This window comes from Pseudoalteromonas qingdaonensis (assembly GCF_038739665.1).
In the GTDB taxonomy this organism is placed as follows: domain Bacteria; phylum Pseudomonadota; class Gammaproteobacteria; order Enterobacterales; family Alteromonadaceae; genus Pseudoalteromonas; species Pseudoalteromonas qingdaonensis.
Genome location: NZ_JBCGCU010000012.1, coordinates 57,672 through 100,951, shown reverse-complemented (window position 1 = coordinate 100,951; position 43,280 = coordinate 57,672). Strand labels below are relative to the sequence as shown.

Here is a 43,280-nt window from a genome sequence, read left to right as displayed (position 1 = left end):
GAGACTGTAAAAAACTCTGTGTAAGTGGCATTCTTAACCTGTTGAAAGGAATGCAGAATGCCAATAACAGACAAACTTATCGATCAGCTGCTTGATGGCTGTGATTCTCCAGATGATATCCTCGGCGAAGCCGGGCTGCTTAAGCAATTGACTAAAAAGGTCGCAGAACGCGCCTTGAATGCTGAGATGGAACAACATCTCGGCTATGCCAAACATGCGCAAGAGGGCCATAACTCCGGTAATTCCCGTAACGGTAAATCCAGCAAAACTGTGCGCAGCGTTCACGGTGAAATTGACCTGGATATTCCCCGTGACCGCAACGGCACCTTTAGCCCTAAGCTGGTCAAGAAAGGTGAGAAACAGCTTGGCGGCTTCGATGACCGCATCATATCGCTGTATGCCCGAGGCATGACAACCCGCGATATTCAGGCCCATTTTGAGGAGTCCTACGGCGTAGATGTATCCGCGACATTTATCTCGCAAGTCACCAATGAAGTGCTGGACGAAGTGAAGCAATGGCAGCAGCGCCCGCTTGATTCGGTGTACCCCGTAGTTTATCTCGATTGCCTGGTTGTACGTAGCCGTGATTCGGGTGCTGTACAGAATAAATCTGTATATCTGGCCTTGGGTATCAACGCGGACGGCGAGAAAGAATTGCTCGGTCTCTGGATGGCTCAAACAGAGGGGGCGAAGTTCTGGCTGTCGGTCATGAATGAGCTGAAAAACCGAGGCGTGCAAGATATCTTCATTGCCTGTGTCGATGGCCTCAAGGGCTTCCCAGAAGCAATCGAAGCCGTATACCCTAAAACCCAAGTGCAACTGTGTATCGTGCATCAAATCCGCCACTCACTGCGATATGTCAGTTGGAAGCAGCGTAAAGCCATCGCGGCCGACCTGAAACGCATTTATGGCGCAGCGACTTTGGCCGAGGCTGAGTTAGCCCTGACCGAGTTTGCACAGAGGTGGGATGACGAACATCCGAGCATTAGCCTGTCCTGGCGTAACAACTGGGAGCGGCTGAGCGTGTTCTTCGATTATCCGCCGGAAATCCGCAAAGTGATTTACACCACGAACGCCATTGAGTCGCTGAATGCTAGCCTGCGTAAAATCACGAAAACCAGGCGCTCATTCCCGACGGATGACTCAGTGATGAAGATACTATATCTGGCACTTCACCAGATCTCGAAGAAATGGACAATGCCCATCAGGGACTGGAAAGCGGCCATGAGCCAGTTTATGATTATGTATAGTGACCGCGTATCACTATGACAAACAGCCACTTACACAAAAGATCTTACAGTCTCAAAAGGCGTCTTCCCATTCCTGCCTTTCTAACGACTTAAGAAGATTTGAAGACACATTTCTACTGTTTTAATTTCGCTTCCCTAGGCTAGGTAGCCCTCCAGAAGTAACCCGTCTTTGCCCTGACTTATAATATTGGTCAAGTAAATCATTTGATCGAGGGGAGTCTGGCTTACTGAGGTTATTTAGCTCTTTCAAGGCTTGTGCTCTATTTTTTTTAGATGCTTCTTTGGCTGCTACTTTCACATGAGCATGCGATAAAGCTATGAGCCGCTTTATCTTTAGGTGTTGAGTGTCATCTTCTAATAGCGAGCTTTCAAGTGCCAACAACTCAGTCTCTATTTTTTTGAGAGGCAACACACTAAAAGCCTCTTTTACTTTTGATGGAGTGCCTTTGTTTGGTTGAGATAAGGCCCACTCATACGTACCTGTAATCGTGGCTCTCACCTTTCTGAGTCTATCCGGTAAACGTGACCTAAATGAAGGCCCTTCTTTAATGGCTATAGCGGAGCAACGCTTTCTATGAGCTTTTACACTTTGCCCTTCTTCAAATATCCAGCCACAGTCTGGACAACTTTCCTGTTTCATTAAATATCCCTCAAAGCCATAAACCTAGCGAACGACTATAAGCCTGTGTCTAGTTGTCACTTACTTTAGATAACCTTAAAAAATAGCACATATCTTAGCCACTCTTAAAGTTCAGTCCAGCCCTCACGGTAAGTAGTGTATACGATTAGATTGCTTGCTTAATTCATACATATCTTCAGTCCTTTAACTAAGACTTATAATCCTTCAAGGCTACCGCCGTTTACCCGTGCCAGGACCACCTCCGCCGGAGAAAACAACCCCCCGCATATCGAGAATGTCTAAGCCTTTTGCTCTCAGTTTTTTCTTCTTTATAGCTTTCTTCTTAGCTTTGTCTGACTGTAATTTTGCATGAGCACATACAACCAATCTGTCTTTCAATATTATTGAGTTAGCAAACTCTACCCGAGAAAGCTTTTTACATAGAAAAGTAAGTTCTTTTTCAAGCTCATTAATTGAATAACGCTCAATAAAGTCTCTAACTAATTTTGTTGAGTCATTTGGTAAGGGTTGCCGGATCGCCCATTCATATGACAAGTTGTGGTCTGCCAGTGTTACAGAAGCTGAGGTTTTTTTAACTTTTTTCTTGGGGCAATTTTTAACGTGCTCAACTAATTTTAGTTTATTTTTTAAGACTAAGGAGCAATAAGGGCATGTACGTAACTCTTCCGTCCGCGATCTACTTTTCTTGTTTCTAAGTGTGCAACGATCCTTACCTACTGATTCTTCGGATACTAAAGGTACTTGCTCTTCAGCAGCCGTGGTAGTTTCTTCTAACACCTTCCAGTTATGCACTTTTTGCAAGTGACGGGCTATATTTTCATTCGTAACTTTGCTATTGCACAGCTCACAGATAAGATAGTTCATCCTTAAAATACCTAGTTATTATTTATCTCTAACGTTAACCAAATTGGTCAATAATGACCAGGCTAAATAGAAACTCTACTTCAAGAGTATCTTCAACTAGGAAAACGACCGGCCATTAAATGGCCAAAAAATAAACGCTATCAATTAAGTGCTAAGATAAAAAAGGCCACGTAGTGTGACCTTCATATTACTTTATGGCTAACCCTTACCCTGCTCCTTTATGAGCTGTTTTAGCTCTTGTATTTCCTTATGCAGGTCTTCTATGGTTGGGTTATTGTCCGCCGCTTCCTTTTCCTGACGCACTTTGGCGTGTTCGTCTTCCATAACGTTGACGACAATGCCTATCACCATGTTTAAAAACGCAAAGGCGGTGAAGAAGATAAACGTCAGGTAGAATATCCACGACATGGGGTAGACTTCCATGGTCTCGTATTGAATATCCGTCCAGTCTTCGAAGGTCATGATCCTAAATAGGGTCAGCATGGAGATGGCGATGTCGCCCCATAGTTCGGGGTTAATGTCTTTAAAGATAAAGCTGCCGAATGCGGCGTAGATATAGAAGATGATAAACATCAGCAATATCACATAGCCCAATTGCGGTAAGGCCTTGATCAGGGAGTTGATCAGCACGCGCAGCTCGGGCACCACAGAGACCATACGCAGCACCCGGAACACCCTGACCAGGCGCGCTAACAGGGCCATTTCGCTGTCGTTAATGGGGATCAGGCTTACGGCGACAACCAGGGTATCGAATATATTCCAGCCTTTTTTAAAGAAGCTCTTTTTGTCTTCATCGGCGATAAAGCGTATTGATATTTCAAACAAAAAGAAGACGGTGATAAACACATCCAATATATTGGTGAAGGACATGGCTCCGTCCGGCAAAGAAAAGGTTTTTGCTCCTATCTCTAAAGCGGAAATAATGATCACCGTCACCACAGCAAGCTCGAAAAGCTTATTGTTCTTCAGGTTGTTTAACGAGTATCTTATGTTTTCGTACATGATTAGCTAATTTTTATAAATCAAAAATAGACGCAGTGAGCGCGATTCTATCATTGGAAAATAAAAACCCTATTGTTTATTTGAAGTTGAAGCGAATGGTTGCACTTTCTACGGCTAAGCGTCTTGGATAGGTGCGGTTATTGCCAAGTACGTAAATTCCCAGCCCTGATGCTAGATGGCATCAAGGCGATAACTTTGCTCGCATTTTTCTGCTCATCGATAGTTACCCAGTTAACAGGTGCAACATCAATTTTTATTGCCCAAAACCCAGAGCTGCATTGCTAATAGCTAAATAAAAGCATTCAAAACAAACAGCAAAAATAACCATTGGCTTTATTTATTTTCTAGATATACTCGGCTAAATATTGTGTATGTCTACACGCATTTATTTGTTAGTTGAGAAAAATGAACAAGAAACCTGACCTTACTATTTCTACCTTGGACTTAGATCGTATTTATGATTTGATTGAGTCCTTGCCTCACAACAACGCAGCTGACCTTGAGCTGTTAGAGGAAGAGTTAAATCGAGCCAATGCGCTGCCGCCTGAGCAGATGCCACCTAATGTGGTTACTATGAATTCCACGGTTAAGTTTTATGTGGCGTCTACGGACAAAGAGCTTGAACTGACCTTGGTGTATCCAAAAGATATGGACACAAGCGGTAAAAAAATATCTATTCTTGCGCCGGCAGGCAGTGCCTTAATTGGTTTATCTGTGGGCGATGAAATTGAGTGGCCCAAACCCACGGGTGGCTCTTTAAAAGTAAAAATTACCGAGGTGCTTTATCAGCCTGAGCGCGCTGGCGACTTCCGCTCGTAAAGCGAACGGCGACCTAGTTTATATCGTTTTATTTAGGGAAATATCAGCCTTGGATATTTCCCTCCTCTCAAAAGCCATTTACCCACTTTCCTCTGCTCTAACCCGTTTTTATAGCGAATAAAAAATATTCATTCTCTATTTAAGTTCTTGTTCTATAATGAACCCATTACTTAAACATAAAGGGAAAATCTTATGAAACAGCTAGTTGCCGTAATCACCTTAATCGCCAGTGCTTTAGTGCTAAGTGCTTGTGAAGATGCAAAAACCAACAGCGAAAAAGCTAAAGAAAGCGCCGCAGAGGCCAAAGAAGAAGTTGTAGCCGCCTGGGACAGCGCCGTTGATGAAGTAAAAGAAGCCGCCAACAATTTGCAAGAAGAGTCTTTCTCTGAAAAAGTTGATGAATTAATGGCTGAGACCAAGGCCCTTGCCTCAGCAGCCAGCGATGAAGGCAAAACTCAGTTCTCTGAGCTGATGGCCGACTCAAAAGAGTTAGCGAAAAAGGCTTGGGATGAGTCTAAAGAAGGTGCCGGTGAGCTATCGGATGAAACCAAAAGCCAGATTGATGCGCTGATTGAGAAAATCCGCGAAAAGCGTGAAGAGCTCGAAGCGAATCAATAAAGGTTAAACATAAAATTGTGATGTACCAAACCCGGCGCAAGCCGGGTTTTTATTTGCCCAACGCTCAGTGATTCACCCTAGCCCTGCTTTTGAATATATTCCAGCGCCGTCATTTTATGATAAGTCACATCTGGGTGCAGAATATGGGTAGGCTCGGGGTCGACCACCTCAATAGGAATATTTAAACTGCGCGCTACATCCAGTGCCATCTGGGTAATATTGACGCTAAAAGAGGTGCCCATAAACACCATACGCTCCGCCGCCAGCATGCGCCGCTGCGCCTCGTCTAAGCCGTAGAGGTCGGTATAGAACTCGTCAAACAGCAAGACAAATGGCTTAAATGAGCGATAAAGCATGGGCCCTTGCTCGGGAATGGCAAATATCTCTAACAAGGATTCGCTAAGGCGCGACTCGTCCACCTGCTCCCAAGGAGCGATATGTTTATCAACCGGCTCGCCCTGCTCATGAAACTTTGTCATTAAATCCAGGCGACCATGAATGGCGATATAGTTTTGGTTCCCTGCCTTACCGTCCAGGCCATCGATATTTTGAGTGATCAGGTTTTTATCCGCCAACCAATGATGTACCTCGTTCGGGCCATGGTCGCGATAGCTGGCAAATCTGTGATAGTACCAGGCGAGAAATTCATCCGGGCGGGTTTGATACATGCGCCGCGTCGCCATTTCCATGGGCGTATAATTTTTACTGCCGATGCGCCAGTAACCGTCTTCACCGCGAAAGGTGGGAACACCGCTGGCGGCGCTGACACCAGCACCGGTGATATAAAGTGTGTTGCTCATCATTGTGGGCCATTAAGAGTCATGATCTTAGCTTGCCTGAAGCACCCGAGGCGAGCAAGTGCAATTGCTGTGACAAGCCTTGAATTAACTCGGCCCATCTAAATTTACTCAGTTGCGGCTGCGGCAATTTCGCAAACTTGCCATAGCCTTGCACAAACTCGCTCAGACAGGCGATACGCTCGTCTATGGTGTTAAACACCCGTTCGAGACGCTCATCATCACTGCGCTGGGCGATTAAACGACCGGAGTGCAACATGGAGGAGATCGGCACCAAGGAATTATTCAGCTCATGGCTGATAATGCGTACCACCTTTTTCCATACCTGCACCTCCTGACGGGATATTTCCCGGGTCATAGGCTTAAGAATAAAGAAATTATGCGGGTGGTTATTTAGTAAAAATTCGCAGGTAGCCAGGTGCCAGTTTAGCCTTTGTTGCTGCTCCTGCTCAACGCTAAACAGGCCCTCTCCGCCGCGTTGCAGAGCCTCGTCAGTGGCCTTGGGCATGCCACTGAAAAGATTCGAGAGCGTTTCCCCTTCCACCTTGATGCCGGCAAACAGCAAACCACGAACACTGTGATTGGTATACACAATTTGCCACTTCGAATTCATCAGGAGCAAGGCCTGCGGCGAGTTATGCAGCACCTTGTCAAACATCAATTCCCGCTGATAGATCCACTGGCGTTCTTGATGCAGCTTTTGAGCGGTTTCATTGTACAGGGTACATAAATCCCCCAGCTCATTGTTACCCTGGTAGGCCAAGGTGGTAGCTAAGTCGCGAACCAGGTCGCCACGGACCACGGCTGCGGTTTTCACCGCATCTCGACTCAGTGATAATTGGGTATCGCCATTACTGGCGCTCAAGCTGTAAGCGGCCAGGGCCGTAACCAAGGCCACGGACGCCGCACCGAACCAATATTTGCGGTAACTTTTTGTGGCCGCTAGTTGAATGTCTTGTCCCTGAGTATCGCGGATCATAGTAGCGCCTCACCTTGGTGAGTGAGGTATGGCGTTTTTACTAAACCGATAATCAATGCCGCCACTAGCATCAACAGCGGCGAGGTAAAAAAACTAAGGTAGTGATCAACATGCCGCTATCCGTATGTTTTCTAATTGGTTTATTAGTTACGAGAAGCGTGCCAATATGAAATTTATTTAAGATGTTGTTTTTGCTGGCTTTTAATTTCAAAAAGTGAAGTTTTGCGCTTGTCCGCGGACATTAAAAGTGTCCGCAGCGGACACTTTTTTAGTGAAGGTATGTGACGACCTGTAGGTGCTCTGCGCCGACAGGGTGAGATTTATTGAGAATTTTGTCGGGATAAAATCCCGACCTACAAGGTTTAATTGTCCTCGATATTATCCATGCCCTTGGTGCCATCCTTCGCCTTAAGTTCGTGATGGATGGCGGACTTGATCAACATATAGCCTGTAATGGGTGCAGTGATCAACAAGAAGATGGAGATCAGGATCTCCTTAATATTAATCACCCCACTTTCGACGCTGAAGAAGACGTTGGCGGCTATCAGTAGCAGCGCCATGCCCAAGGTGGTGGCCTTAGTTGGGCCATGCAAACGCATAAAAAAGTCCGGCATTTTCACCAAACCAATGGAGCCGATTAGGATAAAAAGTCCGCCGGCGATTAATAGTGCCGAAATAAGCCATTCAGTCATAGCCGCTCCTATTCAATAATATCGCCGCGTAGCAGGTACTTACATACCGCTACCGTGCTGACAAAACCCAACATGGCAATAAGCAGGGCCGCTTCAAAATAAATCTGTGTTTGCATGCCGATACCGTAAAGGATAATTAGGGCTATGGTGTTGATATACATGGTATCCAAGGCCAAAATTCTGTCTGGTACCGAAGGGCCGACGATCAAGCGCCATAAATTCAGCATCAGGGATATGCCGATCATGGCAAAGACGATAAGCATTACATTCTCTAGCATTGGAAAATCTCCTTAAGGGGCGCTTCGTAGCGACTCTTAATGGTATCTATCAGGGCCTGCTCATCATCCAGATCCAGCACATGAATAAGCAAAAAGCGCTGCGTCGGCACCTCGCCCTTGGGTAAGGACTCAGGAATGGGATACACCTCTGCACTCACAGTGCCCGGCGTCAGCGACACTGTGCTGGCCAAAATGGTAATGGGCAATTCATGTTGTAAGTCCAGCGGCACCTTGATAAAGCCCGGGCGCAAGCGCTTGGTCGGAGCCAGAATCTTAAAGGCCACTTCAACATTAGCGGTGATGATATCCCAAAGTACGACAAAGACCTGTTTGGTTGCCAGACCCGGGCGTAAAATCAGCGGCTGAGCGGTGTGAAACGGCGCTATCATCAAGGGAATGGCTATGGCCAGTACGGCACCGAGGATCAGGTGGCCGGCGGATACGCTGTTATTCAACAGCAACCACACGATAAATAATAAAACACTGCGGAATGGCGTTGGCAACCACTTATAACGAGCTTGTAAGCGCATGTTATTGCTCCTTAGCCAAGGCAAATACTGTGTCTATGGCCACCTGAGAGTTATGCAGTATGGCTGCTGCCTCATTGCTCATCTCATTAAGCGGCGCGGCAAACACAGTCATCATCAGCGGCACCATAAGGATTAGCACCAGAGCCCAGGTACGACGTTTACCGGCATAGACATTGTCTTCAAACTGCTCATCCTGATTAGGATGATCGTGCCAAAACAAACTGGTGCCAGCTCGTGACAGCGCCACTAGGGTGGCTAAACTGGCAAGCAGATAAATGGGCCAAAATACCCAGGCCACCTCGGCGCCATATGAGGCGTCAAGCAACCAAAGCTTGGCAACGAAGCCCGATAGCGGCGGTAGACCGGCCAAGGCAATGGCCGCCACCACAAAGCAGATACCCAACAATTTAGGCTCGGCCACGCCACGGCTATTAACCAGGCGGTCCTGCACCTTACCGCGCTGCAAGGCTATCATATCGGCAATTAAGAACATGGCGGCACAGGCTATGGTCGAATGAACCATATAATAGATGGCCACCGCCGTGGCCTGCTCGTCATTGAGCGCCACCATGGCTATCAGGGTACCGACAGAAACAATCACCAGATTGGCGCTTAAACGGCGTAAGTCTTCTGCTGCCAGCACGCCCACCGCACCCACGACCAAGGTCACCAAAGCCAAAGGCCATAGCCAGGTGCTGGCGATACCACTTAACTCCCCCGCCTGCTCGCCAAAGATCATGGTGAATACACGCATGATGGCGTACACCCCAACCTTGGTCATGATCGCAAACTGAGCGGCAATCACCGGCATGGCGCGACCATAGGTAGCCGGCAACCAAAGATGCAAGGGCAGCAAAGCCGCTTTAAGGGCAAAGACGATAAGCAATAACAGGCCGCCAATTTTCGCAAGATAAATATCATCACCCTGCAACAGCGCTACCTTAAGGGCCATATCGGCCATATTCAGGGTGCCCAGCACGCCGTAAAGCACACCCAGGGCAATCAGGAAAATACTCGAGCCGACCAGGTTTAAAATCACATAATGCAGCGCCGCCTTGGTGGTATGCTTATCTTTTTTGTGCATCAAGAGCGCGTAAGAGGCGATCAACAACACCTCAAAAAATACAAAGAGGTTAAACAGGTCACCAGTTAAGAAGGCACCATTTACACCCATCAGCAGGAAATGCGCCAAGGGATGATAAAAGCTTCCCGCTTTGTCATCGCCACGGCTGGCATACACTATGGTCACCAAGGATAAAAAGCTGGTCAAAATACACAGAGCCACAGCCAGCGGGTCTGCATATAAGACGATACCAAAGGGCGGCTGCCATTCACCTATGGCATAAACCACAGGGCCGGCGCTTAAGATGGTGCTTAACAACAAAGCGGATGCAACCAGGGTCGCCAAAGCCATAAAGGATGCCACCCAACGTCTTAGTACCAGGCTTTTACCGCACGGCGGCAACAAGAGAATAATGCCCGCCAACAGCGGTAATAATACGGGTAAGGTGATCAAATGCTGCATTTATTTCGACCCCTTAGTGGCACGGGTAGCGCGCGGCTGACCATCAACATGGTCATTACCCAGGTCGGCCCGACCACGAATAGCCAAGATCACCACAAAGGCAGTCATGGCGAAACCAATCACTATGGCGGTTAGTACCAGCGCCTGCGGCAGTGGATCGGCATAACTGGCCGACTGCCCGAGTACAGGTGCCTGGTTAATTTTCAATCGTCCCGATGAAAACAGGAATAAATTGACCGCGTAAGAGAGCATGGTCAACCCCAACACCACGGGAAAGGTACGGGCACGCAAAATAAGATAAATGCCGCTGGCCACTAACAGACCCACACAACTTGCATATAAGAGTTCCATTAGAGATTAACCTTTTCTTTCGGGGTTTCTGCCGTCAATTTACCAAGACTGGCAAGGATCATTAATGTTGCACCTACCACGGTTAAATACACACCTAAATCAAATATCATGGCGCTGGCCAATTCGGTTTTGCCCACCAAGGGGATATCGAAATAATCAAACCAGCTGGTTAAGAAGTTACGGCCAAACAGCCAGCTACCCAGGCCGCTCAAGGTGGCAATGGCCAAGCCCGAAGCAATCACCTTACGGTAGTTAATATCCATGCGGGCGCGGATCCAATTAGAGCCATTGGCCATGTATTGCAAAATAAAGGCAATGGAGGTCACCAGGCCGGCAATAAAGCCACCGCCAGGCAGGTTATGACCACGCAAGAAGATATACACGGACACCATAATCGCCAGCGGCAACAAACTTTGTGAAATACTCGCAAGCAGCAGAGGGTGACGTTCGCGCGCCCAAGGACGCCCTTCACTGTCCGAGGCCGGCATAAATAAAGGCAGATTCAGCAGCAGCTTGTAAATACCCAAGGCCGCTATGCCCAGCACAGTGATTTCACCCAGGGTATCGAAACCACGGAAGTCCACCAGTATGACGTTGACCACATTGGTGCCGCCACCGCCGGTTTTGGCGTTGCCGATAAAGAACTGAGAAATACTCTCCTGCGGGCGTGTTAACAGCGCATAACAGATGCTGCCGACAACGATACCAATGGCACTACTAATGCCTAAATCGCGCAAAATACGAAGTGAGCTCGACTCTTTGGGCGTACGCTGCGGCAAGAAGAACAGCGCCAGCATCAGTAACATCACTGTCACTACCTCTACGGTCAACTGAGTCAAGGCCAAATCCGGCGCCGAGAAGCGTGTAAAGACCACTGAGGTCATCAAGCCCACCACGGAAACCAGGATCAGGGCTATCATCCGCGAGCGATGCCACACCAAGGTAGCCAAAGTGCCTATCATCAGCAGCGCAGCGCCAATGGCATTGTGAGCATCAATCTCGCTAAGGCCTGTTGCCCCAGCCAGGGTGTGCATTTCAAACAGGGGTAAGCCCGCCACTACCAAGGTAGAGAGCAAAAGAATAAAGATATAACGCTGCAAGGAGCCATTTTCTATGCGCAGGATTTGCTCACGCGACCACACCACCACCTTGTGAATGCTGGCATCGAAAGCTTTTTTAGCGCTCACATTTGGTAAGGAGGCCTGGAACTGGAACAGGTATTTGCGCTGTGAATAAATAAACAGACCACCGGCCACCGCCACCCCACTCATCAATAACGGCAGGTTAAAGCCATGCCATATGGCCAACTGATACTCAGGTGCCTCGGCGCCCAGCACAGCATGAGAGGCCGCGGTTAACAGTGGGTCCACCACAAATGCTGGGAACAAGCCAACCAAGACACACAGGGCCACCAAGATTTCGATTGGCACGCGCATATAACGCGGCGCTTCGTGAGGCTGTTTGGGCAGATCCTTTGGTTCGCCATTGAAGAATACATCATGGATAAAACGCGCCGAATAGGCCACAGACAAAGCCCCAGCCACGGTTGCCAGCACGGGAATTAACCAGGACATAGAACCCAGCATCTGCTGGTGCAGGGTTTCGGCAAAAAACATTTCTTTCGATAAGAAGCCGTTGAGTAGCGGTACCCCGGCCATAGACGCCGCCGCCACCATGGCCAGCGTCGCCGTATAAGGCATATAGCGCCACATGCCATTGAGCTTACGCATATCCCGTGTGCCGGTTTCATGGTCGATAATACCCGTGGCCATAAATAAGGAGGCCTTAAAAGTGGCGTGGTTGATAATATGGAAAATCGCCGCCACGGTTGCCAACTGAGTATCCAAACCCAATAGCAAGGTGATAAGGCCCAGGTGACTGATGGTTGAATAGGCCAACAGGCCCTTTAGGTCGTGTTTAAACAAGGCAATGTAAGCGCCCACCAACAAGGTGGTTAAGCCTGTAACACCTACAATAATAAACCACAGCTCGGTACCCGCTAAGGCAGGATAGAAACGTGCCAGCAGGAAGATACCTGCTTTAACCATGGTCGCCGAGTGCAGATAAGCACTGACCGGGGTCGGTGCTGCCATAGCATGAGGCAACCAGAAATGAAACGGGAACTGCGCCGACTTGGTAAAGGCGCCCAGTAAAATCAGTACCAGAATAAGCGGATACCACTTGGAGCTTTTTACCAGCTCGCCGCTTTGCAAGATCACATCCAGCTCATAGCTGCCAACTAGTTGTCCTAGTAGCACTAAACCTGCCAGCAAAGCCAGACCACCGGCACCGGTAATGGCCAGCGCCATACGTGCACCCTTACGCGCCTCGGCGTTATACCACCAATAACTGATCAGTAAGAAGGAACTGACACTGGTAAGCTCCCAGAAGAACCACATTTGAATAATATTGTTTGCCGTCACTATGCCGAGCATGGCGGTCATAAACAGCATTAAATAAGCGTAGAGCTTGGGCATGGAGTCGTTGGCGCTCAAATAATAGCGCGCATAAAGGATGACCAGCAGGCCTATACCCAAGATCAGGATACAAAACAGCAGGCTTAAACCGTCTAAGCGAAAGGATAAGTTCATCCCTAATTCAGGTATCCAAGGTAGGCTGGCGTAGAGTGTTTCGCCGGCCAATACCTGCGGCGCCATGCTGAGCACCAGCACCAGGCAGATTAAAGGCATAATTGCGGTCACGGCGGCGCTTTGGTTGCGCGATAATTTGCCGGTAAAGCTCGCAAGCAAACTGCCTAACAGGGATAACAAGGGTATCCACAGCAATGTCATAGTTTAAAGACCTTTCCTTTTTGTTACCAAAAACCTTGGTAAAGCTGTTATTTTTGACCCGATGTTCTTGGGTACTTTGCGCCCAGAGATGTCACTAATAAGATTAGTTCAGCGCCAAATAAATATTGATAATTAATCAGTTATACTGGGCTGCCCTGTTTTTGTCTAGACTGGCCCTTGCTATTCGGCCAAATATTAGACGACAGTTAACACCCTACTAACCTAACTAACAAAAATCCAGGCCACTGCGTTCTATGACGCAGTTAATGTGGCCTAGCTGATGCGCCATGTCTAATGTGACAGGGTTAAGCGTCATTTTTATTATTCAGGGCACGACGATATTCGCGCCACTGGGTTTGGCCACTTAAGCGGTAGAATAAATCGGCAAAACGAATATGCTGTTTCGGCCTTGCCAGCTCGGCCAACCACAGGTTTCTGTATAGGGGCGTCACCCCTACTTCCGATTGCTCCATCAGGCTCTGCCCAGCGCTGGGTTTATAGCCACGACCATTGCCACAATAGGCGCTTGGAGCCCAGCCAGGCGGCGCTTTGTCGCCAACTACAAGATTGGCATAGAGCCGCCCTTGCTGCTCGCAGGCCTCCTGCTGCGCCTTAGGTGCCGGATACTCATCGGTAAAGCCGCTAAAGTGCAAAAGTTCATGGATAAATACATGATAAGGCGCATTCACGCCCAACTGCATAATGCCACCTTGAACATTGGCCAGCCCGCCGTCTGTCATCATCACGATAAAATCAAAACCCGCTGGCACTTGCTCAGGCTTTTGCGCCAAAGGCTGCCAGTCACAGCGACTAAAACTATTACTTGTGCCTTGGCAGTTTAGAGTATCACCCAAATAGTGAGGCTCTGACAGGCATAATAAGCCGGCATCTGGCTCAGGCTTGGCCTGATATCTGCGGCGCAACTGCTGCAGCTTATTCATGGCCGCCAGGCTGTTGCCGAGTAAAAGCAGATTATAGCGGCAGGATTGCGCCTGGATTTGCCGCAAGTCAGTACTAAAGCCCAAACTTTTGGCGACATCATGACCTTCAACGCCCACCTTTAGGCCAAGATGAAAGCGCCGGCGATATTCAAGCTCATCGGGTAAGGGATAAACGCGACCTATCTCGGCCAGCGCCTGCCATTGCCCTTGCTGCGCCAGCGTCTCGGCCAGTTGCAGCCAAAGTTGTGCCGCTGTGCCCTGCTCATCTTTAGCAGCTAAGGCCTGCTGCCAGTATAAACGGGCACCATCAAAGTCATTTTGTTTGAGCAGATGTTGAGCCAGCAATAACTGAGCCTGGGGTGCCCCGTCTGTAGCCAGGCGGCGCAATACAGCTTCGCTGTAATGCCGATAGCCTAGTTGTGCGGGGCTGTGATAAAACCAAAAGGTGGCGGCGGCAACATTATTTTGCGCCTGATACTGCACCAGTGCGGGGCTTTGACCCATACTCCCGCACAGGCTTAGCAAGATGAGGGCAATAAGGCTAGTGCGCACCCTCGCCTGCCATTATGTCCAGCTCAAGGCGTGCATACTTATATTCGACAAACTCATACACATTGGTGGAAAGTGCCAGTTTAAAGTAATCGCTGGCCAGGGTATTTTCGCCCTTAGCCTGATGGCTTTTAGCGATATAGAAATAGGCTTCACACAAGCGCTCGGCATATTCCTGATGTGACTCCACACCCTCAGCCAAGGTTCCTAACAATGCCTTTTCGGTGATCTTGCCTTGATAAAAGGCCACCAGTTGATAGGCCCAGTTTTGCGGGTCCAGAGCTTGTGCCATATCGCTTAAGCTGGCTTTGGCTTTAAGTGGGTCTTCATTGCGCTCGGCTAAATAAACCCAAAGCACCCGATACGGGTCATCTGGGGCAAAGCGTAAAAAAGACTGCAAATCGTCGCTGGCTAATCCCGGACGCTCGCCATAATACAAGGCAATGCCGCGGTTGAGATAAGCGTATTCATGCTCGCTGTTCAGCTCCAGCACTGAGTCGAACATTTCATAGGCCTTGCCGTATTGCTGCATCAGGGTGTGATGAATACCCAGGAAATTATACACCTCGGCCAGGTCCGGCTTAAGGTTAACAGCACGGCTAAAATCAATGCGCGCCAAGGTACTTAACCCCAGGCTGTCGAATAGCTTACCGCGATCATAATAAAGTAAAGCTTGCTGATCACTGGGCAACTCGGCCTGCTCTATCAGCTCGCTATAACGGGCCACCGCCACTTCGCTGCGGTAATCACTCGGTAGAGGGGCGGCAAAAGGTACGGTAACAACGTATTGGGGACTATCTGGTACGGATTGGCAACCGGTTAAGAGTAGCGTGATAACGCCGGCTATCGTAAGCGATAATGTTTTTCTCAAAGTCCTATACCTATAATCCGTGCATGGATTTTCATTAAACCATAAAAAAGGGGCCTAAACAGCCCCTTTTACTATGCTTTTATCGCTTATTCGGCGTCTTTTGCCGCTTCTGCTGCAGGCGCGTTTTGGTCTTGCGCCTCTTTGATGCTTAGGCGTACACGGCCTTGGCGATCAACTTCTAGTACCTTAACCTTCACTTCCTGACCTAGAGTTAGGTGGTCGGCTACATTGTTTACACGCTCATCACTGATCTGTGAGATGTGTACCAAGCCGTCTTTACCAGGTAGAACGTTAACGAAAGCACCGAAATCTACGATACGTACTACTTTACCTTCGTAGATGGTACCTACTTCCAGCTCAGCCGTTAGTTGCTCAACACGAGCGATGGCAGCGCGCGCGCTCTCACCGTCAGTGGCAGCAATCTTAACTGTACCGTCGTCTTCGATTTCAATAGTAGTACCGGTTTCTTCAGTAAGCGCACGGATAGTAGCACCACCTTTACCGATAACATCGGCAATCTTCTTAGGTGGAATGTTCACTACATATATACGCGGCGCGTAATCAGAAAGCTCAGCCGCAGGCGCAGAGATGGCTTCATCCATCACACTTAAGATGTGTAGACGAGCTGCTTGGGCCTGGTTAAGAGCGATCTGCATGATCTCTTTCGTGATACCTTCAATCTTGATATCCATTTGTAGAGCGGTAACACCTGCAGCGGTACCGGCTACTTTAAAGTCCATGTCGCCCAGGTGATCTTCGTCACCCAAGATGTCAGAAAGAACAACGAAGTTGTCGCCTTCTTTCACTAGACCCATGGCGATACCAGCAACAGATGCCTTAGTAGGAACACCGGCGTTCATTAGCGCCAGTGATGTACCACATACAGAAGCCATTGACGATGAACCGTTAGATTCTGTGATTTCAGATACCACACGGATTGAGTACGGGAATTCTTCAAGTGTAGGAAGAACAGCAGCAATACCGCGCTTAGCCAGGTTGCCGTGGCCGATTTCACGACGCTTAGGCGAACCAACAAAGCCAGTTTCACCCACACAGAATGGAGGGAAGTTGTAGTGCAACATGAAACGGTTAGTAGAAGTACCTGTTAGGTCGTCGATCATCTGAGAATCACGCTCTGTACCTAGAGTTGCAGTAACTAGTGCCTGAGTTTCACCACGGGTGAAGATAGCACTACCGTGAGTACGCGCTAGTACGCCAGTTTTCACGTCAAGGGCACGAACCATTTCAGGTGAACGACCATCGATACGCTGCTCACCAGCTATGATGCGACCACGAACGATTTTCTTCTCAAGTGAAGCGAACTCGCCTGATACTTCTTGCTCGTCCAGGCTTTCGTCTTCGCCAAGCTCAGCGCTTAGTTTTTCGATAACTTCAGCTTTCGCTGCGCTAAGAGCGTCTTTACGCGCTACCTTGTCGGTAATGCGGTACGCTTCACCGATTTTCTCTTCGGCGATAGCTGCAACTTTACCCGCTAGGGTTTCGTCTTTTGCTGGTGCAGTCCAATCCCAAGCTGCTTTACCTGCTTCGGCTTTGAACTCGTTGATAGCATTGATGATGGCTTGTGATTGCTCATGACCGTAAACAACGGCGCCAAGCATTACATCTTCAGGAAGCGTTTCAGCTTCTGATTCAACCATAAGTACGGCGTTATCAGTACCGGCAACAACCAGGTCTAGCTTGCTTTCTTTAAGCTCAGTTAGTGATGGGTTCAATACGTACTGACCATCGATGTAACCTACGCGTGATGCACCGATAGGACCGTTAAATGGAATACCAGAAAGCGCTAGCGCCGCTGAAGTACCAATTAGGGCAACGATATCAGGCTGGATTTCAGGGTTTACTGAAACAACTGTCGCGATTACCTGTACTTCGTTTACGAAGCCTTTAGGGAAAAGTGGACGAATTGGACGGTCGATTAGACGCGCGATAAGCGTTTCGCCGTCGTTAGGGCGACCTTCACGCTTTAAGAAACCACCTGGGATACGGCCAGCCGCATACATTTTTTCCTGGTAGTTAACAGTTAGAGGGAAGAAATCCTGACCTGGATTTGCTTCACGACGACCTACTACAGTTACAAGTACCGAAGTATCGCCGATGCTTGCTAGTACTGCACCGTCAGCCTGACGGGCAATGGCGCCGGTTTCTAGCGTTACAGTATGCTGTCCGTACTGAAATTCTTTAATAATTGCTTGCACTTAATCATTCCTTAAGTTGCACCTAACCCGCTCAAAAGCCGAATTACCAGCCCTTAAATCAGGTTAAGAAGGGTTACTAAAGCACCTCACCAATTACAGTAAATAACCACACTCGGGCGAATGCCTTTATTTACTACAATTGGCAATATGGTGCCATCTTGTGTGCAGGCTCGACCTGCCCACTTAGACAAGGCTAAGTATACAAGCCAAAAGCGCACAAAAAAAGGGGCGATTAGGCCCCTTTTTTCAAACTGGTATCAAAGAATTAGCGACGTAGGCCAAGTTCTTTAATTAGCGCAGTGTAACGCTCGATGCTCTTACCTTTAAGGTAGTTAAGCAGGTTACGGCGCTGGCTTACTTTACGAAGAAGACCACGACGTGAGTGGTTGTCTTGCTTATGGTTAGCAAAGTGGCCTTGAAGCTTGTTGATATCGAAAGTTAGTAGTGCAACTTGTACTTCAGGTGAACCAGTGTCGCCTTCAGCGCGTGCAAATTTAGCAATGATATCTGCTTTTTCTTGGTTGCTTAGTGACATAATTTACTCCAAAAAGTGAGAGTTTATATACGGTAAGAGCCGATCACTAATCCAGCCCCACCAATTGAGCGCGCTATTTTATCAAGCTTGACAATAACTACAAGTTATTTGTGATGGCCACAGCACGCTTTGCTTTGAGATGGCCGTGCTGGTTGCGCTCACCCACACCCAAGAAACGCTCGCCACAACGTACGGCGCATACCTCTTCTGGCACCTCGCCGATAACCACGGTTTGCCCATGGGCAAAAGCAATGGCCTGTTGCTCGTCAATTTCAACGCTGGGCAAGTCCTGCACTGCTGTATCCATGGGCAGTAACAGTGTATCTAACACTTCACCCGGTGCTTGGTCCTGGCTTTTGGCTTCATCAAGCAGGGCTTGAAGTTCGTCCAGCGTCACCATTTTCTCAGCCGGGTAATGACCTACCTTGGAACGGTGCAGCATGATCACATGAGCGCCACAACCAAGTAACTCGCCTAAGTCGTCCACTATGGTACGAATATAGGTGCCTTTAGACACATGGGCGGTCATCTGAATTTCATTGGCCTGTTCATCGAACTCATCAAGCGTCAGGCTGTAAACATTAATGCGGCGACACTTACGCGGCACTTCTATGCCTTCGCGGGCATACTTGTATAAAGGCTGACCTTGATACTTAAGCGCCGAATACATGGACGGATACTGATCCGACTCACCGATAAAGCCAGCAACATGCTGCTCGATTTGCGCCTTGGTAACATTCACATCACGAGTTTCAACCACTTCACCATCGGCATCCGAGGTGGTTGTGCGCTCGCCTAACTTGGCGCGCACCACATAGGTTTTGTCGGTATCGAGCAGGAACTGACTGAACTTGGTCGCTTCACCAAAACAAATAGGCAACATGCCCGTGGCTAAGGGATCAAGGGCGCCTGTGTGCCCGGCTTTTTGAGCATAATAGATGCCTTTAGCCTGCTGCAGTGCGCGGTTACTGGAAATGCCTTGCGGCTTATGCAGTAACAACACGCCATCAACCGGACGGCCTTTTGTACGTCTGGCCATGCTGCTTATTCTTCCTCGTCGCTGCTACCACGCTTTTGCTTATCTTCGCGCATAACCGACTCAACCAGGTTAGAAATACGCATACCTTCAAGTAATGAGGTATCGATAACAAAACGTAGCTCAGGAACAATACGAGCACGAATGCGCTTGCCAAGAAGCGAACGAATGTAGCCGCTGGCGTCATTTAAAATACGCATGCTTTGCTTGGTTTTGCTTTCGTCTTCTTGATTGAACACGGTCACAAAAATTTTCGCATAAGACAAATCGCGCGATACTTCTACCGCAGACACAGTCACCATACCCAAACGCGGGTCTTTAATTTCCCGTTGGAGGATCACCGCGATTTCTTTTTGGATCTGTTGCGCTACGCGCTCTGTGCGAGAAAACTCTCTCATTTTCACCACTTATATTTAGGATACCAGTACGCGCTGAGTGCGCTAGGTATAACACAATGCACAAATGGGGGCACAAAGGCCCCCATCAAATTTACTTAATAATCAAGATTATAGAGAACGTTGTACTTCAACGATCTCGAATACCTCGATTTGGTCACCGACCTTAACGTCATTATAGTTCTTAACGCCGATACCACATTCCATGCCGTTACGAACTTCTTGTACGTCATCTTTAAAGCGACGTAGTGATTCAAGTTCACCTTCGTAGATAACCACGTTATCACGTAGTACACGGATTGGGTTCGAACGCTTAACCACGCCTTCGGTAACCATACAACCAGCCACGGCGCCGATCTTAGGTGACTTAAACACGTCACGTACTTCGGCAAGACCGATGATCTCTTGCTTGAACTCAGGTGCAAGCATACCTGTCATGGCTTGTTTCACTTCTTCGATCAGGTCGTAGATTACGCTGTAGTAACGCAGGTCTAGGCTTTCCGCTTCGATAACCTTACGCGCTGAGGCGTCGGCACGAACGTTAAAGCCAACCATGATGGCGTTAGAAGCAGCCGCTAGTGAGGCATCAGTTTCGGTGATACCACCTACACCGCTACCTACGATCTTCACTTTCACTTCGTCGGTAGACAACTTAACCAGTGAGTCAGAGATGGCTTCAACCGAACCTTGTACGTCCGCTTTCAGTACGATATTCACTTCTGAGATATCGCCTTCGGTCATGTTGGTGAACATGTTCTCAAGCTTAGCTTTTTGCTGACGTGCCAGCTTCACTTCACGGAACTTACCTTGACGGTATAGGGCAACTTCACGGGCCTTACGCTCATCGCGAACAACCGTTGCTTCATCACCAGCCGCAGGTACACCAGAAAGACCTAAGATCTCTACCGGAATTGAAGGACCCGCTTCTTTGATCTCTTGACCGTTTTCATCGCGCATCGCACGAACACGGCCATACTCAAGACCACAAAGTACGATATCACCTTGCTTCAGCGTACCTTCTTGTACCAGTACGGTCGCTACCGGACCGCGACCTTTATCAAGGCGAGATTCGATTACCACACCCGAGGCCATGCCTTCAGAAACAGCGGTTAGCTCAAGGATTTCAGACTGCATTAGTACGGCTTCAAGTAGTTCGTCAACACCTTGACCGGTTTTAGCCGAAATGTGTACGAATTGCGTCTCACCGCCCCAATCTTCTGGGATAACGTCTAGCTGAGCTAGTTCGTTTTTAACGCGGTCAGGATCGGCGCCTTCTTTATCCATCTTGTTCACGGCAACAATCAGAGGTACTTCCGCCGCTTTGGCGTGCTGTACCGCTTCTTTGGTCTGTGGCATTACACCATCGTCCGCAGCAACAACCAGGATTACGATATCCGTCGCCTTCGCACCACGAGCACGCATCGAAGTAAATGCCGCGTGTCCCGGAGTATCTAGGAAGGTGATCATGCCGTTGTCGGTATCAACATGGTATGCACCAATGTGCTGGGTAATACCGCCGGCCTCGCCCGAAGCAACTTTAGCTTTACGGATGTAGTCCAGAGTCGATGTTTTACCGTGGTCAACGTGACCCATTACGGTTACTACCGGTGCGCGAGATTCCGCTTTACCGCCTTCGCTGCGGTCGCTTAGTACTTTCTCTTCCAGTTCGTTTTCACGAACGACCACAACCTTATGACCCATTTCTTCTGCCACTAGCTGTGCAGTTTCTTGGTCGATAACCTGGTTGATGGTAACCATGTCGCCCATTTTCATCATGGTCTTAACGACTTCAGCACCTTTTACTGCCATGCGTGAAGCAAGCTCGGCAACCGTGATGGTTTCACCAATACGTACTTCTGCTTTCTTATCAGCAACAGGCTTTTGGAAACCATGCTGTAAAGAGTTAGGCGCTTTAAGTTTGCCTTTTCTACCCTTGCCCATTCTTAGTGGCGCTTCGGTAGTTTCTTTGCCCTTAGGCTTTTTCTTCTTACGACGCGCGCTCTTCTCTTCGCGTGCATCTGACTCGTCTTCCGCTTCACGAGCATAAGTAGAGGTCGTTAAGTGGTGATCAGCCGTTTCTTCACGGCGCTTACGTTCCTCTTCTTCTTGCTTCCAACGTGCTTCGTTTTCTTCCGCTAGGCGACGAGCTTCTTCTGCTTGACGTTGTGCTTCTTCTTCGGCTTTCTTCAATGCTGCCTCTTCTGCTTCTTTCTGTAAGCGCTCAGCTTCTTCACGTTCTTTCTGAGTTTGCGCTTCATCCTTTGCAGAATCTTTACTTTCTTTGCGCTGTGCTTCGGCTTTACGCTTCGCTTCTTCTTTGGCTTTACGATCCGCTTCCTCTTTAGCTTTACGATCTGCCTCTTCTTTAGCTTTACGCTCGGCTTCTTCTTTAGCCTTACGTTCCGCTTCTAATTTTTGGGCTTCAAGACGCTCCTGCTCTTGTGCTTCTAGACGCGCTTGTTCTTGCTGCTCTTCTAGGGCACTTTTCTTCACATAGGTACGCTTTTTACGCACTTCGACCTGCACTGCCTTTGCCTTACCGGTTGAACCGGTTACGCTTAGGGTGCTTTTCTTCTTGCGTTGTAAAGTCATACGCTCTGGGCCTGAGGCACCAGCGCCACCATGCTGCTTAGACAAGTGATCAAGCAGTTGCTCTTTTTCCGACTCGTTTACCTGGTCACCCGCTTGCTTTTTAATGCCCGCGCTGTCCAATTGCTGTAGCAATTTATCAACAGTTGTACCAATGTCCTCGGCCAGTTTTGTTACACTTACTTCTGCCATATTCTTTGTTACCTCCGTTAATAAATTACTCGTCACCGAACCAGCAAATATTACGTGCAGCCATAATTAGGTCGCCCGCTTCCTGCTCAGAAAGCTCAGTAATTTCTACTAGTTCGTCAATGCCCTGCTCGGCTAGATCTTCAAGCGTTACTACGCCCTTGCTCGCCATAACAAAGGCAAGGTGGCGATCCAAGCCATCCAGGTTTAATAGGTCTTCAGCCGGCTCAGCGCCTTCTAGGCTTTCTTCGTCTTTCAATGCTTTGGTTGTCAACGCGTCTTTGGCGCGATTACGCAGCTCTTCAACTGTGTCTTCGTCCAGACCATCGATTTCCAGGAATTCACTGGTTGGTACATAGGCCACTTCTTCTAGCGTTGAGAAGCCCTCACCGATAAGTAGCTCGGCGAAATCATCATCTATGTCCAAACTTTCGGTGAACAGGCTGATCAACTTATCTGACTCTGCCTGGTTTTTCTCTTGCATGTCAGCAACCGTCATTACATTTAACTCCCAACCGGTGAGTTGGCTGGCTAGACGCACGTTTTGACCGTTACGACCTATGGCTTGTGCCAGGTTATCCGCTTCAACGGCGATATCCATTGAACGTGAATCTTCATCCATTACGATAGAAGCCACTTCTGCCGGCGCCATGGCGTTGATAACGAATTGCGCTGGGTTGTCATCGTAAAGCACGATATCAACACGCTCGCCGCCCAATTCACTCGATACCGCTTGTACACGTGCACCACGCATACCCACACAGGCACCAACTGGGTCGATACGCTTGTCATTTGATTTAACTGCAATCTTTGCACGTGAACCTGGATCACGAGCGGCTGCACGCAACTCGATCATCTCTTCGCCAATTTCCGGCACCTCGATGCGGAATAGCTCCATTAGCATTTCCGGCTTAGAACGCGTTACGAATAACTGAGCACCACGGGCTTCTGGGCGTACCGCATAAAGCAGACCACGAACACGGTCGCCTGGACGGAAGTTTTCGCGCGGTAGCATGTCATCGCGGTAGATAACGGCTTCGGCGTTGTTGCCTAAATCAATAATGATGGCTTCACGGCTGGCTTTTTTAACCACACCTGTTACTAGCTCACCTTCTTGGTCTTTATAAGCTTCAACCACAAGGGCACGCTCGGCTTCACGTACTTTTTGTACGATAACCTGCTTGGCCATTTGCGTGGTGATACGGTCAAACTTGATTGACTCAATTTGTTCTTCAACGTAATCGCCAAGCTGCTTTTCTGGCTCTTCAACCTGCGCCGCTTCAAGAGTGATTTCGCGGTACGGGTTTTCTAAGCTGCCATCTTCAAGCGCTTCAACGATTTGCCAGCGACGGAAAGTATCGTATTCGCCGGTTTTACGGTCAATAGATACACGCACTTCGATGTCGCCACCATGTTTTTTCTTTGTTGCGGTCGCTAGTGCGAACTCTAATGCTTCAAAAATTTTCTCTTTGGGGACCGCTTTTTCATTGGAAACGGCTTCCGCCACCAACAGTATTTCTTTTGCCATAGGTATTGCCTCGCTTGCCCTATTTCTTCGCACTGAAATTAAAATTTGGCGATGATGTTCGCACGCTCAATGTTGCTGATCATGAGCATGTGCTCCTGGTTATCAACATTAATTGTGATCATATCACCGTTAACTGCTACTAAATCGCCCTTAAAATTACGGCGACCATCTTGTGGAAGCTTAGTTCTCAACCTGACTTCCTCACCCACTGCATTTTGATAATGTTCTGGTTTGAACAGTGGACGATCAACGCCAGGTGAAGACACTTCCAAATCATATTCATTGGTAATGGGATCTTCTACGTCGAGGATCGCGCTAACTTGACGACTGACATCCGCACAGTTATCTACCGTAATACCGTCTGGGTGATCGATATACACACGCAAGGTGGAATGACGACCGGCTTGAATAAACTCAAGTCCCAGGAGCTCAAAGCCTAATGCTTCGACCGCCGGAGTTAACATCTCGGTTAATGTTTGTTCGAGCTTTGTCACGAAACTTCTCCATAGAAACAAAAAAAGGGCTAATGCCCCATTTTCAATACAGATACAACAACGCCCCGAACCAAGCGGGGCGTCACACTGGAAATATTTACCAAAAAGTAAACACTTCCTGATTTTCTGTGCGGCCTAGGGCCTGGCTTGGCGCGGGCTATATCCGTACGATAAAACCGCTGCGACGACTTAGCAAAATCACTTCTGCTAAACGCAAAACGCGCATTGCAAAGAATGCGCGACATCACATAAAGCAAGTAGAGCGAATATCTCTACCTCTTTATAAATCTGCTGCCTGAAGGATAACTAGGTACCAACTTCATTTATGGCGACTATTATAGTGCTATGGCTGTCAATTGCAACCTTAGTTAAGCACTAAAGCCCTTGCTTAGCGGGCTTTACACGCAAAAAAGCCAAGCTAAATGCTTGGCCTTTCAATTTGGTGCCGTGAGCGGGACTTGAACCCGCACGAGCATAGCTCACCACCCCCTCAAGATGGCGTGTCTACCAATTCCACCACCACGGCTTAATTTTTTTAGTTTGGAACGTCCGGATTGTTAGAACCCTTTTCTTCCTCAACTGGAACATCTGAAGCTGGTTGCTCAACGGTTTCTACCGCCGGAGCACCTTCTAGATTTTCCCATTGATCAGTTTGCTTTATTTGACCAGCTGTTAGGTTACCTAACACTATGCTCAAAACGAAGAAAACCGTGGCCAGTACTGTGGTTGTTTTAGTCATAAAGTTACCCGCACCCGATGAACCGAAAACGGTTGCCGAGGCACCAGCACCAAATGACGAACCCATGTCAGCACCTTTACCTTGTTGAATCAGCACAAAACCAATTAAGGCTAATGCAACAATTAAATAAATTACTAAAAGAATTTCGTACATTTAATTCTATCCTTTTGCACTTTCGCAGATGCTGATAAAGGCATCTTTTTTAAGACTGGCACCACCAATAAGGCCGCCGTCTATATCTGCTTGTGCAAATAAATCACTACTGTTTTGTTCATTTACGCTGCCACCGTAAAGGATAAGCAGTCGCTGTGCGATTTCACTGTCTAGCGAAGCGATTTTCGCACGAATAAATTGGTGTACTTGTTGAGCTTGTTCCGGCGATGCGGTTTTACCCGTGCCTATGGCCCAAACCGGCTCGTATGCTATCACAGATTGCGATAACGCAGCCACACCTAATTTTTCAATCACCGCGTCAATTTGCGCGCTGATCACTGATTCTGTTTCGTTTTGCTCGCGTTGCTGTTCGGTTTCACCAACACAAAGCACAGGTGTTAAACCCTGCTGCTGTGCCATGGCAAACTTAGCGGCAACATCCTCATTACTTTCACCGAAAATATGGCGACGTTCTGAGTGACCAACCAGGGCAAAACTTGCACCTAATTCTTTAGCCAGCGAGGCTTGGATCTCACCTGTATAGGCGCCGGATTCATATTCAGAAACGGTTTGAATACCCGTTATTACACCTTGCTGCGCGCTACTGGCAACTAGCAATGCGGGAACAAAAAGAGCCACATCAACATCTTCGCCAGCTACGGCTTTTAGCTCGGGGGCCATTTCATTAAGTAGCTCCAAAGAGCCATTTAACTTCCAATTTCCAGCCACCAGGGGCTTACGTGATGCCATGTTTTACTCCATGTTCGAAAGCGGGCGAGATACTAACTCGACTCGCCCTAAGTTACAAGAAGTTATTTTTAGAGCGCGGTTTAACTGCTCACACTTTCAACAACTTGCGCGATTTTACTGCTGTAATCCAGTACCTGATTTTGGTCTTCGGCTTCTACCATAACACGCACTACAGGCTCGGTACCTGACTTACGCAATAGCACCCGGCCCTTGCCCGCGAGCAACTCTTCCGCTTCACTTACCGCTGCCAGTACTTCAGGGTTTAGGGTTGGATCTGTGCCCGGCTGGTAGCGCACATTGATCATATTCATCGGATACTTAACAAAGCCGTTGCCGAGATCGCGCAGAGTTTTGTTGCTGGTCACCATAGCCGCTAGCACCTGGAGGCTTGAAATAATGCCGTCGCCGGTACTGATCAGATCAAGGTTCAATACGTGACCCGAGCTTTCACCACCGATTTTCCAACCTTTTTCTTTAAGCAGCGCCATCACATAACGGTCGCCCACCTTGGAGCGTTCAAAACCTATGCCCTTGGCTTTAAGTGCATTTTCCAAGCCCATATTCGACATTACGGTACCAACAACGCCGCCACCTAGTTCACCTTGCTCCTGCAGGGCACAGGCAATGATATAAACTATGTCATCACCATCGAATACTTCTCCGTGCTGGTCGACCATCATTACGCGATCACCGTCGCCATCGTAAGCGATGCCCACATCGGCACCCTCTTCAACCACCTTACGCTGCAAGGCGGCAACATCTGTGGCACCACATTTGGCATTGATGTTTAAGCCATTAGGTTCACAGGCAAAGGGGATCACCTCGGCGCCGAGCTCTTGCATTACCGCTGGGGCAATATGGTAGGTGGCACCATTGGCGCAATCAAGTACGATTTTCAAACCTTCAAGGGAGTGACCTTGGGGGAATTGGCTCTTACAGAATTCGATATAACGACCATCGGCGCTCACCAGGCGGCGCGCTTTACCCAGCTTTTCGGAAGGCACACATTCCATGTCCTGATCCATCATGGCTTCAATTTCCAGCTCCACCGCATCCGGTAGTTTCAAACCTTCGCTGGAGAAGAACTTAATACCGTTATCATGGTAAGGGTTATGAGAGGCACTGATCACTATACCCGCTTCGGCGCGGAAGGTTTGTGTTAAATACGCCACCGCCGGAGTCGGCATGGGGCCAAGCAGAACTACATCTATGCCCGCGGCAATAAGCCCGGCTTCCAGCGAGGTTTCTAGCATATAGCCGGAAATGCGCGTGTCTTTACCAATAATCACTTTTTTAGTGCCAATTTTTGATAGCACTTTACCCGCGGCCCAACCCAGTTTTAGGGCAAACTCAGGAGTGATCGGGTATTGCCCGACCAGGCCACGAACACCGTCGGTGCCAAAATATTTTCTGTTACTCATTGTTGTTACTCCTGTACTCTTATTTTTGCGGCTGCACGTCTGTGGGCCGTAGTATCGCCTGGTGGACACGCAACAGGTCGACGGTTTCTTGAACATCATGAACGCGCACTATGGCCGCGCCCTTTTGCATGCAAATCAAGGCTCCCGCCAGGCTGGCGCTGAGCCTTTGGTCTGCCGGTCGCGCCAGTAACTGGCCAAACATGGATTTGCGTGAAAGTCCGGTCAATACCGGGTAGCCAAGCTGGTGCAACTGCTCAAGCTCGGCCAGTAATTGATAATTGTGTTGCAGTGACTTACCAAAGCCAAAGCCAGGATCCACTATTATATGCTCAGCTTTAATGCCCGCATCGATACAGGTTTGCGCGCGCTCGGCCAAATAGCTGCATACCTCGGCAGTCACATCCTGATAATCCGGTGCTTCCTGCATGGATCTCGGCTGCCCCTGCATATGCATAAGGCATACGGGAACATCCAAAGCCACTGCAGCCTGCAGCGCACCTGGTTCCTGCAAGGCACGAACATCATTAATAATATCGGCACCGGCCTGAACCGCCGCTGTCATTACCGCTGCTTTACTGGTGTCTATGGAGATCACACAATCGGATTGTGCTCGTATCGCCTCTATCACAGGGACAACCCGTTCGAGTTCTTCTTGCTCAAGAACGTCCGCCGCACCTGGGCGGGTTGATTCACCACCTATATCAATAATGGTGGCGCCCTGCTCAAGCATGGTAAAGGCTCTTTTGACAGCTTTATCAAAATCCTTGTGCTGCCCACCATCAGAAAAGGAATCTGGCGTTACATTGAGTATCCCCATCACTTGCGGGGTACTAAGATCGAGGAAGCGACCTCGGGGTAAAGATAACATGGCTACTCTTCCCTAAAATTAAAAATCCCTGTTCCCTTAGGCAATGCTAAGTGAGGGCAGATAGATAAGATGATCCACAAGAAGTAAAAGCCCCAATATCTTGGGGCTTCAATTTATTACTTGTCCTGTTCTGAGCCTGGCTTTTCATCTTGTGCGGATGAAGTGCCTTGCTCCGGCACCGCCTTTTCAGGCTCGGCTGCTGCCGCTTGTGCCTTGGTGGCTTTGCGGTCATGAGCATCGCTCGGTGGACGAACTTCACGACGCGCCATAAGGTCATCGATTTGCTTGGCATCAATGGTTTCGTACTTCATCAGTGCGTCTTTCATTGTATGCAAGATATCAATGTTATCGCGAAGGATTTGTTCAGCACGCTGGTAGTTGCGATCAGAGAGTTCACGCACTTCTACATCAATTGCTTTAGCTGTCTCATCCGACATGCTCATGCTGCGCGAACCGCCGCGACCCATAAAGACTTCGCCTTCTTCTTCGGCATAAAGAAGTGGACCCATCTTGGCGCTCAAACCCCACTGAGTCACCATTTTACGGGCGATTTGAGTGGCGCGCTCGATATCATTACTTGCACCAGTAGTAACCTTGTCATCGCCGTAGATCAAGGCTTCGGCAATACGACCGCCATACAAGCTGGAAATCATCGACTCTAAATGTTCTTTTGAGTGACTTACACGGTCTTGCTCCGGCAAGTACATGGTCACACCCAAGGCGCGGCCGCGAGGAATGATTGATACTTTATATACAGGGTCATGCTCTGGCACCATGCGACCAACGATAGCGTGACCTGCTTCATGGTATGCAGTCATTTCTTTTTCTTGCTCAGACATGACCATGGACTTGCGCTCAGCACCCATCATGATCTTGTCTTTCGCGGCATCAAATTCGGCCATGCTCACCACGCGCTTGTTACCACGGGCGGCAAACAAGGCGGCTTCGTTTACCAGGTTAGCCAAATCGGCGCCTGAGAAACCTGGAGTACCACGGGCAATCACGGATGCTTCAACATCATCTGCCAAAGGCACTTTGCGCATATGCACCTTAAGAATTTGTTCACGACCGCGAATATCCGGCAAGCCTACAACCACTTGACGGTCGAAACGACCTGGACGCAATAGCGCTGGATCCAGTACGTCTGGGCGGTTAGTGGCGGCGATTACGATAATGCCTTCATTACCTTCAAAACCATCCATCTCTACCAGCATCTGGTTAAGCGTTTGCTCACGCTCGTCGTGACCACCACCCATACCGGCGCCACGTTGGCGACCAACGGCATCGATTTCATCGATAAAGATGATACAGGGTGCAGCTTTTTTCGCTTGTTCGAACATGTCACGTACACGGGATGCACCCACACCTACGAACATTTCGACGAAGTCAGAGCCTGAGATAGTGAAAAACGGTACTTTGGCTTCACCGGCTACGGCCTTGGCCAGTAAGGTTTTACCCGTACCTGGAGGACCTACCATCAACACACCCTTAGGAATGCTGCCGCCAAGTTTTTGGAATTTAGACGGGTCGCGCAAGAAATCAACCAGCTCGGTTACATCTTCCTTGGCTTCATCACAACCAGCAACATCGGCAAAGGTGGTTTTCACCTGGTCTTCACTCATCAGGCGGGCTTTACTCTTACCGAAGGACATAGCGCCCTTACCGCCACCGCCTTGCATCTGGCGCATGAAGAAGATCCACACGCCGATCAACAAGAGCATTGGGAACCAGGAAATGAAAATGCTAGCTAACAGAGACTGCTCTTCAGGCTGAACGCCCTTGGTATTGACGTCGTTTTTCAACAAGTCATTCATCAGGTCTTCGTCATACATTGGCATGGTGGTTTGGAAACGCTCACCGCTGGACTTTACGCCAGAGATTGAGCCAGTGCCGCGATCAATCACGACTTCGCGTACAGCACCACTGCGCACATCCTTTACGAATTGGGTGTAACTGGTTTGTCTGTCAACGCCTTCAGAGCCATTAAAGCTTTGAAAAACAGACATTAAAACCACGGCAATAACAAGCCAGAGTATTAAATTCTTTGCCATATCACTCAAGGTGTTAACCTCTTGTATCTAAATTAATTAAGTTCAACTTTTCCCGACAACTGTACTACAGTTTGTAACCCGTCGCTACTACATATACCTCGCGAGAGCGCGGTCTTGACGCATCGGGCTTACGGATTTTTACGGTACGGAAACTATCGCGTACGTCCTTGACGAACTGATCAAAACCTTCCCCTTGGAATACTTTGACCGCAAAAGCGCCGTTTTTCTTCAATACCTGATGACACATATCCAGTGCCAGTTCGACCAAATACATGCTGCCGGCCTGGTCCGTGCTCATATTGCCGCTCATATTCGGCGCCATATCGGAAAAAACCACATCGACATTTTTGCCATTGATGCGATCTAGTAGGGCGTTAAGCACCGCCTCTTCACGGAAATCACCTTGCAGGAAGTCGACACCGGCCAGCGAGTCCATGGGCAGAATATCACAGGCAATGACCTGACCATTATCACCCACCTGCTGTGCCAGGTACTGAGACCAGCTACCGGGAGCGGCCCCTAAGTCCACCACCGCCATGCCGGGTTTGAGTAGTTTATCTTTTTGCTGAATTTCATCGAGTTTGAACACTGCTCGCGAACGCCAGCCCTGTTTCTGTGCCTCATGAACATAATGATCGTCAAAATGCTCTTTTAGCCAGCGCTTTGAGCTCGCCGAGTGCTTTTTATTCGTCATAAATTAACACGTAACTTAATAGTAATATCTGCTAGATGGCGTTAGAATACCTGTAATTCAAGCTCGAATCAGCAAAATTTATAAAATCTATGAAACTATCCAATAAACAAAAGCAGTATCTGAAATCCCTTGCACACCCACTTAAACCTGTGGTTTTGCTGGGAGCCAATGGCCTAACCGAAGGCGTGATCGCTGAAATAGACAGTGCTTTGGATATTCACGAATTGATCAAAGTGAAGGTGCCAACCACAGATCGTGAAACCAAGGCCCTGATTTTTGATGCTATCGTACGCGAAACCGGTGCTCATAAAGTACAAAGCATAGGTCATATCATTGCCCTATACCGCCAAAGCGAAGACCGTAAGATTCAATTGCCACGCAATTAATCATCTCGCTTTATATCGAAAAAGGTCAGCAGTGCTGACCTTTTTTGTTTGTGGGCACGACCCTAAGCAGTACGTGGCAAGGCCAGCAACTGGTCGATAAACTGGGTAGTAAGTTCATTGATCAAACCGCTTTCGGCATTAAGCAAAAGGCTAAAGCCGACGTTTAAGCGTGGGATCACTACGATATCGGTTCTATAACCCTGCACCCAACCGCTGTGATAGTAGATGGTTTCATCATCATATTGGTAGATACGCCACCCCAAGCCATAATGCGCCTGATTAACATGCTCGCGCCACACCCGACGACGACGCTCTTTTGTGGTCAGGGTATAAGGCTGCACCTGAGTTTGCAGCGCCGCCGGTGGTAACACACTGGGATACATACCCAATTGCGCCTTTAACCATTGCACCATGTCCGCAGCACTGGCATTCACCCCTGCCGCCGGTAGCACCTTATAATAGTTTTTCTTTAAACGTGCGGTATGCCAGCGTTTACGCCCACGCACATGAGGGTAGGCATAGTTTTCATCCGCGACCATGCCCTCATAACCTAGACTCGCATGACGCATACGTAAGGGCTCGAAAATATCTTCCCGCATCCAGGTTTCATAGTTCTTGCCGCTGGCGCGCTCAATCACATCACCCACTAAAGAAAACATCACATTCTGATAGCCATAACATTTTCCCGGTTCGCACAAAGGCTCAACCTTGAGCAGCTTGTCAACAATATCCGGGTAAGACATGCGCGATTCAATCAGGTTATCGTAAGCATTAGGCACCAGGCCGCTGGAGTGGCTCAATAAATGCGAAACCTTAAGGGTATTTTTATAATCCGTGCTGCGCAGCTCAGGAATGTATTGGTACACAGGGGCATCCAATTCGATAACCCCTTGCTCCGCCAACTTGGCAGCCAGTGAGCCGGCAAAGGTTTTCGACACAGAGGCAAGGCGAAAACGCGTGTTGACGTCAACTTGACGCCCTTTCTTTATTTTGGTTTTGCCAAAGCCCAAAGCAATGGAGGGATAATCCGGATGCACAATCGACAAGGCGGCACCAGGCACACGTTTTTGCTTAAGCTGGCGCTCTAAATCGGCGACATAAGAATCAACAAAGCCGTGCCACTGGCGCGCATCGGCACCTACGGAAGCGCCATAAGCGGGCAATAAGGTACTGAAGATAAGACAGAAAGAAGCAACTAAACTCTTGGTTTTCATTATTGTTGTTTTAGCGATAACAGTTCAGATTGGGTAAATATTATCATGAACTTTAGGGTAAACTCACGTACAATGCTGTGTAGGTGTACTCAGGTATGGGTGCCTAAGCGCAGCGACAAGGGAAACTAAGAGTTATAAATAGTATGATGAAGAATTCTTTAGCACTGGCATTGCTTGGCTCGGCAATCTTGCTTAGCGGCTGTAGCAGCTTACAAACCACTTCTTTGCAACAGGCGCAAAGAGTTGCTATGCCAACAAAGCCGAGTCTTAGTGAGCGCACCTATGTCCTCGAATACCAGGTTGACCATCAGCAACCTAGGGTTAAGTCGGTGCAACTTCCGGCTCACCCTGTTAAACGCGGACAAAGCGTCGTTATTGAAAGTGAGCAAGTAGCACTGACAGAGCGCCTGCGCGATCGCCTGGTGGCTATTTTCAACGACAAATCCCTTACGGTGGTAAGTGACGCCAAACAGGCGGACTATATTCTTAGCATTAATCAGCTGGATATCAGCGAGGCTGACAAAGTTGACTACCGTCTAAGTAATAGCCATATCCTTAGCGATACAAGCCTTATTGAAGAATTCGCAGTACGCCAATGTAGCAATATTTCCGGCTCAGTTAGTATGAAACTCTTCCACCGCGCTTCCAAAGATGTGGTGTGGTTTGCCAAGTCCTCCATTGATACCGCCAGCTTTCAACGCAACCCCTTGCGTTATCAACTGACAATCAGCGATTACATAGATAACCTGGAGCAGGTTCAGGAGTTTGTACAAACTCACAACTCACCGGGCGCACTCGCTGAGCGTGGCGACAAGCCAGCACCTAAAGCGCCTAGCTATCAGGTTCTCAGCAAAATTTCGGCACTGGAAAAAGTCGCCGGGTCCTGTAACGACACTGAGGTCAGTGCCTTGGTGCCGGATCTGCACTATTACCTCAGCGGTATTTTGCTGGAAAAAATCAATATCAACTGATCGCTTGGGCTTGCTTTGCCAAGCCCATCTACAATTTCTTACAGTTTTCGGCGTCCAAGCAACCTAGTATAAAATAAAAAGCCTGAAGCCATGCCAATTCGTACCCTACTCGCCCTGCTGTTTTTGCTTATAAGCCAACCTAGTTTGGCGACCAACCGTTATTATTCAGACAACCGTTTAGAGCCTCAACCAGGCTTTAATTGGGATTGGAGCGTGGGTGTCGGTTATTATATCGAGGATTCCTATCTGATTGGCCTCGACTCCTACGATGACGGTCTTGAGCCGGATTTAAATCTGGTGCTCAGCTATAACAACTTCTATCTGGATATAGACCACAGCCAGTTAAGCGGCGGCATGGTCATAGGCTATTCGCTGGTCGATAAGTTTGACTGGGGCCTGGATATTGTCGGTACCAATGTACAAGCTGGATTCGATGAAACCGGCTTGAAAATCTATGACAGGGATGTAGTGGACGAGCTCGCCGGTATCGACCGTCGCCATTATGATTTCGATGTAGGCCTAAGGTTATCGCGCCGTTTTGACGACACGCAGCTGTCATTTGAGCTAATGCACGATATTACCGGGACTCATAACTCATGGATTTTCACAAGCTTCTTAAGTCGTATCAGCCAATATCGCAATTGGGAATTTCGCACAGGTCTGGGGCTTAACTATTATAGTGGCGATTTCACCGATTATTATTTTGGTATCGATGCCCATGAGGTCACTGCGCAGCGCCCCATCTACCAGGCCCACGCCTCCCAATCCCTGGTGCTGGAATTTCACGCCGAGCATCCCTTATCACAAAACTGGGTGTTTTTAGCCGGCTGGCTCTCCACCTTATTTTCTTCCGAAATAAGTGACAGCCCTATCATTTCTCAACAATACCAGCATAAGGCCAAGGTAGGCGTACGCTATGTTTTTTAGACTCAGTGCCGGCTTTAGTTTAATGTTTGCCCTGCCTACCTGGGCGACGCAGCCCGAAGCGCTGGCCGCCGAGATACCCACCTTGCTCAGTACGCCCAACACTTGTGTGGCACTGCGTCAGGGGCGCACCTGCTATTCCGATATCACCCTGAATTGGCAGGTGGACAACGAAGAGCGCTACTGTATTCGTCAAAGCCAGGCAACCAAGCCCCTGCATTGCTGGCAGCAGCAACAACAAGGCGAACTGGTGTTTGAATTTGCCAGCAAGACGGCGCGGAGTTTTGAGTTATTTCATGTTACTACGGGCAAAGTGCTCGCCAGCGCCGAGGTACGAGTGCAGTGGGTGTACACCAGCGGCCAGAAGAAAAGGCGATGGAGGTTATTTTAATGAATCAACAACCCCTTATTTTAGTAGTCGAAGATGACCCTTCGCTAAGCGAATGGATGCTTGAATTTCTTACTCAAAACGGCTACCGCGTTGGTTTGTGCGACAAGGGCAACGAGGTCGAAGCCTATGTGCGCGAGCACAATCCGGATTTAATCTTACTCGATATTATGCTGCCCGGTCTCGATGGCATTAGCGTGTGCACCCGATTACGTCAGTTTTATCAGCAACCTATTATTATGCTTACCGCCCGCGATGATGAGCTTGACGAAGTAATAGGATTAGAAGTCGGCGCCAGCGACTATATCGCCAAACCAGCCCGTCCTCGCGTCTTGCTGGCTCGAATTAAGGCCAATTTACGGGATATGAGTGAGGATTCTCAGCCACAGGTAGAGCCGATGCATATTAAAGTAGGGCAATTGCATATAGACATGCAGGCGCACCGCGTGACCCTGGCCGAGCAAGCGGTGGAGCTCTCTCATGCCGAATTTTCACTGCTGGCCTATCTTGCCCGCCACGCCGGCGAGGTAGTTGACCGAGACTCGGTATTCAAGGCTATTAAAGGCCGCGAATATGACGGCTTAGACAGAAGCATAGATGTGGTGATATCGGCGCTGCGCAAGCGTTTTGATGGCAATGGCGAGCAGCCGCAACGAATAAAAACCATCTGGGGCAAGGGCTATTTATTGGTTAAAGATGCCTGGCATGCGGATACTGCCGACTAGGCGCACAGGCTAAGAGGCGGCAATGAAAAAGCTCTACTTATCCTTATTGGCCACGGCGCTGCTGTCAGTGGTGCTGCTAAGCTGGTTAATTGATGGCATCGCCAGCAACAACGATGAGCACAATGATTTTAATCAGCAGCAAGCGCTCCTAAGCGGCATGCTTTCCTACTTGGCCAGCTATCCCGCAGAGCAACAACGCCAGCAACTGGCGACGCTTAACAGCCACTTTAACTTGAATATTGGCTATGCCGCCAATAGCGACCTGGCCTTACCCTCACCACTGCGCCAGCAGCTTTATCAAGAGCAAGGGCTAACCTTGGCCGATGAGGAGGGCCTTTACTTGGTGCGCTCCACACCACAACTGGCCGACCATCACCTCACCATGCGTTTACCCAAACCGGCCAGCAGCCAGCATGATCTGCTACTGACAGTGCTGTTTTACTGCGGTTTTAGCCTGTGCATGTGGTTACCGCTAATACCTCTGACCCGGCGCATTACCACCTTGGCCAATGCCGCGACACGATTTGCCAAGGGTAAACTCGACACCCGCATTGCCAGCAGCCGTTTTAGCTATACGCAACAGCTTGAGCGCAGCTTTAACTCCATGGCCGAGCAAATCAATGCGCTGTTGGCGGAGAATAAACTGATGGCATCGAGCCTCTCCCATGATATTCGTACCCCCATCGCCTGTCTGCGCTTTGGCCTTGATGCCGTCATGGACAGCGAAGATGAGCAAAGCAAACAGGCCTACCTTACGCGCATGGAAAAAGATCTCGATACCATGGAGTCCATGCTCAAGAGCTACCTTAGTTTTGCTGCCCTGCAACAACAGAATATTGAACTTAATTACAGCCGCGCCGAGCTTTCCCCTTATTTACAAGAGGTAGGTGAGCAGTTACTACCCCAACTAGGTTGCATACAGGTGCACATAGACTGCTCCCACCAGTTAATGGTGCACGCCGACTTGCATTGGTTGGCGCGCTGCATCCAGAATATTCTTACCAATGCCCTGCGCTATGCCAACAGCCAGATAGTGATCAGCGCCTACACCGAAGCGCAGCAATTACACATCAGCATTGCCGATGATGGCCCAGGCGTCCCGACACAAGAGCGCACGGCTGTGCTTAAGCCCTTTTATCAAAGCGCCAAACATCGCAATCAAAACGGTTATGGTTTGGGTCTGGCCATTTGCCATAAGGTGATGTTGTGGCATCAGGGAAAGCTGCAGGTGGGCTCATCGGCAAAATTAGGCGGCGCGCAATTCACCTTGATACTGCCGATGTAACACAGCGTTTACATCGCTCTAACCCACAACACATTGCCAATGAGGCGGCATCGCCCTAAGACTGGGCATTGCCTCGATAGCATGGAAATTGTTCGTATAGCGCGCTTTACCCCAGCTACACTGTACTAATTGCCGCTTTGTGCTTTTTATTTCACGTAAATTACAGTAGATTTAGGGCGCAGTTCACCTACAGAGAAATATAATAATATGAGTGCGTCGCGTGGGGAGTTTAGCTCCCGCTTTGGTTTTATAATGGCCGCTGCCGGTTCGGCAGTAGGACTTGGTAATATTTGGGGCTTTCCCACTCAAACAGCCTCCAATGGTGGCGCCGCCTTCGTGCTTGCTTATCTGGTTCTCGCCTTCTGTTTAGCTTATCCTGCATTAATGGCCGAGTTGGTTGTGGGTCGTTATGGTCAGGCAAACGCCGTAAGCTCGCTAAAAAAAGTATCCAAGCATAAGTGGCAACATCCACTGGCATTTTTAGTTGGTTTTGGCGGCATTATCTGTGCCGGCATGATTTTAAGTTTTTATGCCATAGTTGCAGGATGGATGGTCAGCTATACCGCTGAGCCCGTTGCCCAACTAATGGGCGCTCCAGAGGCTGCAAACTGGCTGACCAGCCAATCCTTAACCCGTAACTTGCTCTTTGCCGGCGGCTTTATCGTGCTGACCGTGATGATCATCAGTAAAGGCGTTGAGAATGGTATAGAGAAGTGGTCAAAGCGCTTGATGCCAGCCTTGCTGGGCATTTTGTTTGCGTTAATCGCCTATGTAATGAGCCAAGACGGTGCCAGTGAAGGCCTGCGCAATTACTTGCTTCCAGACTTTAGCGCCATCTTTGAGCCTACTCTGTTGGTAAGTGCGCTGGGCCAGGCGTTTTTCTCCCTGTCACTGGGTACCAGTGTGATGATCATTTATGGCTCATACATTTCTAAGCAAGAAAACCTGGTTACTCTGGGCGCCTCGGTAACCCTTATCGATGTGTTTATCGCCTTCGTTGCCGGTTTGCTGATTATTCCGGCCATGTATGTGGCACAGGAGCAAGGGGTACAAATCTTTGACGAAGCGGGTAAATTACTCTCGGAAGACACACTCGTCTTCCAAGTATTGCCTGCCCTGTTTGATACCATGGGCAGCGCCGGTCTGTTTGTGGGCTTTGCCTTCTTCGCGCTAATGAGTATTGCCGCCCTAACCTCCTCTATTTCAATGTTAGAGGCCCCAGTGTCTTACACGGTAGAGAAATTTGGCCTTGACCGTAAACCGGCAACTTGGAGCATAGGCACGCTTATCGGCTCAATAAGCACCATAATATTGCTTAACTTTGAACAATTGTTCGGTTTAGTGATAGCCATCACCACACGTTTTGGTCAACCGCTATTAGGCTTAATGTGTTGTGTTTTTGTTGGTTGGATCTGGAGCCGTGCATCACTGCTTAAAGAAATTCAATCCGGCTGCCCGGAAGCCGCCAACGGCCTGTTCTGGAAGATTTGGCCCTGGTACATCAAGTTTGTTTGCCCAGTGTGTATTTCACTGGTGTTTATTAACTCGCTGCGATAATCCAACTTAAGCATAAATAAAGGCCGCACTCGCGGCCTTTGTTTTTGTATTAAAGCAACTCCATATCCTGATGCTCTATACCGTCTTCTAAATAAGGCTCGCCCCTGGTGTGAAAACCAAAGTCGCGATAGAAATCGAGCAAATAGGTTTGCGCACTTAGCACCACAGTGCGCCCTGGAAAGTGATTGTGGCACAGGGCTAGCGCCTCATTCATCAACACCTTAGCAAGGCCCTTTCCACGCCATTTTTTGACGCAAAGCACCCGCCCTATGGCCACCTTTTCCTCTTTACTTATACAACGGGCATAAGCGCATAATTGGCCGTCTTGATACCCCAATAGATGCAATGTATCGGCTGCGATATCGGCATCATCTAGCTCAGGATAAGGGCAGTTTTGCTCCACCACAAACACATCGACACGGGCGCGCATCAGGGTGAAAAGCTCACCCGTGTTTAGCTCATTAAAATGCTTATGCAGCCATAGAATACTCATGCTTACTCCAACAGTTTCTCCGACAAAAAAGCCCAGCTAGGCCGGGCTTTCGATTAGTTTGTATTAATAACCGAGGGCTATCAGTGAATTAAGCGCTCAAGCTGATCGCAAATCTGCGATAGATTCACATGATCATGCTCTATGGTGAGGTCGATATAACCGTCGGCACGAAATGCGCGGTCGAGCTCAATAAGCACATGTGTCTTATGCGCCTCAGGTACAAAAGACAGCTCTACTTCCTGAATGCCAAACATGCCACGATTACCTGGGCGGTATTCCAACTCCTGATAACAACCTGAGGTCGATTGGAAGCTAGGGGCACGTAAGTAACCCTTTTCCACGTCTGCTTTAACCAAGGAAAAGCCAAGCTTATCCATCGCCTGCATACAGGTTTTGACCGCTTCGTTAGGATAGATGTGCAGCACATCACGGTCGCTGGCATCAAGCGCCAAATCAATATTCAACCCGGTTTGTATCCACACCTGAGTCTGGTTATAACCGGCACTAAATTCGGTGATCGGCGTTTCTGAGTGCAGTCTTGCCTCAAACGGAATGCGGTGCTCTTCACCCGGTTGCAAGGTCAGTTTTTCACTCACCCGCCATTTTTCGATAACATGGTTAGCAAAGTAGGCGCCGTCATCCGCCTCTACTTTAACGCGCGTCATTAATGCCAATTCCAGACCGGAAATATCTTGCTCGACATCACCGCCTTTAATAATGATTTCGGCATGAAATTTTTGTCCAGGGTGCAAATGCTCGGTTTGTAGCACTGTATCTACTTTAGCCGCACCAATACCAACTGAAGCCAGGATTTTTTTAAACATAACTACTCCTGTTTTAATATCCTTTTGTCGCATCTTAACCACATTTTTATGACCTTGTCAGTGAAAAGTTTAAGTTCATCACAAATAATCAAAATTTTTGCCCGTAATGAGCTAACGAACTCTAAAGTCACATATTTTCATCAAGCCCAGCTTTCGCTACACTGTTAGCATATCGACTATAAAAAGAAATCTATGGAACTTATCTTTTTCGCCGTTGCTTTTGTTTGCGGTTTCGCCGCCTACCAGGTAAAACTGCCGCCCATGGTAGGCTTTTTAATTGCCGGCTTCGTCTTGCATTTCGCCGGCTATAAAAACACTGAACTACTAAACAGCATTGCCAGTTTGGGGATCACCTTGCTGCTCTTTAGTATCGGCCTTAAGCTAAAAGTATCTAGCTTGATGAAGGTACAGGTCTGGGCCCCGGCAACGGCGCATATAGTCCTTAGCACGGCACTGTTTGGCGGCTTATTACTGCTGCTCGGTATCTTTGCCCTACCACTGTTTGTAGAACTAAACTGGCAAACCGCCTTATTGCTTGGTTTTGCCTTTAGTTTCTCAAGCACGGTTTTTGCGGTTAAAGTCTTGGAAGACCGCGGTGAAATGGCCAGCCTGCACGGTAAGATATCCATCGGTATTCTGGTTATGCAGGATATTTTTGCGGTGCTGTTTTTAGTCGCCAGCACCGGCAAGCTACCTAACTATTGGGCCCTTGCCCTGCTGGTATTGCTGCCACTGTTTCGCCCAGTTATGTTTTGGATCCTCAACCGCTCAAAGCACGGCGAGCTGCTGCCGCTATTCGGCTTTTTCTTTGCCCTGGTCGCCGGTTATCAGGCCTTTGAGTTTGCCGGAATTAAGGGCGATCTCGGTGCTTTGATCTTAGGCATGATGTTCGCCAGCCATAACAAAGCCAGTGAATTAGCCAAGTCCCTGTTGAGCTTTAAGGACATACTGCTAGTCGGCTTTTTCCTCACCATAGGCTTAAACGCCGAGCTGACCTTTAATGCCGTCATCGCAGCCTTGCTGATTGTCTCGGTACTAGGAGTCAAGGTAGCGCTTTATTATATTTTGACCAACTCGGTGCGCCTGCGCGCCCGTACTTCTTTGCTTAGCGCCTTTACCCTGGCCAATTACAGTGAATTTGGCCTGATAGTCTGCGCCGTTGCCGCCAGCGCTGGCTGGGTGTCGTCGCAGTGGCTGGCGGTTGTGGCTACAGCGGTGGCCATCACCTTTATCATTGCCTCACCTCTAAATGACCGAGCCAACGATATCTATGTACGTATGGAAAACTGGCTACTGCGTTTTGAAAGCGATAGCCGTTTGGAAGAAGAATTACCGGTTAATCTACACAACACCCGTATTGTGATCTTTGGCATGGGCCGCATAGGAACCGGTGCCTACGAAACCATAGCCAGCAGTTTCCCCGATGCGGTGGCCGGTATCGATATTGAACCTGAAGTGGTTGCCCGCCATGTTAAACGAGGACGCCGCGCCCTGACCGCCGATGCCACGGATCCGGATTTTTGGCAAAGGCTGAACCACTCAGAGGTGGAAATGGTTATGTTGGCCATGCCTAAGCACAACCAAAATATCTTCGCGCTACAGCAACTCAAGGCCTCGGGTTATCAGGGTCAGGTGACCGCCATTGCCAACTACCCGGATCAACAAAAGGAATTGCGCGAGCTTGGCGTCGACTCCACCTATAACTTCTACCTTGAAGCAGGTAGCGGTTTTGCCGAGCATGTTAAGGCAAAAATCGCCCTTAGCTAACATTAAAGGTGATGGCTCAGACTCTTGAGTTATCACCTTATTTCTACGAACTCATCACATTAGCCTGCACTCATTCTCACCCTATTTACAAAGCTTTACACGGCAACTGCTCATAGCACCGAAAAAAGGAGTAAACTTAACTTCTAGGATGATGTAAGTCTCTATTTTTAACACAAAATTTGAGTTCGCTTTACGCCAGTATTAATACCAATTCTGTTAAGTATGTGATCAGATATAGCGCTGGATAAATGATGTGATAACAAGGCGGAATTTTTCTTATGTAGTTATTCTACATCGAAAAATTTCAACACAGTTAGCACGATATTTAGCCCGCTAGAATGATTAGCTATTTAAGTGAATTGGTATAAGGCGCAGTACTCAAGGTAGGAGGTGGTATGTCCATCAACAAAAAGATGACGACATTACAGGACCCAGATACAAAGCAGTTGCAAGATGTGCAGTTACAGCTTGATTCGCTTCAAGATGCGGGAATAACCCCCCAGTACATGCGTTACGTGTTATTCCAGAAGATGCTGGATCTTTATCAGGTGCCCAAAGATCACGCTATGCGTACTAAGAGCACACCGACGCGTATAGATGACCCAGATTTAATTACTCAGCTCAAAGAAATGGGCTTTGCCAAAGCCAAAACATATCACTAGTTTATGAGGGCCTATTCCCTCACTTTAATAGGCTGGCAATGCCCGTCGCCAGCCTATTCCCCCTCTCTCTCATGACATCCAGAAGTTACGCCGTTTAAGACTCAGGCTGTTTTTGCGCCCGACTTTTAAAGCGCTCCGGTACTAAAGTGGCAAAAGAGTCGACAAAGGGCTTGGTATAAATTGCCCAGATGGAATTGTGGCCGGCATCGTATTGACCAACGCCTATATTGATTTTACCCACTTCATCGGCGCGGATCAGGGTGCCAAACAGTCTGTCCCAAATTGCCAAAGCGGATCCTAAATTAGTATCAAAATGCGCCGGATTATCGCTGTGATGAATTTGATGCTGAGCCGGGCTAATAAACCATTTTTCCACGCCCTTGCCCCAACTCAGCCAGACATGGGAATGACGCAGGTTAGAGCCCATGGCATTAAAGGCAAAAACAAAAACGTTGGCACCGAGAATATCGAACATCGACAAGGTATTACCAAAAAGGTAGTAGCACAGCCCCACCACTAGGCCCTGTGATAAGGCCATACGACAAGCATAGAGGTAGCTTTCGAGCGGATGGGAGCGATAAATGGTAAAAGGTGTCAGCACCTTCGCGGAATGATGAACCTTATGGTAGTGCCATAAAAACGGAATTTTATGCAGGGCATAATGAAGAATAAAGCGCGAGAAATCATCGGCCAAAAACAACAAGATGGTAAAGATAACCACCACGCTTGCCTCGCTTATCGCCAAGGGCTTATGTTGGCCAAATGCGCTCTCAAGTACCTCGGTCGTCCCGAGCGCTATCGGCACCATGGTCAGAACCACAGGAGCGAAAAGCAAGGCCTTGAGGATACGGTTGTAAATCCAGAGTTGGTAGTCTTGGCGGGCACTGGGGGCCCACCAGATCTTTTTTGCAAACACATAGCGCAAAAA

At 48.6% G+C, this 43,280-nt stretch carries 42 protein-coding genes and 1 tRNA gene (1 of these 43 only partly in view); 12 read left to right on the top strand and 31 right to left on the bottom strand.

Annotated elements, in window-relative coordinates:
• The first annotated feature begins 57 nt into the window (after positions 1 to 57).
• On the top strand, positions 58 to 1,269 hold the full coding sequence (locus tag WCN91_RS11540; RefSeq protein WP_342679031.1) for an IS256 family transposase: 1,212 nt from the start codon (positions 58 to 60) through the stop codon (positions 1,267 to 1,269).
• A 102-nt stretch (positions 1,270 to 1,371) separates the two neighbouring features.
• On the opposite strand, the gene WCN91_RS11535 is transcribed toward WCN91_RS11540, so the two are convergent.
• The 3 genes from WCN91_RS11535 to WCN91_RS11525 all read right to left on the bottom strand — a co-directional run bounded on the left by WCN91_RS11535 (position 1,372) and on the right by WCN91_RS11525 (position 3,756).
• Positions 1,372 to 1,890, bottom strand: a complete 519-nt coding sequence (locus tag WCN91_RS11535; protein ID WP_342679206.1) for a hypothetical protein — start codon at positions 1,888 to 1,890, stop codon at positions 1,372 to 1,374.
• A 210-nt stretch (positions 1,891 to 2,100) separates the two neighbouring features.
• Positions 2,101 to 2,754 (bottom strand): hypothetical protein, encoded by a 654-nt coding sequence (locus tag WCN91_RS11530; RefSeq protein ID WP_342679203.1) that lies wholly within the window; start codon positions 2,752 to 2,754, stop codon positions 2,101 to 2,103.
• A gap of 198 nt (positions 2,755 to 2,952) precedes the next feature.
• Positions 2,953 to 3,756: an ion transporter gene (locus tag WCN91_RS11525; RefSeq protein ID WP_342679201.1), complete on the bottom strand. Its 804-nt coding sequence runs from the start codon at positions 3,754 to 3,756 to the stop codon at positions 2,953 to 2,955.
• Between the two features lie 405 nt (positions 3,757 to 4,161).
• Between WCN91_RS11525 and rnk the strand changes: the two genes are divergently transcribed.
• Positions 4,162 to 4,575 (top strand): nucleoside diphosphate kinase regulator, encoded by a 414-nt coding sequence (gene rnk, locus WCN91_RS11520; protein WP_342679199.1) that lies wholly within the window; start codon positions 4,162 to 4,164, stop codon positions 4,573 to 4,575.
• A 192-nt stretch (positions 4,576 to 4,767) separates the two neighbouring features.
• The gene (locus tag WCN91_RS11515; protein ID WP_342679197.1) at positions 4,768 to 5,193 is read left to right on the top strand and encodes a hypothetical protein; all 426 of its coding nucleotides are present in this window, start codon (positions 4,768 to 4,770) and stop codon (positions 5,191 to 5,193) included.
• Positions 5,194 to 5,270: 77 nt separating this feature from the next.
• Here the strand turns inward: WCN91_RS11515 and WCN91_RS11510 are convergent, their stop codons facing one another.
• From WCN91_RS11510 to rlmE, 24 genes are all read right to left on the bottom strand, one after another.
• Complete coding sequence (locus WCN91_RS11510; protein WP_342679210.1) at positions 5,271 to 5,993, bottom strand: SIR2 family NAD-dependent protein deacylase; 723 nt, start codon at positions 5,991 to 5,993, stop codon at positions 5,271 to 5,273.
• Positions 5,994 to 6,012: 19 nt separating this feature from the next.
• Complete coding sequence (locus tag WCN91_RS11505; protein WP_342679195.1) at positions 6,013 to 6,969, bottom strand: sensor histidine kinase; 957 nt, start codon at positions 6,967 to 6,969, stop codon at positions 6,013 to 6,015.
• Positions 6,970 to 7,331: 362 nt separating this feature from the next.
• Positions 7,332 to 7,661, bottom strand: coding sequence for a Na+/H+ antiporter subunit G (locus WCN91_RS11500; protein WP_342679193.1), 330 nt, complete (start codon positions 7,659 to 7,661; stop codon positions 7,332 to 7,334).
• Between the two features lie 8 nt (positions 7,662 to 7,669).
• Complete coding sequence (locus WCN91_RS11495; protein ID WP_342679191.1) at positions 7,670 to 7,939, bottom strand: K+/H+ antiporter subunit F; 270 nt, start codon at positions 7,937 to 7,939, stop codon at positions 7,670 to 7,672.
• Positions 7,933 to 8,469 (bottom strand): Na+/H+ antiporter subunit E, encoded by a 537-nt coding sequence (locus WCN91_RS11490; protein WP_342679189.1) that lies wholly within the window; start codon positions 8,467 to 8,469, stop codon positions 7,933 to 7,935. The genes WCN91_RS11495 and WCN91_RS11490 overlap by 7 nt, the downstream gene beginning before the upstream one ends.
• A gap of 1 nt (position 8,470) precedes the next feature.
• Complete coding sequence (locus WCN91_RS11485) at positions 8,471 to 9,994, bottom strand: monovalent cation/H+ antiporter subunit D (protein WP_342679187.1); 1,524 nt, start codon at positions 9,992 to 9,994, stop codon at positions 8,471 to 8,473.
• Positions 9,995 to 10,345 carry a Na+/H+ antiporter subunit C gene (locus tag WCN91_RS11480; RefSeq protein WP_105258982.1) on the bottom strand — a complete coding sequence of 117 codons (351 nt, stop codon included), beginning with the start codon at positions 10,343 to 10,345 and terminating at the stop codon, positions 9,995 to 9,997.
• Positions 10,345 to 13,137, bottom strand: a complete 2,793-nt coding sequence (locus WCN91_RS11475; protein WP_342679184.1) for a monovalent cation/H+ antiporter subunit A — start codon at positions 13,135 to 13,137, stop codon at positions 10,345 to 10,347. The genes WCN91_RS11480 and WCN91_RS11475 overlap by 1 nt, the downstream gene beginning before the upstream one ends.
• Before the next feature lie 305 nt (positions 13,138 to 13,442).
• A complete protein-coding gene (locus WCN91_RS11470; RefSeq protein ID WP_342679182.1) occupies positions 13,443 to 14,582 on the bottom strand; it encodes a hypothetical protein in 1,140 nt (379 codons plus the stop codon).
• 37 nt (positions 14,583 to 14,619) lie between these two features.
• On the bottom strand, positions 14,620 to 15,498 hold the full coding sequence (nlpI, locus tag WCN91_RS11465) for a lipoprotein NlpI (RefSeq protein ID WP_342679180.1): 879 nt from the start codon (positions 15,496 to 15,498) through the stop codon (positions 14,620 to 14,622).
• 86 nt (positions 15,499 to 15,584) lie between these two features.
• A complete protein-coding gene (pnp, locus tag WCN91_RS11460; protein WP_342679178.1) occupies positions 15,585 to 17,714 on the bottom strand; it encodes a polyribonucleotide nucleotidyltransferase in 2,130 nt (709 codons plus the stop codon).
• A 265-nt stretch (positions 17,715 to 17,979) separates the two neighbouring features.
• The gene (gene rpsO / locus WCN91_RS11455) at positions 17,980 to 18,249 is read right to left on the bottom strand and encodes a 30S ribosomal protein S15 (RefSeq protein WP_342679176.1); all 270 of its coding nucleotides are present in this window, start codon (positions 18,247 to 18,249) and stop codon (positions 17,980 to 17,982) included.
• A gap of 97 nt (positions 18,250 to 18,346) precedes the next feature.
• On the bottom strand, positions 18,347 to 19,288 hold the full coding sequence (gene truB / locus WCN91_RS11450; RefSeq protein WP_342679174.1) for a tRNA pseudouridine(55) synthase TruB: 942 nt from the start codon (positions 19,286 to 19,288) through the stop codon (positions 18,347 to 18,349).
• 5 nt (positions 19,289 to 19,293) lie between these two features.
• Positions 19,294 to 19,683, bottom strand: coding sequence for a 30S ribosome-binding factor RbfA (gene rbfA, locus WCN91_RS11445; protein WP_342679172.1), 390 nt, complete (start codon positions 19,681 to 19,683; stop codon positions 19,294 to 19,296).
• 108 nt (positions 19,684 to 19,791) lie between these two features.
• Positions 19,792 to 22,461 carry a translation initiation factor IF-2 gene (gene infB, locus WCN91_RS11440; RefSeq protein WP_342679170.1) on the bottom strand — a complete coding sequence of 890 codons (2,670 nt, stop codon included), beginning with the start codon at positions 22,459 to 22,461 and terminating at the stop codon, positions 19,792 to 19,794.
• Between the two features lie 25 nt (positions 22,462 to 22,486).
• Positions 22,487 to 23,986: a transcription termination factor NusA gene (gene nusA / locus WCN91_RS11435; RefSeq protein ID WP_342679169.1), complete on the bottom strand. Its 1,500-nt coding sequence runs from the start codon at positions 23,984 to 23,986 to the stop codon at positions 22,487 to 22,489.
• Positions 23,987 to 24,024: 38 nt separating this feature from the next.
• Entirely contained in the window at positions 24,025 to 24,480 is a 456-nt protein-coding gene (gene rimP, locus WCN91_RS11430) for a ribosome maturation factor RimP (protein WP_342679167.1), read from the bottom strand.
• Between the two features lie 440 nt (positions 24,481 to 24,920).
• A tRNA-Leu gene (locus WCN91_RS11425) sits at positions 24,921 to 25,006 on the bottom strand.
• Between the two features lie 9 nt (positions 25,007 to 25,015).
• A complete protein-coding gene (gene secG / locus WCN91_RS11420) occupies positions 25,016 to 25,372 on the bottom strand; it encodes a preprotein translocase subunit SecG (protein ID WP_342679165.1) in 357 nt (118 codons plus the stop codon).
• A gap of 6 nt (positions 25,373 to 25,378) precedes the next feature.
• A complete protein-coding gene (tpiA, locus tag WCN91_RS11415) occupies positions 25,379 to 26,122 on the bottom strand; it encodes a triose-phosphate isomerase (RefSeq protein ID WP_342679163.1) in 744 nt (247 codons plus the stop codon).
• An 80-nt stretch (positions 26,123 to 26,202) separates the two neighbouring features.
• Complete coding sequence (gene glmM, locus WCN91_RS11410; protein ID WP_342679161.1) at positions 26,203 to 27,543, bottom strand: phosphoglucosamine mutase; 1,341 nt, start codon at positions 27,541 to 27,543, stop codon at positions 26,203 to 26,205.
• Between the two features lie 19 nt (positions 27,544 to 27,562).
• Positions 27,563 to 28,411 carry a dihydropteroate synthase gene (gene folP, locus WCN91_RS11405; RefSeq protein ID WP_342679159.1) on the bottom strand — a complete coding sequence of 283 codons (849 nt, stop codon included), beginning with the start codon at positions 28,409 to 28,411 and terminating at the stop codon, positions 27,563 to 27,565.
• Between the two features lie 116 nt (positions 28,412 to 28,527).
• Positions 28,528 to 30,462 carry an ATP-dependent zinc metalloprotease FtsH gene (gene ftsH / locus WCN91_RS11400; RefSeq protein WP_342679156.1) on the bottom strand — a complete coding sequence of 645 codons (1,935 nt, stop codon included), beginning with the start codon at positions 30,460 to 30,462 and terminating at the stop codon, positions 28,528 to 28,530.
• Positions 30,463 to 30,526: 64 nt separating this feature from the next.
• Complete coding sequence (gene rlmE, locus WCN91_RS11395; protein WP_342679154.1) at positions 30,527 to 31,156, bottom strand: 23S rRNA (uridine(2552)-2'-O)-methyltransferase RlmE; 630 nt, start codon at positions 31,154 to 31,156, stop codon at positions 30,527 to 30,529.
• Between the two features lie 89 nt (positions 31,157 to 31,245).
• On the opposite strand from rlmE, the gene yhbY reads away from it, so the two are divergent.
• Complete coding sequence (yhbY, locus tag WCN91_RS11390; RefSeq protein WP_105190062.1) at positions 31,246 to 31,542, top strand: ribosome assembly RNA-binding protein YhbY; 297 nt, start codon at positions 31,246 to 31,248, stop codon at positions 31,540 to 31,542.
• Between the two features lie 62 nt (positions 31,543 to 31,604).
• On the opposite strand, the gene WCN91_RS11385 is transcribed toward yhbY, so the two are convergent.
• Entirely contained in the window at positions 31,605 to 32,756 is a 1,152-nt protein-coding gene (locus WCN91_RS11385) for a serine hydrolase domain-containing protein (RefSeq protein ID WP_342679151.1), read from the bottom strand.
• Positions 32,757 to 32,899: 143 nt separating this feature from the next.
• On the opposite strand from WCN91_RS11385, the gene WCN91_RS11380 reads away from it, so the two are divergent.
• From WCN91_RS11380 to WCN91_RS11355, 6 genes are all read left to right on the top strand, one after another.
• Entirely contained in the window at positions 32,900 to 33,727 is an 828-nt protein-coding gene (locus tag WCN91_RS11380; RefSeq protein WP_342679149.1) for a hypothetical protein, read from the top strand.
• A 90-nt stretch (positions 33,728 to 33,817) separates the two neighbouring features.
• Positions 33,818 to 34,654 (top strand): MipA/OmpV family protein, encoded by an 837-nt coding sequence (locus WCN91_RS11375; protein WP_342679148.1) that lies wholly within the window; start codon positions 33,818 to 33,820, stop codon positions 34,652 to 34,654.
• Positions 34,644 to 35,042, top strand: a complete 399-nt coding sequence (locus WCN91_RS11370; protein WP_342679147.1) for a DUF3019 domain-containing protein — start codon at positions 34,644 to 34,646, stop codon at positions 35,040 to 35,042. Before WCN91_RS11375 ends, WCN91_RS11370 begins: the two co-directional genes overlap by 11 nt.
• Positions 35,042 to 35,764 carry a response regulator gene (locus WCN91_RS11365; RefSeq protein WP_342679146.1) on the top strand — a complete coding sequence of 241 codons (723 nt, stop codon included), beginning with the start codon at positions 35,042 to 35,044 and terminating at the stop codon, positions 35,762 to 35,764. Before WCN91_RS11370 ends, WCN91_RS11365 begins: the two co-directional genes overlap by 1 nt.
• 22 nt (positions 35,765 to 35,786) lie before the next feature.
• Positions 35,787 to 37,049 (top strand): ATP-binding protein, encoded by a 1,263-nt coding sequence (locus tag WCN91_RS11360; protein ID WP_342679145.1) that lies wholly within the window; start codon positions 35,787 to 35,789, stop codon positions 37,047 to 37,049.
• A gap of 207 nt (positions 37,050 to 37,256) precedes the next feature.
• The gene (locus tag WCN91_RS11355; protein WP_342679144.1) at positions 37,257 to 38,606 is read left to right on the top strand and encodes a sodium-dependent transporter; all 1,350 of its coding nucleotides are present in this window, start codon (positions 37,257 to 37,259) and stop codon (positions 38,604 to 38,606) included.
• Between the two features lie 49 nt (positions 38,607 to 38,655).
• On the opposite strand, the gene WCN91_RS11350 is transcribed toward WCN91_RS11355, so the two are convergent.
• Positions 38,656 to 39,099, bottom strand: a complete 444-nt coding sequence (locus tag WCN91_RS11350; protein WP_342679143.1) for a GNAT family N-acetyltransferase — start codon at positions 39,097 to 39,099, stop codon at positions 38,656 to 38,658.
• Positions 39,100 to 39,179: 80 nt separating this feature from the next.
• Positions 39,180 to 39,923 carry a sporulation protein gene (locus WCN91_RS11345; protein WP_342679142.1) on the bottom strand — a complete coding sequence of 248 codons (744 nt, stop codon included), beginning with the start codon at positions 39,921 to 39,923 and terminating at the stop codon, positions 39,180 to 39,182.
• A gap of 192 nt (positions 39,924 to 40,115) precedes the next feature.
• Between WCN91_RS11345 and WCN91_RS11340 the strand changes: the two genes are divergently transcribed.
• Entirely contained in the window at positions 40,116 to 41,690 is a 1,575-nt protein-coding gene (locus WCN91_RS11340; RefSeq protein WP_342679141.1) for a cation:proton antiporter domain-containing protein, read from the top strand.
• A gap of 395 nt (positions 41,691 to 42,085) precedes the next feature.
• Entirely contained in the window at positions 42,086 to 42,352 is a 267-nt protein-coding gene (locus WCN91_RS11335) for a hypothetical protein (protein WP_342679139.1), read from the top strand.
• Between the two features lie 94 nt (positions 42,353 to 42,446).
• Here WCN91_RS11335 and WCN91_RS11330 read toward each other — a convergent pair whose 3' ends face one another.
• Positions 42,447 to 43,280, bottom strand: the 3' portion of a protein-coding gene (locus tag WCN91_RS11330; protein ID WP_342679137.1) for a sterol desaturase family protein. Its footprint extends 150 nt past the window's final position; only the last 834 of its 984 coding nucleotides appear in the window; its start codon lies off the right edge, out of view; it ends in the stop codon at positions 42,447 to 42,449.

Excerpts from the sequence above, each read along its gene's own strand:
- WCN91_RS11355 (WP_342679144.1), top strand. The coding sequence starts at position 37,257 with ATGAGTGCGTCGCGTGGGGAGTTTAGCTCCCGCTTTGGTTTTATAATG.
- rnk (WP_342679199.1), top strand. The coding sequence starts at position 4,162 with ATGAACAAGAAACCTGACCTTACTATTTCTACCTTGGACTTAGATCGT.
- nusA (WP_342679169.1), bottom strand. The coding sequence starts at position 23,986 with ATGGCAAAAGAAATACTGTTGGTGGCGGAAGCCGTTTCCAATGAAAAA.
- WCN91_RS11370 (WP_342679147.1), top strand. The coding sequence starts at position 34,644 with ATGTTTTTTAGACTCAGTGCCGGCTTTAGTTTAATGTTTGCCCTGCCT.
- WCN91_RS11470 (WP_342679182.1), bottom strand. The coding sequence starts at position 14,582 with ATGGGTCAAAGCCCCGCACTGGTGCAGTATCAGGCGCAAAATAATGTT.
- rbfA (WP_342679172.1), bottom strand. The coding sequence starts at position 19,683 with ATGAGAGAGTTTTCTCGCACAGAGCGCGTAGCGCAACAGATCCAAAAA.
- tpiA (WP_342679163.1), bottom strand. The coding sequence starts at position 26,122 with ATGGCATCACGTAAGCCCCTGGTGGCTGGAAATTGGAAGTTAAATGGC.
- glmM (WP_342679161.1), bottom strand. The coding sequence starts at position 27,543 with ATGAGTAACAGAAAATATTTTGGCACCGACGGTGTTCGTGGCCTGGTC.
- WCN91_RS11380 (WP_342679149.1), top strand. The coding sequence starts at position 32,900 with ATGATGAAGAATTCTTTAGCACTGGCATTGCTTGGCTCGGCAATCTTG.
- rpsO (WP_342679176.1), bottom strand. The coding sequence starts at position 18,249 with ATGTCACTAAGCAACCAAGAAAAAGCAGATATCATTGCTAAATTTGCA.
- truB (WP_342679174.1), bottom strand. The coding sequence starts at position 19,288 with ATGGCCAGACGTACAAAAGGCCGTCCGGTTGATGGCGTGTTGTTACTG.
- WCN91_RS11340 (WP_342679141.1), top strand. The coding sequence starts at position 40,116 with ATGGAACTTATCTTTTTCGCCGTTGCTTTTGTTTGCGGTTTCGCCGCC.
- WCN91_RS11360 (WP_342679145.1), top strand. The coding sequence starts at position 35,787 with ATGAAAAAGCTCTACTTATCCTTATTGGCCACGGCGCTGCTGTCAGTG.
- WCN91_RS11540 (WP_342679031.1), top strand. The coding sequence starts at position 58 with ATGCCAATAACAGACAAACTTATCGATCAGCTGCTTGATGGCTGTGAT.
- WCN91_RS11475 (WP_342679184.1), bottom strand. The coding sequence starts at position 13,137 with ATGACATTGCTGTGGATACCCTTGTTATCCCTGTTAGGCAGTTTGCTT.
- WCN91_RS11485 (WP_342679187.1), bottom strand. The coding sequence starts at position 9,994 with ATGCAGCATTTGATCACCTTACCCGTATTATTACCGCTGTTGGCGGGC.
- WCN91_RS11350 (WP_342679143.1), bottom strand. The coding sequence starts at position 39,099 with ATGAGTATTCTATGGCTGCATAAGCATTTTAATGAGCTAAACACGGGT.
- secG (WP_342679165.1), bottom strand. The coding sequence starts at position 25,372 with ATGTACGAAATTCTTTTAGTAATTTATTTAATTGTTGCATTAGCCTTA.
- WCN91_RS11525 (WP_342679201.1), bottom strand. The coding sequence starts at position 3,756 with ATGTACGAAAACATAAGATACTCGTTAAACAACCTGAAGAACAATAAG.
- WCN91_RS11505 (WP_342679195.1), bottom strand. The coding sequence starts at position 6,969 with ATGATCCGCGATACTCAGGGACAAGACATTCAACTAGCGGCCACAAAA.
- WCN91_RS11535 (WP_342679206.1), bottom strand. The coding sequence starts at position 1,890 with ATGAAACAGGAAAGTTGTCCAGACTGTGGCTGGATATTTGAAGAAGGG.
- WCN91_RS11490 (WP_342679189.1), bottom strand. The coding sequence starts at position 8,469 with ATGCGCTTACAAGCTCGTTATAAGTGGTTGCCAACGCCATTCCGCAGT.
- folP (WP_342679159.1), bottom strand. The coding sequence starts at position 28,411 with ATGTTATCTTTACCCCGAGGTCGCTTCCTCGATCTTAGTACCCCGCAA.
- infB (WP_342679170.1), bottom strand. The coding sequence starts at position 22,461 with ATGGCAGAAGTAAGTGTAACAAAACTGGCCGAGGACATTGGTACAACT.
- yhbY (WP_105190062.1), top strand. The coding sequence starts at position 31,246 with ATGAAACTATCCAATAAACAAAAGCAGTATCTGAAATCCCTTGCACAC.
- WCN91_RS11510 (WP_342679210.1), bottom strand. The coding sequence starts at position 5,993 with ATGAGCAACACACTTTATATCACCGGTGCTGGTGTCAGCGCCGCCAGC.
- WCN91_RS11515 (WP_342679197.1), top strand. The coding sequence starts at position 4,768 with ATGAAACAGCTAGTTGCCGTAATCACCTTAATCGCCAGTGCTTTAGTG.
- WCN91_RS11375 (WP_342679148.1), top strand. The coding sequence starts at position 33,818 with ATGCCAATTCGTACCCTACTCGCCCTGCTGTTTTTGCTTATAAGCCAA.
- WCN91_RS11335 (WP_342679139.1), top strand. The coding sequence starts at position 42,086 with ATGTCCATCAACAAAAAGATGACGACATTACAGGACCCAGATACAAAG.
- WCN91_RS11530 (WP_342679203.1), bottom strand. The coding sequence starts at position 2,754 with ATGAACTATCTTATCTGTGAGCTGTGCAATAGCAAAGTTACGAATGAA.
- WCN91_RS11495 (WP_342679191.1), bottom strand. The coding sequence starts at position 7,939 with ATGCTAGAGAATGTAATGCTTATCGTCTTTGCCATGATCGGCATATCC.
- WCN91_RS11365 (WP_342679146.1), top strand. The coding sequence starts at position 35,042 with ATGAATCAACAACCCCTTATTTTAGTAGTCGAAGATGACCCTTCGCTA.
- rlmE (WP_342679154.1), bottom strand. The coding sequence starts at position 31,156 with ATGACGAATAAAAAGCACTCGGCGAGCTCAAAGCGCTGGCTAAAAGAG.
- WCN91_RS11385 (WP_342679151.1), bottom strand. The coding sequence starts at position 32,756 with ATGAAAACCAAGAGTTTAGTTGCTTCTTTCTGTCTTATCTTCAGTACC.
- WCN91_RS11500 (WP_342679193.1), bottom strand. The coding sequence starts at position 7,661 with ATGACTGAATGGCTTATTTCGGCACTATTAATCGCCGGCGGACTTTTT.
- WCN91_RS11480 (WP_105258982.1), bottom strand. The coding sequence starts at position 10,345 with ATGGAACTCTTATATGCAAGTTGTGTGGGTCTGTTAGTGGCCAGCGGC.
- ftsH (WP_342679156.1), bottom strand. The coding sequence starts at position 30,462 with ATGGCAAAGAATTTAATACTCTGGCTTGTTATTGCCGTGGTTTTAATG.
- WCN91_RS11345 (WP_342679142.1), bottom strand. The coding sequence starts at position 39,923 with ATGTTTAAAAAAATCCTGGCTTCAGTTGGTATTGGTGCGGCTAAAGTA.